Below are 57,671 nucleotides of genomic sequence, written 5' to 3'. Positions count from 1 at the left end.
CAACATCACAGACGCCCCCATGCCCGGTGGATGAGACCCTGGATCTCGAAGTTAACGGCATCCAGGCACTCGATGGCCCGGTCGTAGGTCGCGCGGTTGAAGTTATTCCGCTCAACCTCATAAAGCGTCTGCTTGGTTAGACCAGCGTCAGAGATCGCCGTCGACTTCAGCATCGGCTGGCGCAGGATTTCTTCGGCAAGCATGGATTGCATGAAGCCAAGCATCTGGGCCTGGGGCACATCGGTCGGCTCGTAGCGGGTGATCAGATAGCGGAGCCAGTCCATTTCGACGTTGGCGCCCGCCCGCTTGATCGTCTTGGTGATATTGCCGAGCATGAGAAGGAACTGGCTCATCGACATGAGATCCAGCATCTGCGGATGAACGGTGATCAGCACGGAGGTCGCGGCGGTGAGTGCGGTCAGCGTCAGGTAACCGAGCTGCGGCGGGCAATCGAGCACGACCACATCGTATCGATCGTCCACATCGGAAAGCGCCTTGCCGAGGCGGGTGAAGAAGCGCTTGCCCTCGACCGAGGTCTGCATGGAAAGCGGCGTATCGTATTCGTATTCCTGCAGCTCGAGATTGGCCGGAATGATGTCGAGATCCGGAAAATTGGTCTGCTGTATGATCTCGGACAGGGGCTTGCGCGCCTCGTCATAGCGTATGGCGTCGTAAAGCGAAGGGTTGCGGTCAAGCTCCGGCTGAAACCCGTGCAGCGCCGAGAGGGACGCCTGCGGGTCAAGATCAATCGCCAGAACCCGGTGCCCGGTGAGGGCCAGATGCTGCGCAAGATGCGCCGTCGTCGTGGTCTTGCCGGAACCGCCCTTGAAGTTGACGACGGCTATGATCTGCAGCTTGTCGCCATCCTTGCGGTGCGGCACATATTTCTTGGCGTCGGATTTGCCGGTGCGATCCAGAAAATGGCGCAGTTCGCGCATCTGCTCGCCGGTGTAGAAGCGACGTCCGCCGGTGGAAGTCGTCGGCACCGGCCCCTTGCCTTCCAGATGCAGCCGCTTCAAGTTGTTGGGGCTGACACCCAGATAGTGCGCCACTTCAGCCATGGAGAACAGGCGCAACGTCTTGCGGGCATTCGGTGGAAACTTGTCCATACGAAGCTGGTCAAGACGACGCGAGATCTCTGCACCCTGGAGCAGGATCTTCTCGTCGAACTCGAAAGACGGCAACCTCGTGAAGGCGTTCATAAACTGCGACCGTTCTGGCGATAAAATGGCCTGAATAGGAAAACTGCCGCCAGTATCGGCCATTTGGAGGATGTGACAAGCGATAAATGGTTAACGCATTTTCCCGCCACCCGCGCGAACTGGCAGCTAAGCCGTTGACTCGTTAACGAATTTGGCTATTTCACCGAAGGGCGATCCTGCGCGGAAAGATGCGGCCAAGGGCATTTTCAAGGAATGGATTCACAGGAATCTGTGTCTCTGGAGCACGACAGACCGGCTAGGCGCTGCATGAGAGCCCGAATCGCGTCTTGAGGCCCGACTCAACAACCTGAATCGATTCGCATTTTCATGCGCAAGCACAGCATGAGGTGTTCAATCAGCCGCGCTCATCCTCTGCTCGATGCTCTGGCGGGCTTTCAGCAGCAAGTGCCGCAGCGTCGTCAATTCAGCCGGGCTGAGCTCGGAGAAAAGCTTCTCCTCATGGGCAACGACTTCGAGATCGACAGACTCGATCAGTGCCATTCCCTCTGGCGTCGCCAGCAGCGCATGGCTGCGGCGATTATTCTCGATCGGGTTGCGGGTCAGGAGCCCGCGGGAGGAAAGTTCGTCCACGATCTGGACCAGGTTCGAGCGCTCAAGTTTCAGCGCCTCGGCCAGCCGCGTCTGGTTGATACCCGGACTGCGGGCCACGACCGAAAGCACCGAATAGGAGATGATCCGCAGGTTGAAAGGCCCAAGAACGCGGGTCAGATCACCCTGCACAAGATTGAAGAGGCGTTTGAGATCATAGCCGACGAAACGCGTGAGGTAAGCGTCAGGGGAGGGGGCCTCCGGCTCCTGCGTCTCTGCCTTTACCGTCTCTGCCGCCTTGCGAACCATGTGCGCCCCGTCTCCAATCCTGTCCCGTCTACTTTGGAGGCAAGCGAAGCGCCCCGTCCAGCCGGATCACTTCGGCGTTCAGATAGCGGTTGGTCAAGGCGAATATGACTGCATCCGCAAATTCAGCCGGATCACCGAGGCGAGCCGGGAAGGGGATTGAGGCGGCGAGCCCCTGCTGCACTTCGGGCGGAAGTTCCGCGAGAAGCGGGGTGAGGAACAGGCCCGGCGCGACCGTGTTGACGCGGATCCCGAAGCGGGAAAGCTCGCGCGCGGCGGGCAGGGCAAGAGAGACGATGCCGCCCTTGGATGCCGCATAGGCAGCTTGTCCCAATTGGCCGTCGAAGGCCGCGACCGAGGCGGTGTTGACGATTGCGCCGCGCGCTCCCTTGGGGTCGGGTTCGTTTCCTTGCATCCGCTCTGCAGCAAGCCGCAACATGTTGAACGTGCCGATGAGATTCACACGGATTGTCTTTTCAAAATCCCCGAGCGGCATGGCGCCGTTGCGCCCGACAATGCGGGCGGCTCCGCCAATCCCTGCGCAATTGACGAGACCGCGCAAAGGCCCGTGGCTGGAAATTGCGCCATCAAGGGCGGAGCCGGCGGCCTCGTCGGTCACGTCGAGTTCGAGTGCGTGACCGGAAATATCGGCAGCGACGCGTTCGGCGGCAGCCTTGTTGCGGTCGATGACGGTTACACGCGCGCCGTGAGCGGCAAGGGCCCGGGCGGTCGCCTCTCCGAGACCAGATCCGCCGCCGGTGACGGCAATGTGCGAGGTTGCAAGTTCCATCAGCGGTTTCCTTTCCAGGTGGCGTGCACGACGCGTGGATCGTCTCCATACAGCGCTTCGGCGAGATCCGCACGTTCGCGCAGGACGGCGCGCTGGTTGACCGAGCCTTTGTCAGTGACCTCGCCCTTGTCGAAGTTCAACGGCTCCAGCAGAAGCATGGCGGCAACGACACGGGTCGCGCTGCCGGTCGCCGTTTCCGCATGAGCGCTCAACCTCTGTTCCAGAGCGGAGCGGACGACGGGATGAACCACAAGCTCCTCCGGCGACAGCGATTGCAGAGCTTCCGCCAGTTCGCGGATGCGCGGCCAATTGGGAACGAGCAGTGCACGAAGGTCATCCCGTTCGGCACCGGCGATGACGGCATCCGATATCAACCCGCCGAGCGCATCCACAAGTCGGCTGCGCAACTGGCCGACGGCAACCCAGGTGCCGGTGGCGAGCTTGAAGTTCTCCGCCAGCCGTCCATCGAACAGGAAGCCCCCGGCGGGATCGCCCGGCACGGCAAACCGAAGCGCATCGCCCAGTTTGTAAAAGCCGTCCTCATCGAAAGCCTGGCTGGTGAGCGGCGCATTGCGCCAGTAACCGGGCGTGATTGAAGGGCTTTTAAGCCGCGCTTCAAGCTTGTCTTCCTGCGGAACCAGCTTCAGCGTGACGCCAAGCGCCGGAACGCCGACATTGCCCGGTTTTTCCTTCTTATCCGTATGATAGAGCGCAAATGGACCGGTTTCCGTGGCGCCGAGACCAGAGACAAGCGGGACACCACCCTCCACATGGCGTTGGGCAAGGGCCTGCAGACGATCCCAGACGGCCTGACTCATGCCAGCGCCCGCATACATCATCATGCGCATGCGCGAAAAGAAGGTGCGGGCCAATGTCTCGTCCGTTTCCAGCACATCCAGGAGATATTGATAGCCCACGGGCACATTGAAATACCAGGTCGGCGCAACCTCCCGCAGATTGCGAATGGTGGCATGAATGCCCTCCGTCGTCGGGCGACCGTCATCGATGTAATAGGAGCCACCATTATAGATGGCCATGTTGAAGACCTTGTTGCCGCTCGCCGTGTGGTTCCACGGTGCCCAGTCGATGATGACCGGGGGTTCATGGATCAGGAAATCATAGGCTTCGCGGATCATGGCCTGATTGGCGCAGAGCATGCCATGCGTCTGGATGACGGCCTTGGGACTGCCGGTCGTGCCGGATGTAAACAGGAATTTCGCGATCGTATCCGACGTGACGGCATCATGTGCCGCCTGCATGGCCGCGGTCGGTGCCGTGTTCAGGACATCGTCATAGGCGATGGTTTCCCGGTCCTGCGCCACACCTGTCAGGCTGACCAGCGGCACATCCGGCCCGAGAACCGCGCTGATGGCCGGAAGATACCGCGCTGCGTGATCGGCAAACACCATGCCCGGTGTCAGTTGCTCCACCACCGAGATGAGCTTGCTGCGGTCTTCGCCGGACAAGGCGTAGGCCGGCGCGAGAGCGGCAGACGGGATGCCCGCATGCTGGGCGCCAAGTGCCATGACGGCATGAGCGATGGAATTGCCGGAGAGAATGAGAAGCGGTCGCTCTGCGGACAGGCCGCGTTCGACCAGAAGGCTGGCAACGGCCTCTATGGCCATCTTGCCTTCTGCGTAAGTGACAGTTTGCCAATCACCCGAAGCGCTGCGCTGACCCATCCAGACCTGGTCCGGATGCGTTTGCGCCCCGGTCATGAAGCGTTCCGTGATACAGCGCGGATAGGCGGGAATCTGGCCTTCCTGACGGACGATGATGGAACCATCCGCCTGTGTTTCCATGATAATCCGCGGCGATGCTTGTTTTGTCGCGCCAACCGCAAGGGCTGTATCAAATGCCATGGTGCTCCTCCCCCCGAGTGCTCCAGAACTGTTATCTGACATAAATGTTTACACGCCCACGCGCATCTGGGCAATAGACGATTTACAGTGAAACTGTTATGTGACATTACAATTAACGGTGAGGATGAGAGCAACAAGCAGGGCGGACCATGAGCACGGCAAATCAGGAACCTATCAGCTACGAACTCGATGGCGAGATCGCCATGATCGGTCTCCGGCGGCCGGAAAAACGCAATGCCGTAAGCGACCGTGTTGTGGAAGCGCTGAATGTGGCGATCGAGCGCGCCCAGGACGAAGCGAAAGCCGCCGTTATCTTCGGCGAAGGCACCCATTTCTGCGCCGGTCTCGACCTTGCCGAACACATGCAGAAGCCGCTGATCGGGGCCGTGATGGGTTCGCGCCGCTGGCACCGGATTTTCGATGGCATCGAACGGGGTGCCATTCCCTTTGCCGTGGCCTTGCAGGGCGCCGTCGTCGGCGGCGGCTTCGAACTGGCGGCGGCTTGCCACCTGCGCGTGGCGGACGAGACGGCGTTTTTCGGCCTTCCGGAGGGCCAGCGGGGCATTTTCGTCGGTGGTGGCGGATCGGTGCGCATTGCGCGGCTGATCGGCGCACAGCGCATGGGCGACATGATGCTGACGGGTCGCACCGTTTCGCCTGTTCAGATGGAAGTCTGGGGCGGCGTGAACTATGTGGTTCCTGCCGGAACCGCGCTGGACAAGGCGAAAGAGCTGGCCCGGCTTGCCGCGCAGAATGCGCCCATGTCCAACTATGCAATCCTGAACGCGCTTCCCCGTATCCGCGACATGTCTTCCGAGGATGGACTGTTTACGGAATCGCTGATGTCGGCGCTCGCCTCTGCCACGCCCGAAGCAAATGAACGCCTGCGCGCCTTTCTGGAAAAGCGGACGGCACGCCTGAAGGCACCGGACGCAGAATAAAGATCGATGCGGGGAGGAGCACAGAAATGGCAATGAATCTCGACGAATTGATTGCAATCGATTTCCACACGCATGCGGAGGAGCCCTGCTGCGGCCCGCGCGATGATGGCTATCTGGAATTCCAGGCCGCGATGGCGACCTATTTCCGCAACCCCGCCGGTGCAAACGGCATGTTGCCGACCGTGCAGGAAACCGCCGCCTATTACCGCGAGCGCAAGATCGCTGCCGTGATCTTCGGTGTCGACGCCGAGCGCGAAACCGGTTTCCGCCGCTACAGCAATGAGGAAGTGGCGCAACTGGCCGCCGAAAACAGCGACATCCTCATTCCGTTCGCCTCCATCGACCCGGCCAAGGGCAAGATGGGCGCGCGCGAAGCACGCCGCCTGGTGCGTGAATTCGGCGTGAAGGGCTTCAAGTTTCATCCGACCATGCAGGGTTTCTACCCGGATGACCGCATGGCCTATCCGCTCTATGAGGCCATTCAGGAAGAGGGCGCCATTGCACTCTTCCATTCCGGCCAGACCGGGGTTGGCTCCGGCATGCATGGCGGCATGGGCATGCGGCTGAAATATTCGCGGCCCATCCATGTCGATGACGTGGCGGTCGATTTTCCCGACATGACGATCGTGCTCGCACACCCCTCCTTTCCCTGGACGGAAGAGGGGCTTTCGGTGGCCACCCACAAGCCGAACGTCTACATCGACATGTCCGGCTGGTCGCCGAAATACTTCCCGCCGATCTTCGTGCAATATGCCAACAGCATTCTGAAGAAGAAGATGTTGTTCGGCTCCGACTGGCCAGCCCTGACGCCGGAACGCTGGCTGAAGGATTTTGAGACCATCGGCATCAAGGACGAGGTGCGCCCGCTGATTCTGAAGGAAAACGCCCGCCGCATTCTGAAGATGTGAGTTTGAGACCGGGGACTTGTCTGTCCACCGAAGCTATGAGATAGCGGCGACTTGACGGGTCTATCGAAGGCCCGGTTCCCGGTAGCCCTTGCGCCGTTTCTCCCGCTCGACACGCAACAGGGCAGCGGCAGCATCATCTTCCGCTTCAAACGTCTGGACCATGGTCTGCCCCGACGAACCGATGCGGCCCCAGTTGCGAATGACCGAAACGCCGCCGAACAATGTCGGCTGCACGCTCAGCAGGTAGAAGCGGTGCATGTTCCGCTCAAGGTCGATGCGATGGAGATGAACCGGTGCCGTTTGTTTGCCTTGCATGGCCGGATTCTGCGGCAAGAACCACATTTCGTCCAACGAATTGCGTGAATCACTCGTTGCCGACCGATTCACGCAATTGATGCTTCCCTATTCTTCCAAATTACTGCTTCTCGGGCCGGGTGGAGGATGACCGGCGAAACAGACGGCGCTTGCGGCGTGGTTTCAGCAGCGCGACATCGCTGACGAGCCGTGCACCGCCCTCGCGCTTCTCAAGCGTGATCTTGCGGCTGTGGAAGGCTTCGAGTTCGGGACGATGGCCGACACTGAGCACCGTGACATCCGGCAGCTCCGAAATCATCATTTCCATGATGCTGTCCTGCGATTTCTCGTCCAGCGCGGAAGTTGCCTCATCCAGCACGATGATATCCGGATCGTGCAGCAGCAGGCGGGCAAAGGCGAGGCGCTGCTTTTCGCCACCGGACAGGGTGTGATCCCAGGGCGCCTCTTCTTCCAGCCTTTCGGAAAGACGCCCAAGGCCAACCTTTTCCAGCGCGGTCGCCATTTCCTCCTCGCTCCAGCTCTCGGCGGCACGCGGGTAGGCGACCGCGCGACGCAAGGTTCCGGCGGGGATATAGGGCTTCTGGGGCAACATGAAGAGTTCGGCACCGGGACGGAAGCCGACACTGCCACCGCCCCAGGGCCAGAGCCCCGCGATGGCGCGCACCAGCGTGCTCTTGCCGGAACCGGATTCACCCGCGACCAGCACACGCTCGCCGGGCTCGATATGCACCTCGGTTTCCTTGACGACGGCGGTGCCGTTATCGAGGGAGACGGAAAGCTCGTCGAGCGTCAGCATCGCGCTTCCCTCGGCATCGCCCCGCTTGATGCGACCAAGATCATCGCTGTTTTCCGCCTTTTCCAGGCTGTCGAGAGAGACCATCAGAGACGCCACGCGACGGGCGCAGGCATTCCAGTCCGCAAGCCGAGGGTAATTGTCGACCAGCCAGCCGAAGGCGCTCTGCACGATGGTGAAGGCGGATGCGGCCTGCATGACCTGGCCCAGCGTCATGCTGCCATCAAGGAATTTCGGCGCGCAGAGGAGAACGGGAACGACGGGCGCAATGAGCAGCGAGCCATGCGAGACGAGCGTGGTGCGCATGTATTGCCGTGCCAGAAGACGCCATTGCTTGCGTACATTGCCGAAGCGGCGATCCAGATCGTTGCGCTCTTCTTCCTCGCCGCCGAGCAGAGCGATGCTTTCGCCGTTTTCGCGAATGCGGGTCAGCGTATAGCGAAACTCCGCCTCGACCTGGTTCTTCGCCTCGGAGACCTGCACGAAATTGCGACCGATGAAGGCAATGGAACTGGAGGTGATGGCGGCATAGAGGACGGCCGTGATGACGAGGAAACCCGGGATGGTGACCTCTGATCCGCCAAGCGACACAGTGAGCGCGCCGCCGATAGTCCAGAGAACCACGATGAAGGTGGAAGCGGACACGAAGGCGGATATGACGCCTGCCACAAAATCAACTGGCGATTCCGTCGAGATGCGCAAATCCTCGGAAATGCGCGCTTCCGGATTCTTGTGATCTCCGTCGATGAGATTGAGCTGGTAGTAGCGGCCATGCGCCAGCCAGCGGGCAACGAGGCTTGTCGTCAACCAGGACCGCCAGCGGCGCTGGATCGCCATGCGGATCCACACCTGTATGGTCACCAGCCCGACGCTTCCGATCACGAGAGGCGGGAACAGGGCGGCCAGGAAATAGACCGTCGACGCCTGCTTCTGCTCGATGGCGTCGAACAATCCACGGTTCCAGACATTGATGCCATACTGGAAGCAGACGTTGAGACCGATCATGACCAGAAGGCCAATGGAGAAGGGCCAGGCAAGCTTGTCGCTCTTTCGATGCCAGTAGCCTCTGGCGCTCTGCCAGAACCGCTTGAGCAGAAAGCGCTTTCTGGCGCGTTCGATCTCTTCCGGCGTAAAATTGGCATGAGGATCCGGGTGGGAATCCGTCTCGGGCGACGGGGGTGCGGAAGAGTGGTCAACCTCGGACGTCAATCTGTTCTCCTGAAGCAGCGCCGAACTAAACAATGCTGAAGCAGCGATGGCGCATTGCCATTCTGGATGGAGGGAACTTTTCAGGCCGAGGATGGATAGGCAGTGTTCATGCAAATTTCCCCGCAGACAAGTTATCGCGAAAACGTGAAGACGGGTGATTGGTTCCGCCGCGACCAGCGGCGCGGGGCTCGGCGAGGCGCGAACTGCAGCGACCGCCAAATTCAACTCAATCTGGCGCGCGCGAAGCATTTCCGTTTCTTCACGGAACCCAAATTGACAAGACGGTGCTTTCACTCCGCCACCATTTGCACGTTAACTGGGCCATCCAAGGAGGATTCTCGACCATGAGTTTGCGCATCAACCAGACTGCACCGGATTTCACCGCAGAGACCACGAAGGGAACGATCAGCTTTCACGACTGGATCGGCGACAGCTGGGCCGTACTGTTCTCTCACCCGAAGAATTTCACGCCTGTCTGCACGACCGAACTGGGCGCGATGGCTGGCCTGCAGGGCGAGTTTGCCAAGCGCAATGTGAAGGTCATCGGCATTTCTGTCGATCCGGTCGACAGCCACGCAAAGTGGAAGGACGACATCAAGATCGCAACAGGCTTCGAGGTGGACTATCCGCTGATCGGCGACAAGGACCTGAAGGTCGCCAAGCTTTACGACATGCTGCCGGAGGATGCAGGCAATTCATCGGAAGGCCGCACGCCAGCCGACAATGCGACCGTGCGTTCCGTTTACGTGATCGGGCCTGACAAGAAGATCAAGCTCATCCTGACCTATCCCATGACGACGGGCCGCAATTTCGATGAAATCCTGCGCACGATCGACTCCATCCAGCTGACGGCGAAGCACCAGGTGGCAACGCCCGCCAACTGGAAGCAGGGTGATGACGTGATCATCACGGCGGCCGTTTCCAACGAGGATGCCGTTACCCGTTTCGGTGCGTTCGACACCGTTCTGCCATACCTGCGCAAGACCCGCCAACCGGCAGGCTGAAGCTGAAGGATAGAGGGGGAGGGATACTGTCCGGAGACAGTCCCCTTCCCATCTGCCTGCCGTTTCTCAGACACATTCCGAAGGCCGCAGCCGGAACTTACAGCCTGCCAGCGATGCCACCTCGCCGGCTTTGACCAGAAGGATGAAAGTCGTTCGGTAGTCCCATCGCGTCGCGTCATTTCAGCTGCCGAGGTCCCGCACGCCTTCTACCGTTGACAGGGACGAGTGCTGCGCCCGCATTGCCTCACTATCGAAAACAGGAGATCATTGCCCTGAAGGGTTTCGCAAAGCGCCGAGGCAATGTTCAGTGCGGTTGCGTCCTGAAATCCCGCCATCTTCAAGGAACAGCACGTGCAAGATTTCCTCTTCAACACGACCCGCAGCATCCAGTTCGGCAATGGAGCGTTGCAGAAGCTTGGCGATATCGTCCTAGCAACTGCAAAAGGGCCAGTATTTTTGATCACGGACTCGGGAATGATGAAAACCGGGATCATTTCAAAGGCCATCGATATTCTCAATGCGGCAAAGATTGAATTCAGGCTCTTTGCTGATGTAGAGGCCGATCCGCCTGAACAGGTCATCGAGGCCGCAACACGACTTGCTCACGATGGAGCCGTCGGGTGCGTGATCGGCCTTGGCGGTGGTTCGTCGCTCGATGTTGCGAAACTTGTGGCGCTTCTTGCAGGCGGGCAGGAGAGACTGAAGGACATATACGGTGTCGGCAAGGCAAGAGGCCCACGCCTGCCACTGATCCTGGTTCCAACCACCGCTGGAACCGGCTCGGAAGTAACGCCGATATCGATCGTCACGACGGGAACGGCTGAAAAGATGGGTGTCGTATCCCCCGTCCTCCTGCCGGATGTCGCATTGCTCGATCCGGAGCTGACATACGGTCTGCCTCCACAAGTGACGGCGGCGACCGGAATCGACGCGATGGTACATGCCATTGAGGCTTTTGCTTCCGCCAATGCCAACAATAATCCCATCTCACGCGGATTTGCCTTGCAGGCGCTTAAACTGATTGGCTCAGCTCTGCTCACGGCGGTTAAAGACGGAACCAATTCCGCCGCCCGAACCGATATGTTGCTGGGGTCGATGCTCGCCGGCCAGGCATTTGCAAATTCGCCGGTCGCAGCGGTTCATGCCCTGGCCTATCCGCTCGGCGGCCACTTCCACATCCCGCACGGGTTGTCCAACGCACTCGTGCTGCCGCATGTGTTACGCTTCAACGCCGTAACGGCACACGAGTTGTATGTCGAACCGGCTGTACATGCTTTCCCTGCACTTGCGAGCCTTGAAGGTCAGGAGAGAGTTTCAGCTTTTTGCGATGCTCTGGCACAGCTTTCGGTGGATTGCGGATTGCCCCACCGCCTGCGCGACGTGGGGATCACCAAGGATTGGATTCCCCGGCTGGCCAGGGATGCGATGAACCAGACGCGGCTACTGGTCAACAATCCTCGTCCAATTACCGAGGAGGATGCTCTGTCAATTTATCATGCCGCCTACTGAAGCAGACATTGATTTCACGGCTCGATTCCCTGAGGAATTACAAGGTCATAGGCGTTTTTGTGGCCGGCGATTGGACTGTCAGGAGTAACTATTAGAAGATAGTGACTTAGGTGTCGCTTTAAGACTGAACAAATGCCGGTAATCGGCAACTACTCTTCCGCAAATCATGGATAATCCGACTGTGCCGGTCTTCTGGGAGATCACCGGCACAGATGCCTATGGTCGGGGTTACGAATATGCGACGGTCGGTACATGAATAATCGGTGGGCCATTCAAAGCCAGCTCTGTTTGCTTTATCGCCGGCAGAAGAGCATGCGGACCATGCCGAGGCCGCGATCGTTCACTTTTCCTCCTCAATAGGCAGCGCCCGAGTTCCCGGGGCGCGTCAAGCGGCAGCTCGCTCCGACCGAAATGCCGCAATAAAAAGGGGACACAAATATGAAATACCTGACAGCCTTGGCGAGTACATCTCTGGCTTTTCTGGCAATGACCGGAATTGCGCGCGCGGAATGCGGCAACCTCACGATCGCAAGCATGAATTGGCAAAGCGCCGAGGTTCTGGCCAGCCTCGACAAGTTCATCCTGAATAATGGTTATGGCTGCAAGGCAGATGTCATTGTCGGTGATACCGTTCCAACGATCACATCCATGATCGAGAAAGGGCAGCCTGACCTTGCTCCGGAAGGCTGGGTCGATCTTCTGCCAGACGTGGTCAACCGCGGGATAACCGAAGGCAAATTGATTGGCGCAGCGGTTGCACTGTCCGATGCTGCCGTCCAGGGCTGGTGGATCCCGAAATATGTTGCTGACGCCCATCCCGACATCAAGACAATTGATGACGCCCTGAAGCATCCTGGACTCTTCCCCGATCCGGAAGACAAGAGCAAGGGCGCGATCCACAACGGGCCACAAGGCTGGGGCGGCACAGTTGTGACATCACAGCTCTACAAGGCCTACGGGGCAGCGAAAGCCAATTTCACGCTGGTCGATACAGGTTCGGCTGCCGGACTTGATGGCTCTATCGCCAAAGCTTATGAGCGCAAACTCGGCTGGATGGGCTACTACTGGGCACCGACTGCCCTTCTCGGAAAATATGAGATGGTGAAGCTGGAGCATGGTGCAACTTACGATGCAGCCGAGTGGAAGCGATGCAATACCGTAGCTGACTGTGCTGACCCGAAGAAGAACGACTGGCCAAAGGACAAGGTGCAGACACTTGTGACGAAGGCCTTTGCTGACAAGGCGGGCAAGGACGTGATGGACTATCTGAACAAGCGTTCGTGGAGTAACGCGACCGTCAACAAGCTTATGGCCTGGATGACAGACAACCAGGCGAGCGGTGACGACGGCGCGAAGAAGTTCCTCAAGGAGAATGAGGCGCTCTGGAAGGCGTGGGTATCGCCGGACGCAGCAGCGAAGATCAAGGCCGCGCTCTAGACGACAGAGCAGTATCAGATTGCCCGTTCCCGGAAAGCAGAATGCGCATCTTCAGGATGCGCGTTCCTGATGCTGACGAGACCTACGGACAAAACTTCGTTTGAAGCACGGATGGAAAACCACATCCGCGGCGCGTGATCGGCTTTCAAACCGGCGTTAAGACCGGGCGAGGCCACTGGGGAACCGAATGGACTGGTTGAGCAAATTTCCGCAGATGGACGAGACATCCCTGCGTGACTTGAAGAAAGCAATCGATGAAGGCTTCCGCGCCTTCACACGCGCTTATGGCGGAGGGATAGAGGCATTTTTCGCTCCCCTCCAGCAGTTCCTGATCTGGGCCGAGCGACTGATGACGCAAACCCCTTGGCCGATCGTCATGATCGTAATCGGGGCAATCATATGGTTTGCCAGCCGAAGCATTCCTATCCTTGTGGGTTGCCTCGTAACATTGCTGCTGATCGGCTATTTCGGCATGTGGGAGGATACGATGAAAACCGTATCCATGATCCTGGTGTGCACGGCCCTTTCGATTGTTGTTGGCATCCCCATCGGCATTCTGATGGCGCGCTCAAACCGTGTTCAATCGATCATCAACCCAGTTCTGGATGTCATGCAGACCATGCCGAGCTTCGTATATCTTATTCCGGTGGTTATGCTGCTCGGTATCGGTAAAGTTCCCGGTCTGATTGCGGTGGTCATTTACGCCATTCCTCCGATGATCAGATTGACGAATCTTGGCATTCGACTGGTGGACCGCGATATCCTTGAGGCTGCAGATGCCTTTGGTTCCTCGGGCTGGCAGAAGCTGAAGAACGTCCAGCTGCCCCTGGCGCTTCCAACGATCATGGCAGGGATAAACCAGACAATCATGATGGCGCTTGCCATGGTCGTGATCGCATCGATGATCGGCGTACAAGGGTTGGGGCAGCCCGTTCTAAAAGCCATATCCAATCAGTATTTCACCCTTGGCATCTTCAACGGCCTGGCCATTGTCGGAATTGCAATCATCTTCGACAGAGTGAGCCAGGCTTTTGGAGCACGCTTGCAGAAGCACCGGGAGATCGCCCATGGCTGATCCGGAATTCGACGGAATTCACATCCGCAACCTTTATAAAATCTTCGGTGCTCACGCAGGGCAGTATATAGGAGCGGTTCAAGGCGGAATGACCAAGGCGGAACTCAACACCAGGCATGGGCACGTTCTAGGGTTGAGAGACATCAATCTTGCCATCCCCTCAGGCACCATCCAGGTCATCATGGGGCTTTCGGGGTCGGGCAAATCGACACTCATCCGCCATATCAATCGCCTGATCGACCCGACGGCCGGGGAGGTTCTGGTTGGCGGGGCCGATGTTTGCAAGATGGATGCCAAAGCCTTGCGCGCGTTTCGCAGGCACAAGACCGCGATGGTCTTCCAGAAATTTGCGCTATTTCCTCATCGCAACGTCCTGGAAAACACTCTTTACGGGCTCGAGGTACAGAATGTCTCGCGAGCCAAGTCGGTCGAAATCGCGATGCGCTGGATCGAGCGCGTTGGACTGAAGGGCTTTGAGAAGAAATATCCGAACCAACTCTCAGGCGGCATGCAGCAGCGGGTGGGGCTGGCCAGAGCGCTTTCCAATGATGCGCCTGTCTTGCTGATGGATGAAGCCTACTCGGCACTGGATCCGCTGATCCGCGTGGACATGCAGACAGTCCTCCTGGATCTTCAGAAGGAAATTCGCAAGACGATCGTCTTCATCACGCATGATCTCGATGAGGCTTTGCGACTTGGAGATCAGATCGCCATCTTGCGGGATGGCCAGATCATCCAGCAGGGGAGCAGTCAGGATATCGTTCTCCAACCGGCTGACGACTATGTCTCGAGTTTTGTCAAAGAAGTTAATCGCGGGCGCGTGATACGGGTCGATGCAATCATGCAGCCCTATGTTGGCCAGAGCCTGGCGAGCGGCTTTAACCTTCCTTGCGGTTCAAGCCTGGATCAGGCCATGCGGATCCTTGCTCTGGCACCGGACAAGGAACTCGTGGTGCTGGACCAGGACCGACCGATCGGCATCGTGACCTTGCCGGAAGTGGCCAATGCAATGATCGGAGCAGGACCACATTGAGGGGCTAGTGGTCCTTCAGCTTTGCTCGCAGGCTGCATTCTAATGTCTTGCCCGAGGATGAACCTGCTCGATCAAAGAAGTCGCGGTCGCCGTCCGAGAGATAGTCGGCTGCCCTTCATCGGCCTTGTGTGCATCCATCACGCATGTCTGGTCTCTTCGGGTCTTTTCATCGCTGGCTGTATCTGTGCCGCGAAAACCGCGCCGCCTGTTGTGTGGGACACTCGCCGCGTGGTGCGAACAAAGAGTTGTACTCCAGGCTCAGCCTCTAGCGCCGCAGTGGCGTGGGTGACTGCTGCCTCCGTCATGTCCAGTTCCTGGCCGACCCGCGCCAAAATTCTCCTCTCAGCGGCAAGAAGGAACGTCCGGAGACCCTTGCAATCGTTCATGGCGTTGGTTCGAATGTTGCAATTCAGACCCGAAGAGTATCGCAGTTCGCTGCGCCCTGCGCCCTGCAACTCGCAGGCAACAGTAGGTTCGCCGACCGCGGAAGTGGCTCGGGACTACGCGAGATCAGTTTTTCTCGCCATGCATGAGCGTTGAAGGGCGACAGACGCTCTCCAAGAATAGAGTGATGAAATCAGATCCACCATATGGATCACATATTACTAGTCATTTTAGGCGAAAGTCTCTTTTTTTGGGTTGTATTAGCGCTTTGTGCTTGGTATCACCGTATCGAGATTGAAACGCGATCCACATTGCGGACCGAGAATGTCGTTGAGGAGCGGCTTTCGGGACTTCTGGCGAGGATCGAACTGACAATCGCTATCGTTGCCCATGGGAAGGGAGGCCCGTCGACAATGACGACCAATGAGGTCCTTGTTCTGGATGGTGAGCTTCTGCATGAGGGAGCGTCATCGGGTTCCCCGCTGATGCGGCCGGTTGAATTCGTTGCAGCCATCCTGCTTGTCGTGATGATCGGCCTTCTGCTGCTCGGCGTGACCTCGCGCTACGCCCTGCATCTTCCGATCGTCTGGATCGACGAAGCGGCATCTTTCTGCTTCCTGTGGTTTGCCATGCTGGGTTCGGCGATTGCGATTGATCGCAACGAGCATTTGCGGCTCACACTCTTTCTGCGCATGGTGCCGGACAGGTTGACGGGCTATGTGACGGCTCTCGCGCTGGTGCTCGTGGCCACCTTCCTCGGCGCCATGCTGATGCCATCACTCGACTATGTCATGGAAGAGTGGGCCGTTACCTCCGCTGCCCTGAACCTGCCGATGAGTTTTCGCGCCTCCGCGCTGCCATTCGGCATTGTGCTGATGCTGGTTCTGGTGATCGCCAACCTCTTTCGCACGTCCAGCCTGAACCAGATCGTCCAAGCGGTCCTGACCGTGGCCGTCGTCGGATCCGGGCTCTGGCTGCTGTCGCCCGTCCTCGAGCAACTTGGCAATATCAACATCGCGATCTTCCTGTGCGGATTTGCAGCGCTCTTCCTCGTTCTCGGCGTTCCGATCGCCTTCTGCTTCGGGCTCGCAGCACTGTCCTTCCTGGTGTTCACCACCTGGGTGCCGCTGATCGTCATGGTCGGGCGCGTGGACGAAGGCATGTCCGGCATCATCCTGCTCTCGGTGCCGATCTTTGTTCTGCTCGGCTGCGTGCTGGATGCTACCGGCATGGGCAAGGCGATCGTGGACCTGTTGTCGACGATGTTCGGCCATGTCCGGGCCGGGATGTCCTGGGTGCTTCTGGGTTCGCTTTTTCTTGTGTCGGGCATTTCCGGCTCGAAGGTCTCGGACATGGCGACCGTTGCACCGGCCCTGTTTCCGGAGATGAAGCGACGCGGCCACAAGCCGAAGGAAATGATTGCGCTTCTGGCAACGGGCGCGGCCATGGCCGATACGGTGCCGCCCTCGATCGTTCTTATCGTGCTCGGCTCGGCAGCCGGTGTTTCGATTGCCGCGCTGTTCACCTCCGGCTTTGCCATTGCCATGGTTCTGTTGCTGGCGCTTGCGATTCTTGCCTGGGTGAAGGCGCGTCATGAAAACATGGATGGCGCGATGAAGGCCTCCTGGCCGATGGCGGGCAAGGCGGCGCTGGTTGCCGCGCCCGCGCTGGTGCTTCCCTTTCTCATCCGTTCGCTGGTGGGCGGCGGCGTGGCAACCGCAACCGAGGTTTCGACAATCGCGGTTCTCTACGCCATGGTGATCGGCGCCGTGCTCTATGGCGGGATCTCGCTGAAGACGCTCTACCGGATGCTGGTCGAGACCGCGGCGCTTTCCGGATCGATCCTGATCATCCTTGGAACCGCATCCGCCATGGCCTGGAGCCTGACCCAGACCGGCTTTGCCTTCCAGCTCAGCACCATGATCGCCGGACTGCCGGGTGGCTGGGTCACCTACATGATCGTCTCGATCCTGATCTTCATGCTGCTGGGCTGCGTGCTGGAAGGCCTGCCCGCCATCGTCCTTCTGGCACCGATCATGTTCCCGATCGCCAAGGCGGTCGGCATCAACGACGTGCATTATGCCATGGTCGTCGTCGTTGCCATGAATATCGGCCTGATGGCGCCGCCCATCGGCATCGGCTTCTACATCGCCTGCAAGATCGGCAACGTATCACCGGACGAGGCCATGGGTGCGATCTGGCCCTATCTCGCGGCCATGGTGATCGGCCTGCTCGTCATCGCCTTCGTGCCTGCACTATCGACCATCCTGCTCTGAGGAGGGCAGGAGGAACCATGTTTTCTTTGGGAGGAGAAACGAAAATGCTCATCAATCGACGCACTGTTCTGGCAGGTGCCGGATCCGTGGCACTGACCACAGCCTTTGTTTCCCGCGCACGGGCCGCGGAGTTCAATTACAAATATGCCAACAACCTTCCGGCGGCGCACCCGATGAATGTTCGGGCCAAGGAAGCGGCCGACCTGATTGCCAAGGATACGAATGGCCGCGTTGCCATCAACATCTTTCCAAGCAGCCAGCTGGGTGCCGACACCGACATGCTGAGCCAGGTGCGCTCCGGCGGCGTGGAATTCTTCACGCTCTCGCCGCTCATTCTCTCCACACTCGTTCCGAACGCCTCGATCAGCGGCATCGGCTTTGCCTTCCCCAACTATGACGCCGTCTGGAAGGCCATGGATGGCGACCTTGGCAAATATGTGCGCGGCGAGATTGCCAAGCAGAATCTTGTGGCCATGGATACGATCTGGGATAACGGCTTCCGCCAGATCACCAGCGCGACAAAGCCGATCAAGTCTCCGGCAGACCTGCAGAACTTCAAGATCCGCGTGCCTGTCAGCCCGCTCTGGACCTCGATGTTCAAGGCCTTCAAGTCGGCACCTGCCAGCATCAATTTCGCCGAAGTCTACACCGCCTTGCAGACCGGCGTCGTCGACGGCCAAGAAAACCCGCTGGCAATCATTTCGACGGCCAAGCTGTTCGAGGTGCAGAAGTTCTGCTCCGTGACCAACCATATGTGGGATGGCTTCTGGTTCCTCGCCAACAAGCGCGCCTGGGAACGCCTGCCGGAAGACCTGCGCGGGATCGTTGCCAAGCATCTGAACGAGGCGGGCAAGAAGGAGCGCGAAGACGTTGCCAAGCTGAACGCCTCCGTGAAGGACGATCTCGTGGCGAAGGGCATGACCTTCAACGATACCGATGCCAGCCTTTTCCGGGCTGCGCTGAAGGAAGCAGGCTTCTATTCCGAATGGAAGGCCAAATACGGCGACGAGGCCTGGGGCATTCTCGAAAAGGCCGTTGGTTCCAGCCTCGGCTGATTGCAACGACAGGGGGCAGGGCAATGGCTCTGCTCCCGCTTTCCCTTCGAACAATGGCGGAGCCCAATCGTGGCAGGCAGGCTTTCAGGAAAACGCGCAATCGTCTTCGGCGCAGGCTCGTCCGGTCCCGGTTACGGCAACGGCAAGGCCGCTGCGATGGAATATGCGCGCGAGGGAGCGCAGGTCGCCTGCATCGATCTGGTGCTGGATGCGGCCAACGAGACCCACCAGCTCATCGCACAGGAGGGCTTCGCTTCTATTGCGATTGCCGCAGACGTGACCCGGCAAGCCTCCGTCGAGCAGGCCGTCCGCCAGGCGGTGGACGCGTTTGGCGGCATCGACATCCTGCACAACAATGTCGGCGTGACCCATATGGGTGGGCCTGTGGAGCTTTCGGAAGAAAGCTTTCAGGCTTCGGTCGATCTGAATATCGGCTCCGTTTACCGCACGGCCAAGGCGGTTCTACCTATCATGGAGAAGCAGAAGGACGGCGCGATCATCAATATTTCCTCGCTCGCGGCCATCCGCTGGACCGGCTATCCCTATTTTGCCTATTACGCGATGAAGGCTGCGGTGAACCAGTCGACGGTTGCCATTGCCATGCAATATGCGAGGCGCGGTATCCGCGCCAATTGCATCATGCCCGGCATGATCGACACGCCGCTCATCTACAAGCAGATCAGCGGCCAATATGCGTCAGCGGAAGACATGGTGGCTGCCCGCAGCCGCTCCGTGCCCGTTGGTCGCATGGGCGATGCATTCGACATTGCGCGGGCGGCGGTCTTTCTTGCCTCCGACGAAGCCAGGTTCATCACCGGGGTCTGCCTGCCGGTGGATGGCGGCCAGAGCTGCGCCATGGGGGCGTTTTCCTGACCATGGCAACGACGATCCAGAAATCCGCACGGGACGAGGGGGAACTGAAGGGCGCCCAGGCGGTCGATCGTGCACTTACCCTTCTTTCGATGGTCGGCCGTCATGCCGAGCGCGGGGTGGGGCTGACGGATCTCGTGGTGCAGAGCGGGTCCAACAAGCCGACCGTGCGCCGCCTGCTGCTTGCCCTGATGCGCGCGGGCCTTGTCGAACAGGACGAGACCACGCGGCGATATTATCTTGGGGAAGAGGCCTATGTGCTGGGCACGCTCTCTTCCCGTCGCTTCGGTTTGCTGCAGATGGCGCAGGACGGGCTGCGGCGCATTTCACGGCGAACGGAGGATTCAAGCTTTCTCTCCGTCCGGCGCGACACGTTCTCGCTCTGCCTCTATCGCGAGGAGGGCACATGGCCCGTGCGCACCCATGCCCTGCAGGCGGGGTTCGAGCACCCGCTCGGCATCGGTGCCGGATCGCTTGCCATGCTGGCTGCGCTGCCGGACCGGGAGATAGACCAGATTCTGGCCGCCAATGCCGAGATCATTGCCGACAAGTATCCGATGATTGCAAAAGACCAGCTACGGGACGGCGTGGAACAGACGCGGGCAAACGGCTACTCGCTCAATCCGGGCCTCATTCTTGCCAATTCATGGGGCGTTGGCGTGGCGATCCGCAACCCGGACGGAAGCATTGCCGGCGCACTCAGCATTGCCGCCATCGACAGTCGCATGCGCCCTGAGCGGCAACCGGAACTGGCCGCCATCTTGCGCGAAGAAGTAGGGCGCATCGAAACCCGCATCGGCGAGATGATGGCCAGCCGTTCGCCATCGCGCGCAGAGCCCGATCAACGAAGACAGGCCAGGAGAGCAACGTCATGAGCAAGGCACAGATCGTCGGATGGGCTCATTCGCCTTTCGGAAAATCCCCGCTGGAAAACACGGAGCAATTGATGGCCTCGGTCGTTGCACCGGCTCTCGAGCATTCCGGCATCGGAGCGGCAGATATCGACGGCATCTTCGTCGGGGTTATGAACAACGGCTTTTCGAAACAGGATTTCCAGGCGGCTCTTGTTGCCATGGGCGATGAGCGACTGACCTATACACCTGCCGTTCGCTTCGAAAATGCCTGCGCCACGGGGTCGGCGGCCCTCTACAGCGCCATGGACTTCATCGAGGCGGGGAGGGGGCGGATCGCACTCGTCGTCGGCGCCGAGAAGATGACCGCACTGCCGACGGCAGAGGTGGGGGATATTCTGCTCTCGGCCTGCTACCGTGCCGAAGAGGGCGACATTCCGGGCGGGTTTGCGGGGCAGTTCGGGCGCATAGCGCAGGCCTATTTCCAGCGCTATGGCGATTGCTCGGAAGAGCTTGCGATGATTGCGGCCAAGAACCACGAAAATGGCGTTTCCAATCCCTATGCGCATATGCGCAAGGATTTCGGCTTCGACTTCTGCAACACGGTTTCCGAGAAAAACCCCTATGTGGCCGCCCCGCTTCGGCGCACCGATTGCTCGCTGATCTCCGACGGCGCGGCGGCTCTTGTGCTGGCGGACGAGGAGACAGCCGCAACCCTCTCGCGCGCCATCGGCTTTCGCGGACGCAAGCATGTGAACGATGTGCTGGCGCTCAGCCGCCGTGATCCGCTTGCCTTCGAAGGGGCGCGACGTGCCTGGGCGGGCGCCCTGGAGCTTGCCGGGGCAAGCCTTGACGATCTTTCATTTGTCGAGACGCATGACTGCTTCACCATTGCCGAACTCATCGAATACGAAGCCATGGGGCTCGCCAGACCGGGCGAGGGGAGGCACGTGGTGCGCGAAGGCCTGACTGCCAAATCCGGACGGCTGCCCGTCAATCCATCCGGCGGATTGAAGGCCAAAGGCCACCCGATCGGCGCAACCGGTGTTTCCATGCATGTGATGGCCGCCATGCAGCTTTCCGGCGAGGCAGGCGACATGCAGGTGAAGACGTCAGGGCTTGGCGGCGTGTTCAACATGGGAGGGACTGCCGTAGCCAATTACGTTTCCATCATGGAGCGGGTGCGATGACGAGGAGCGATCAGGCTGCTCCGCTGGGAGGCGTTTCTCCCGCAACGACGCGCGTCATGAACCTCGCGCATTTCCTGACGCAGTCTGCCCGACGCTTGCCCAACGCGATCGGCTTCGTCTGGGGTGAGCGGCAATGGACCTGGTCCGAGCTTGAGGCACGGGTCGATGCCATGGCCGATGCGCTGGTCTCGCGCTTTGGCGTGCGAAAGGGGGACCGCATCCTCGTCCAGTCTTCGAACAACAACCAGATGTTCGAGTCGATGTTTGCCTGCTTTCGCATCGGGGCCGTCTGGGTGCCGACCAATTTTCGCCAGTCACCGGACGAAGTCGCCTTTCTGGCGCAGGCGAGCGGGGCGAGGGGTATGATCTGCCATGCGGCGTTTCCTGCGCATGCTGAAGCCTGCCAGCAAGCCGCACAACTGGACTTCGTGATTGCGATCGGCTCTGCCGGTTTCGGTCCCGACTACGACGTCATCGTGGAAGAGCATCTGGGGAAAAAAGCAGAGAGCCCGCCGATTTTCCGCGATGATCCCTGCTGGTTCTTCTTCACCTCCGGCACGACGGGGCGCCCGAAAGCAGCCGTTCTGACCCATGGCCAGATGGCCTTCGTGATCACGAACCATCTTTGTGATCTGATGCCCGGAACCGGACCCTCCGATGCCTCCATCGTGGTTGCGCCGCTGTCGCACGGGGCAGGGGTTCACCAGCTTGTTCAGGTGGCGCACGGGGTGAAGACAATTCTGCCGGCCGCCGAAAAGCTGGACGTTGCGGCAATCTGGCAGCTGGTGGAGCGATGGAAGGTATCCAACCTGTTCACCGTTCCCACCATCCTGAAGATGCTGATCGAGGATCCGTCGGTGGACCGCTTCGACCATTCCTCGCTTCGCTATGTCATCTATGCAGGCGCACCGATGTATCGCACTGACCAGAAGCGGGCGCTGGCAAAGCTCGGACCGGTTCTGGTGCAATATTTCGGCCTCGGCGAAGTGACCGGTGCGATCACCGTTCTTCCGCCCCACCTTCATTCGCCAGAAGACGGCCCAGAGGCCCGGATCGGCACCTGTGGCTATGATCGCACCGGGATGCAGGTCGAGATCCAGGACGAGGCGGGTCGTGAAGTCGAGGCGGGCACGACGGGCGAGATCTGCGTCATCGGACCGGCCGTCTTTGCGGGCTATTACAACAATCCGGATGCGAACGCGAAAGCGTTTCGCAATGGCTGGTTCCGGACCGGCGATCTGGGCCACCGGGATGCGGACGGCTTCATCTACATCACGGGCCGCGCCTCCGACATGTATATTTCCGGCGGCTCAAACATCTATCCGCGCGAGATCGAGGAGAAGATCCTTGCGCATCCGGATATCAGCGAGACGGCCGTGCTGGGCGTTCCGGATCCCGTTTGGGGCGAAGTCGGCATTGCCGTTTGCGTGACGCGGGAGGGCGTCGCAGCCAGTAGCATCGATCTCAGGGCTTTCCTTGAGGACAGGATTGCCCGCTACAAGCTGCCGAAGGCGGTCATCTTCTGGGAGGCGATGCCGAAATCGGCCTATGGCAAGATCACCAAGAAGATGATCCGGGAGGAACTGGAACGGCGTGGCGAATTGCCGGTGTTTGGCGAGACGGAAAACGCCTGAGGCGTCGTCGCAGGGCAGGAGAGGATGTGCAATGGGAATGAAACAATCCGTAGCGATAACCGGCGGAGCATCCGGCATCGGCCTTGCGACCGCCCGCCTGCTGCACGATCGCGGCTGGCACGTCTGGCTTCTCGACCTTCAGGCAGAGGCGCTCTCCAGCGCCTGCCGTGCATTGGAACTTCCCGAAACGCGGGGGCTGGTCTGCGATGTTTCCGATGAAGCGTCCGTCGACAGGGCCATGCAGGAGATCCTGTCTGCATCGCCACAGCTTGGTGCACTCGTCAACTGTGCGGGGACCGGTGCCGACAAGCTGGCGGTCGACACAAGCGTCGCGGAATTTCGCCGCATCCTCGACATCAATCTCATCGGCAGCTTCGCCGTTGCCCGCGCTGCAGCCAGACACTGGCTGGAGAACGGAACACGAGGCGCAATTGTCAATGTATCGTCCGTCTCCGGCCTTTGCGGAAACCGGGGCAGAACCGCCTATGGGGCCTCCAAAGGGGGCGTGAACCTGATGACGCTGGTGATGGCCAACGAGCTTGGCCATGCCGGCATCCGGGTGAACGCCGTGGCACCCGGCCCCATCGATACGCCCTTGACCCGCAAGGTGCATACGCAAAACGTTCGGAACCAGTGGTCACACCGTGTGCCGATGGAACGCTACGGCACCTCCGAGGAGGTTGCGAGCGCTATTGCCTTCCTCATCTCGGACGAGGCCAGCTATGTGAATGGCCAGATCCTGGCGGTGGATGGCGGCTTCGTGACGGCGGGCCTTGCAGTATGACAGACATTGAGGAACCGGCACTGCCGCGCCATATCGTTCATCCCGGCCCCGCCACGACTGAGCGGGTTCGCGCTGTCGAGTGTCTGGCTTGGCCGGTACGGATTACGCTGAAAACAGGGTGCACCATCAACGAGGCCATTGCCCAGGGCTTTGCGGAGCAGGGCCTCGAAGGCGGCTATGTTCGCCTGTCGCAGGTTCCCATGCGATCCCTCAATTATGTGATGCCCGCAGCAGCGCCGGACGAGAGCCATGCCGCCTGGTACAGCGAAACCTATGTCATGCCGGGAGGCGTTATCCTCGATGCCGCACTCCACGCAGGACGGCGGGAGGAGAAACCCTTCCTGCATTGCCATGGCGCATGGCAAGAACCAGAGGGGCGCATCGAGATGGGGCATCTGCTGCCGTTCGAGGCCGAAGTCCTTGAGGAGACAATCGTCGACGCCATTGCCATCAGCGGAGCGCTTTTTGTGACCCGGCACGACACAGAGACCAATTTTCCGCTGTTCAACCCGGAGAAACGCCCTGACGCGGTGACGACCGAACCGTCAGCCTCGCGCGCGATATTGGTGACCGTGCGCCCCAATACCGATCTTTGCAGGGCCGTGGAGGAAATCTGCAGAGCCTTCGACATCCGGGATGCACAGGTTCATGGGCTCGGCAGCCTTGTCGGGGCCGATTATGAAGATGGAACGTCGCTGACGGCACATGCAAGCGAGCTCTACATACGAAATGGCACTGTGACACAGCAGAATGGCAGCTGCCACGCTGCCCTCGATATCGCGATGGTGGACCTGACCGGTCGCCATAGCCATGGGCTCCTCAAGCGCGGCCTTAACCCTGTTTGCGTTACAGCGGAAATCCTGATCGTGGAGAGCAAGCACGCGGCTTGACGGATTGTCTGAGGAGCGGTTGCACTTGGATATGGAATCTGCCCCCAGCAATCAAACCAGCGTTGTTGGAGCCATCCGATTTCCATCGTGGGCAGGCCCCACGATCGCACGCAAAAATGTAAAACATTTTTGCGTATCCTGCCACTCTAAATACATCCCAAATAAATACTAATAAATAACCTTCCTATGTTGTAGGTTCTTCATATAATATACCGCTACCACATTTTTTAGGTTTTGCATTAATTAGTGAAAATGTTCCTCGGACAAGACGCTACAATACAGCACATCTGTCGATCACTACAGCGCGGCCATACCGTAGTGCACTACAATACTGCCCTACAGTCGCGTTGTAGCGTAGCGACCCACCATAAGATTGTATCGGTGCGGTTGAATGCCGCCTTCGCCAAAAGGCTTCCAACGCCTCAGATGTACGAAAGACCCCGCTTGCTGCTGACGGCTTCGATTATATTATTTTCGATACCCCGGGCATGGGAACTCGCAACATCAAACGAACCTTCGGCTCTCCGCGCTTGAACGGCGGCTGAATGCCAGCGTCCTTCGCAACCGCCTCGAGCGATTGTCATGACAGGCAGACCAAGAAGTCCTCAGTGCCTCTATCAGACAGGAAACTGTCAGCGCCAACAGCATGTCGTCCCAGATCGGGCTCGGGCCAGGGCCTCGTGCAGGTGGTGAAGCGATTGCCCTGATCGGCTGACCCGGATAGATCGTCGGCCCACTCGGTGCCATAGGCCTCGCGAAGTGCGTCACCGGAACTCCCATCGCGGGCGACCATACCGGTCTTGGACAAACCGTTGGCGCTGCCACCAACCAGGGGCAGTACTGTCCACCGGGTTCATCGGTTCGCGGGCGACGTTCTCGACCATCGAGCGCATAGCGCCGTTGTCGTTGGCCGCTTCGTGCAGGAGAACTTCGATTTCCTCGAGACCCGCAGCTATGGCTGCCTGCACACGCCGGTGACCTGCCTGGATCACATAGCCGTTTCCGCCATCGACCTGTGGCGAGACCACCGGTGGCTGGATGATGCCGACAGCCTTTACCGTGGCGAGAAGCAGCGCGTCAGCCTGAGCCGACGATTTCGACTGGCGCGCATCGTCGGCATTTTCGTTCAGCGCGCGCGGATCGACCTTGATAATGTGCATGAGATAGCTCCTGTCCAGTTACGAAACGGCATGACTGCCGCTCCTTTCCGTCTCCATTCCTTTGCGAGACACTTTCCGGACCGCGGACCGGGCGGGCCGGCGCAACTGCGGCCGAGCAGCCCTGCTCCGAACGCCAAACGGGGCTTAAAGCCCTGCGAAGGGCGAGGGGCCGGGATGAGGAGGTGGCGGTTGAGCGTTAGCGGCGGCGGACTGAACGAGCTGCGACCCGGGTTCTTTTTCTTTGCTCTTCCCCTTCCTCTTTGACTGTCCATCTCATTTTTCATCCCCTGAGCGATACGACACGCTTTTATCGCTCAGGATCATGCGCTATTTTGGGCTATAAATAAGGGCTTTTCGCCTATGGCGTGGAATTGGGAACTTGAGGGATGGCCGGAGTTCGAATGGAATCCGGAGTGTCTACGATCGAAGGAGCAGGCCTTCGTTGAGAATGCAGGTATCGTCGTGGGCGCAATGCGCCATCTCGGCCAGGATGATCGCGCGGAGCTCGTGATCGAACTCCTGAGCGCCGATGCATTGAGCACATCCGCAATCGAGGGGGAAGTCCTTGATCGTGACAGCGTGCAATCCTCGCTGCGTCGACAGCTTGGAATGTCAGACGCTGCGTTCCGCAGCAGACCGGCGGAAGCCGGTATCGCAGAAATGATGGCCGATCTCTACCGTCATCCCTTTGAGGCCATCACCCAAGAGCGGCTCTTCGAGTGGCATCGGATGGTGATGAACGGGCGCCGCGACATTGCAGATATTGGATGCTATCGCCGTCACAGCGAGCCGATGCAGATCGTGTCCGGCGCCTTCGGTCGCCAGCGAGTGCATTTCGAGGCGCCCCCACCAGAGCGTTTGAAGGGCGAAATGGACCGGCTTATCGAATGGCTCGAAGAGACGTCGCCCAGAGGAAAGCGCCCGCTTGGTGCACTGGCGCGCGCCGGCATAGCCCACCTGTGGTTTGAAAGCGTCCATCCATTCGAGGATGGCAATGGTCGTATCGGCCGCGCCATCGCCGAAAGTGCACTGGCCCAGGCGATCTCCACGCCGACCTTCAGTGCCCTATCAAAATCGCTGCTCAAGCACCGCAAGGACTATTACGCCCGGCTGGAGGCGGCGAGCCGGACACTTGCGATCGACGAATGGCTTTCCTGGTTCGCGGACAGGGCGCTCGAAGCGCAGAAATCCGCGGACGATCTGGTGCGCTTCCTGATCGAGAAGACGAGGTTCATGGACGGTCTGCGCGGAGCACTGAATGAGCGACAGGAGAAGGTGCTGCTGCGCATGCTGGCCGAAGGCCCTGATGGTTTTACCGGCGGCTTAAGCGCCGGCAACTACGCCACGATTACCGGAGCACCGCCTTCAACGGTTACCCGCGACCTTTTCGATCTGGTTGAGAAAGGCGCGCTGCTGCGCACGGGCGAACGCAAGGCAACGCGCTACAGGCTGAACATGGTCACCGATCAATAGGCGGTCCCGTTCGGTCCAGCGCCGTTCCCTGCTCGGGTGAGGCGGCCTGCGTTGTCGCCTCATGGTCCTCGCGGACAGCTTCATGGAGTTCCTCCTCGACCTCTCGCAGTTGCCGTTTCTTCTCCTTGAGTTCATCGGCAAATGCAAAAGCGCCTCCTTGCCTTGACCGGCACGAGGCGAGCCGTCGATGCGCCTCCTCAAGACGTCGGCGGAAGCGCTGCTGCTCCTCTTCAAACCCGCCGAGCGCGTGTCCGAGACGGGAGATGGCGCCGAGCGGCGTGACAGTGACGGCAAGATCGACCTCTTGGGTCGCGCCTGTGCGCTGAAGCAAGGTCTGGTAGTGAAACCCCTCCTTGCCAATCCGTTCGCCCTCGAAGACGAGATCGAAGCCACCGATACTCGCCAGATGAACCTCGCCTTGGCTCTGGAGCTGCACAAGCTTCAGGATTTCTTTCATGACGGCGCGGCCCGCTTGCCTTCGCTCCGCATAGGTCTGGCCGAGCGCCGTCATCGTGAAGGCATCGCCAAGGGTCGGAACAAGGCGCTTGATGTCCACTGCCGGCATGACGAGACGCAGGTCAATCGCTGCATGGCGACCGTTGGTGATCACCGATAAGAGGATATCATCCCCGGGCTTTGCAGGCCCCTCGCGTTCTTCTATCGCCTTGATCCGGGCTTCGAGGAGCTGCTGGTAGGTCTTGAACATCGGCGTCGGAGCCGCGGTCATGATCTGTCGACGTCCGGTCGAAATGTCCGGCACCCGTACATACTCCCGCAGATCCGAGGGCATTACGACATCCGCAAAACTCCGGAACATTGCGATCAACTCGGGCACGTTCACGAACGAGGCAAACCGGCTGACCGGTTTGCATTTTCCCGAGGGTTGAATTTCGAGTTCAGTGACGGTGTCGCGCGGTGAGGACTACCCTCTCACAGCGAGGCGAGCCAGTTTGCAATATCGTCGCTGTCGGTCACGTCCGCATATTTTTGATGCATGTCGTAGAGGTTTGCGTCATGCGGAGCCTTGGCACGGTCACCGCAGCAATCGGCAGGCACCAGCACGTTGAAACCGCTTTGGACTGCATCGACGACGGTTGCGCGGACACAGCCAGACGTCGTGGCACCGGTAACAACAAGCGTATCGACGCAAGCTCCGGTCAAGAGTGCTGCGAGCTGTGTGCCATGGAAGGCGGAGGCGCCCTTCTTCTCGATGACAGGATCGCCGGCCTGCATACCGGTTGCTGCGTCGATCTCGACAAGCCGGCTGCCCTTCAAAAGGGCAGCCATGCCGGTTGCCTTGCGCAGCCAGGGCAGGTGCGCGATCTCGCCTTCATGATAGGCGATGGTCGTGTAGACCACCGGATAGCCCTTGGAGCGAGCCAGATCGGTCAAGCGACGTGTTGCAGCGATCGGCGCGTCCATGTCGGCGGCTGTCGGATAGGTCGTGTCGGTAAATCCGTAGGTAAAGTCGACTACCACCACGGCCGGCCGCTTGCCGCGCGGCACGGCCTCTCCAAATCCGGCGGCCTTGTAGGTTTCGTCCTGCTTCGTCATCAGGATAGCCCCTTTGCTTTCGACGTCACCCGCGCGCCATCTGGATTTCTTTCACCACGATGTCGCCATCGATGACGATAGCCTCGTCGTCGAGGAACAGCGAGCAGCCGCGCATCGGAATGTCCAGATGGCAGGCGGTATCATTGGGGCCGCCGAGCTCGTTGTTTGGTCCTGTGGAGAACATCACGTTGCCGTAAAAGCTGCGCGGCTCCATGCCCATTCCGCCAGGGAATGCGCCAGGCACAAGATTGTGCCACTTCGCATGTGGGTTCATGCCCCAGCCGACATGGCTCATGCCCATGCCGCGCGGATCGTTGAACGCCTCCATGTAGGACTTGACCAATTCGGCATCGAGGCCGCCGCGGATATCCGTCACCCAGCCCTTTTCGATCGTGTAGATGATCGGCTCTCGCACATAAATGTTCTGCGGCAACAGGATGTCGCCTGTCGCCACGACGATCTGTCCGTCAACGCCATCATCGTCGCCACCGGTGAAGACGAAGCCCGACGGCCAGTGATCCCAGCGGCCCGGCTCGTCCGTGCAGGCATATTCCGTTACCGTCGGGTAGGTGTTCAGCTTATAGGTGACATCCGTGCCCTGCGGCGAGGTGATACGCATGACTTTGGCCTTGGCGAGCATTTCGCCGGCGATCTCGACCTTTTCGCGGATTTCCTTGGTCGGCAACATGCGTGCGAGCAGTTCCGGCGGCTCGACGGCCGTCAGGATACGGGTACCCGCCGCCTGGATGGCCATCTGCTCCGGAGAAAATAGCAGGAAAATGCAGTCGATCAGCATGTCGCAGGCCTTCAGTGCCTCCACGGCGTCAGGCATGGCGGCAAGGCCGGTCACGCCGACATTCCATCCGCCGACCGGCAGCGGTGCGGGAAGACGCATGTGGTACATGCTGGCACCCAGACGCTGACCCGCCGCCATGAAGGCATCGGCATAATCCAGCCGCTCATTGCCCTGCGTCAGCACGATCAGTTTTTCACCTTCGTGCACGCCGGACATCTTCAGCTGGTGAAGGCAGATTTCCGTAAAGCTCGCGTGATCCATGTTGCGTTTCCCCTTAGTGTTGATCCGCCACCGGGCGGAAATCCATGACTGCGGCCAGGAAACCCTCAAGATCGTCCCAGGGGATCATGTGCCCGGCCTTTTCGACGATGCGAACATCGATCGATGGCGCCAATGTCTGTATTTCGGTGATGTCGTCTGCGCCGATGACTGCAGCGCCACCAGCCACGACGAGGCGCATTGGAAGCGCCAGATGTGGCAGGTCCGCATGAATGTCGTCCGTATGAAAGCCGTCATAGGCGATGCGGACGGCATCCAGCTGGCAGGTATGCAGCCATTCGGCGCGAAGCGCCGTCTGTTCGTCCGTCCACGTCGGACAGAAACGCTTCATGTCCTCGCCCGAACAGCCCTTTTGCGCCATCAGGATGGAATCTTCATACCAGTTCCAGGCCGAAGGATAGGCACGACGGCCGGGACCGGACACCGGAGGATCGACCATCACGAGACCGGCAAAGCTTTCCGGTGACATGTGCGCAGCGCGGATGGCTGTTCGCGCTCCCATTGAATGTCCGAGCACGATCGGCTTGCCAAGGCCCGCCGCCTTTACCAGAGCGACGGCATCCTTCGCCATGGCATCCAGCGAATAGTCGAGCGGGCCGGCCTCGCTCAGGCCGCGACCGCGCACATCCAGAACATGAACATCGAACTTTTCCGCAAGCCGCTCCGCGACAAAGCCCCAGGTCAACGCCGGCGAGGTGATGCCTGGAATGAGGAGGAGCGTCGGGCCGTTACCGGCAAAATGCAGGAGATGCTGGCGGATGCCGTTTGCGTGGACGTTGTAGCCTGTGGACATGGTGCGGATCCTCAATAGACGCCGGAGAGCAGCGTTCCACCGCCCGGCACGCGCGTTTCAAGCTTCAGTGCGCGCAGCATCTGCCAGGTCGTGGCGATGGCGGCGGTCAGGACCGGTTTGCCGGTGATGGCCTCCGCCATGGGGACTGCAGGAAGCGATGGCATCTGCACACAGGCCGACAGCACGACCGCATCCACATCATCCGTCTTCATGCCCCTGACGATATCAGGCAGGTTCATCGGGTCGTGGGCACCGACAGCAAGGTTGTCGGAGATCTCCAGGGCGCGCCAATCGCTGACCTCGATCCCCTCGTTGCGGATGTAGTTCACAACCAGTTCGGTCAGCGGCTTCATGTAGGGCGCCACAAGTGCAATCCGTTTTGCTCCGACGGCCTTGGGCCCTTCCACGAGAGCGCCCGCGGACGTCACCACCGGGGCGGGATGGCCGTTGCCGGCAGAGACGCCCTGCAGCCGTGTCTGGCTTTGACAGTGATAGCCAAGTCCCATGGCCATGATGGCGACCAAACAGGCATAACCCATGACATCGACGCGCGCATCGGAGAGCTCAAGGGCACAACGATCGCTGTCGCCATCCATGGCAGCCAGCTCTTCCTTGGTCACATGCTTCATGCGCATGCGCGCCGAGTGGAAAGTGAACCTCTCCGGCGCGATCGCTTCACGCGCCCGCAGCAGTGCCGGGATCTCAGTTTCCATCGTCGTGTTGGAGCTCGGGACAATCTGTCCGATACGATAAGTCTTCATGCGGCACTCCATCGCAAGCCTTCCTTGCAAGCATGAATCGAGGTTAATTATTCATTTGAAGAATTACAAGCCCATATTTTTGCCGTGACGTAACTTTGGGCAAGGCAGCAATTGGACACGGTTGGAAGGCGCGTACCCTACAGGCGGGCGCGGGCGAAAAGGCGCAAGCAATTGAGAGGAAAGTGAAAAAAATCAGGTGGGAGCGCTAAGCCCGGCGGACAGGAAACGCACCAGATGGTCCAGCATCGCGTCCTTGCTGAAAGCGGTCAGGTGACCATCGGTCAGGTCGCCGATGCGCCCAAGATCGTTCAACATGAACAGATAGGCGCCGACGAGAAATGCCATGCGGACGCTGATCACATCTCGCGGCACATCGGGCAGAGCCTCGGAGAGCGTTGCGATATACCGCTTCAGCGAGGCATCATAAACCTCCCGCCGCAGCCGCAAGGCATGTTCTTCCGGCTCCGCATGCAGCCGCGCCTGCATGGCGACGAAGGCCGCACCGTTCGGACCGGAATATTTCATGTCCCATTGCGGCTTCAGATAGGCATAGACGATATCTTCAACGGCCGGACTTTTTTTCATCTCCAACAGTCGGTCGAGGTTGACGTGCCGGTGGCCGGCAATGAGGCTGCCGCGCCGCTTGAAGCATTCGTCGAACAGATCGGCTTTCGAGCCAAAATAATAGCGGATGAGCCCCTGGTTCACCTCGGCGCGTGCAGCGATATCCCTGAGATTGGCGCCCTGAAAACCGAATTCCGCGAAAGCCAGTTCGGCATGATCAAGGATCTTGTCGCGCAGGTCGGGACCATTGGCGTTCACGGCATCACGCGCCGGCCGGCCGGGACTGCGCCTCTCGCCTTTCACAATGCTCCGATCGCTGCTCACGGAATTCCTTTCATCATGCATGTTAATATTATTCGCTTGAACAATTACGTTAGCTTTTTCAACAGCGCAACAAGCAGATCCTGTTCGGCTGCATCCAGTGGTGCGAGCGTGGCAGCAGAGACGGAGCGCATCAAGGGAACATGGTTCTCCATCACGGCTCGTCCCGCCGCCGTGATGGAGAGTGTATGGCGGCGGCGGTCGTCATCATCGGATGTCTTTTCGATCAGGCCGCGTGCCACAAGCCGCGCGACGACGCCCTTGGTGGTGGCCGCATCCATGCCCACCAGCCTGCCAAGCGCATTTTGCGAGACGGGCGCCCGTTCATGCATCAGCCTGTACAGCATCGAAAACTGCACCGGCGTGATATCGCCCGGCGTCTTTGCCGCATAGATTGCGATGTGCCGCTGATAGGCGAGGCGCAGCAGGAAGCCGACCTGATCCTCCAGCACATAATGGGGTTCGCCGGCCTGCATCATCACTCCCGCATGTTCTCGCCATTCCATTTGCAAGTGCCCGAGCCGAGGCGGCCGGTCAAGCAGGAAGCGGCCTCCCGGCCAGGGGGACGCATTTCTGCGTCGATTGTCTGCCCGTGCCTTCAGGGTGCAGTGCAAAAATTCATTTGCATACAAACAAATTTTGTGATGACATTTATCAAAAGCTTCCGACAGAGAAGCTAACTCCGAGGGTAACATGACTGCCGAATGCCGTTTGCATGTCAACGGCTCGTGCTATGCGCTGCCATGTCCGGGCGATCGGACATTGCTGGACGTTCTGCGAGCCGATCTGGGTCTGAAGGGCCCGAAATACGGGTGTGGCCTGGCCCAGTGCGGGGCCTGCACTGTTCTGATCGACGGCAGGCCGGCGCGTGCCTGCGTCTTGCGGGCCGAACGGGCGGCCGGCCCTGACATCACCACGCTTGAGGGTCTGGCAGATCCGGAGACCGGCGTGTTGTCGGCGGTCCAGCAGGGTTTTCTGGAGTGCGAAGGTGCGCAGTGCGGCTATTGCCTGAACGGTATGATCATGACGGCAACCGCCTTGCTCGCGGACAATCCGAACCCGTCGCGGGACGACATTCGGGCAGCACTTCGCCACAATCTCTGTCGTTGCGGCACGCATCTTGAAATCATTGCGTCAGTGGAACGCGCAGCAACCCTGATACGGGAGGCGCGACCCCATGAATGATGTCGCCATCCGCGCTGCACTGACCATTTACGAAGAACGCCCTGCCGGTTCCGCCATCTATCTTCGTGTCTTTCACGACGGAACGGCCACGGGCTACAACGGCCATGTCGACCTGGGCACTGGCATCGGGACCGCTCTGGCGCAGATCGTGGCCGAAGAACTCGACCTGCCGCTTGCCTCCGTCCGCATCGAGCTGGGTCATACGGCCACCACGCCCGATCAGGGACCAACCATCGCCTCCGAAACAATTCAGATCGCGGCCATCCCGCTTCGGTTGGCCGGTGCGCAGGCTAAAGCCTTTCTCGCAGCACAGGCAGCTCTGCGGTTGAATGCTCCGCCTGCCGACATCGAACTGCGGGATGGTGTTGCTCGTTGGCAGGATCACACCTGTACCTACGCTGATCTACTCGAGGGCAAATCAGTCATGCTGCTCCTAGACAGAGACAGCACCGTCAAACATCCCTCGGAATACCGGATTGTCGGGCGAAAGACCAGTAGACGCGACCTTCCCGCCAAGTTGCGCGGCACGCATCGCTATATCCACGATGTCGATGTGGCCGGTATGGTGCATGGCCATGTCATCCGCCCACCCTATGCCGGTCGCGACAGCGGCGCGTTTATCGGTCAAAGCCTGATCGGTTATGATGAAGATGCCGTGTGTGCGATGGCGGGCTTTATCGCCGTCGTCCGGCACGGCGATTTTCTAGGTGTGGTTGCCGAACGGGCCGATCAGGCCGAGGCGATTGCCGAAGCTCTGCCGGTTCGGTGGCATTCGCCACCATCGATCGATGACATGGAAAACCTGCGCGACACGCTGAAAGCGCAACCCTCCACCCCGCGCACGCTCGACAGGTCCGGCAATTTTACGCGCGGGATCGCTGAATGCGACGTTACTCGCACACGGACCTATATCTGGCCCTATCATGAGCACGGATCAATCGGCCCGTCCTGCGCTGTTGCGGATTGGAACGACGTGAACCCGGTTGTGTGGTCGGGAACGCAGAACCCGCATATGCTGCGCGGCGATCTGGGCGTTCTGGTGGACCTGCCGGCGGAGCAGATCGAGATCCGTCGCTACCAGGCGGCCGGCTGCTATGGTCGCAACTGCGCCGATGACGTGTGCGGCGACGCCCTGTTGCTGTCACGGGCCGTCGGTCATCCTGTTCGCGTGCAACTGACCCGCGCCCAGGAACATCTCTGGGAGCCCAAAGGGGCAGCTCGATTGATGGAGGTTCAGGGTGGGCTGAAGTCCCGCAACCTCCACGCCTATGCCATCGACACCTGGTATCCATCCAACCGGGGCCCGAACCTCGCGCTGCTGTTGACCGGCCGCATCTCGCCGGAGCCGCGGCCATCCGATATGGGCGACCGGACGATCAATCCGCCCTACCGTGTGCCGCACAAGGATATCGTGGTTCACGACATGGCGCCGATCGTGCGTGCCGCCTGGATGCGCGGCGTGTCGGCGCTTCCCAATACCTTCGCGCATGAAAGCTTTGTCGATGAAATGGCCTATGAGGCGGGTGAAGACCCGGTCGCCTTCCGGCTCAGGCACCTGGATAATCCGCGCGAAGCCGATCTCGTGCGCCGAACCGCAGAGCAGGCCGGCTGGACGCCGCATGCCGGCCCGCGTCTTGTCCGGGACGGGCGGATGGCCTTCGGCCAGGGCTTCGCCTTTGCCACCTATGTACATGGCACCTTCCCCGGCACGGCGGCCGCTTCCGCTGCCTGGGTGGTCGACGTCGCCGTCGACACGGAAACCGGTGAAGTCACTCTGACGCGCATCTTCATCGGGCAGGATCAGGGCCTCGTCATCAATCCGGGCGGCGTGCGCCAGCAGATCCATGGCAATGCGATCCAGACCGTCAGCCGGATCATGGTAGAGGATGTCAGCTTCAGCGAGATCGCGCCCACTGCGCAAAGCTGGGCGGCCTATCCAATCCAGACCTTTCCGGCCGTGCCGGACATCCAGACCATGCTGATTGCCCGGCCCGAAGATCCGCCGCTCGGCGTGGGCGAGAGCGCTGCCGTTCCCAGCGCCGCCGCCATCGCCAACGCCATCTTCGATGCAACGGGCGTACGCATGATTGAGGTGCCGTTTACGCCGGAAAAGGTGCGCGCGGCGCTTGCGGCACATGGCATTTCCAGCCCTCAGGCCTTGCAGCATGCGTCATCCGTGCCGAAGTCCGGCAAGACCTGGCGTAAACGTCTCGCCGTGCTCGGAGCGACCGTTGGCGGCGTGCTGGCGGTCGGGGCCGTCGCCCTGCCACTGCATCGGCCGATCGCTCCTTCATCGCCGCCGTCGCCCGGCACCTTCTCCGAAGCAACGCTGGAGCGGGGCCGCCAAGTCTTTGCGCTCGGCAACTGCGCGAGTTGCCACACAGCGGACGGCGGGCTTGCCAATACGGGCGGACGGGCGGTGGAGACACCTTTCGGCACGGTCTACTCCACCAATATCACGCCCGATCCCGAAACCGGCCTTGGCCGCTGGAGCTTTGAAGCTTTCGAACGTGCCATGCGGCAGGGTATCAGCCGGGACGGGCACAACCTCTATCCAGCTTTCCCCTATACGTCCTTTGCCCGGATAGACGCGAACGACATGTTGTCGCTCTACGCCTATCTGCAGACGTTGACGCCGGTACGGCAGGAGACGCCGAACGCACAGATCGTGGCGCCGGCAAACCTTCGCCCGGCGCTTTCCCTTTGGAACGCGCTCTACCAGGATAAAGGCCCGTTCGTGCCAGTAGCGGGAGAGAGCGATCTCTGGAATCGCGGCAAATATCTGGTCCAAGCCGCAGGCCATTGTTCCGCCTGCCATGCGCCGCGCAATCTGGCGGGAGCGGAAAAGCCGCAAATGCTGGGAGCGATGATCAAGGGCTGGTATGCCCCGCCGCTGGAGGGGCCGGAAGCGGCAGGTCGCGGCTGGACGGAAGAGACACTGTTTGCCTATCTCAGGCATGGCCATTCCGATCTTGCTGCAGCCTCCGGTCCGATGGCCGAGGTGGCATCGAGCCTAGTGGCGGTGCCGGACAACGATATCCGCGCCATGGCAACCTATCTCGCTTCACTGCCGGCATCCACACAGCCGAACCCTGGCGCCGCAGCAACAAGGCCGGAGATTGCTCCGTCCCGCGCAAGCCGGATCTATGAAAGCGCCTGTGCCGTCTGCCACCAACCCGCTGTTGCAGGAACATTCACCGCGGCGCTGGTTCCGCTGGAACGTTCTGCGGTTCTTCGGGCACCCGTGCCGGATGCTCTTGAAACACTGCTGGACGAAGGACTGCGCGCGCCTACCAATCTGAAGCTGCGCGACATGCCGTCCTTCCGCAACGAACTCACCGCATCCGACCGCGAAGCCCTGGCATCCTATCTGCGTCAGCGCTTCGCACCCGATCTGCCGCCCTGGTAGCCAAGGGGCGGCGGTAAACCTGGCGGATCGTCGTCTATGCATATCATTCGTACACGAACAATATCCTGAGGAAAGGAATTTGACATGACCATTGAGAAAGTCGAGATCGCCGTCATCGGAGCCGGATTGGGCGGGGCTGCCGCCGCGGCCCTTCTGTCGGGCGCGGGATTTTCCGTCCATAGCTTCGAACAGGCGCCGGCCTTCAGTCGCATCGGTGCCGGCATTCACATCGGCCCGAATGTCATGAAGATCTTTCGGCGGATCGGCATCGAGAAGAAGCTCGAAGAGATCGGTGCCCATCCGGATTTCTGGTTCTCCCGCGATGGCAATACGGGCGAGTATCTGTCGCGCATTCCGCTCGGCGATTACGGCCGCAAGGAATATGGCGCCTCCTATATCACCATTCACCGTGGCGACCTTCACGCCGTGGAGATGGATACGCTCGACGAAAAACGTGTTCACTTCGACCATCGGTTGAGCGCGATCGAAGAGCGCGAAGAAGACGTTCTTCTAACCTTTTTAAATGGCCGGCAGGTGGCCGCGAGTCTGGTGGTTGGTGCCGACGGCATCAATTCGGTCATCCGCGACATGCTGCTCGGGCCGGAAAAGCCGCGCTTCTCCGGCTGGGTGGGTCACCGCGCAATCGTTGACATGAACAAGCTGAAATCCTCCGGACTGGAGTTCGAGGCCTGCGTGAAATGGTGGTGGGAAGCGTCGCGCCACATCATGGCCTATGCGACCAAGGCTGACGGCAGCGAGTATTATTACGTGACCGGCGTTCCCGTCGACGGCTGGGAACACGACACGAGCTTTGTGGATAGCTCCAAGGAAGAGATGGAAGCGATCTTCGGCGGTTCGCATCCGGTCGTACAGGCGCTGATCAATGCCACGGAAAGCGTCACCAAATGGCCGTTCTGGAACCGTGATCCGTTAAACCTGTGGAGCCGTGGCCGTCTGGTCATGCTGGGCGATGCATGCCACCCGATGCGTCCGCATATGGCACAGGGCGCCTGCATGGCCATCGAGGACGCCGCCATCCTCACCCGCTGCCTGGAAGAAACGGGACTTTCTGGCTATCGCGATGCGTTCAGCCTCTATGAAGCGACCCGGCGCGAGCGGGCCACCAAGGTGCAGACGATATCGAATGCCAATACTTGGCTGAAGCAGCCGGAAGATCCGGCCTGGGTGTATGGCTACGATCCTCTGACGGCCGCGCTTGGCTGAGTGTCATTCGTATCGGAGCGGTCTTCTCAAACCATCCGCTCCGTTCTCGTTGGACATTCCAGATTGGCTCATTGATCAGACACCGATCACCTGCTGCATCTCGCCCGGTACGACGACCTGGGTGAATGGTGCGTCGGGCTGCTCGATGCGCGTGATCAGCCCTTCGACCAGACACCGGCCAACATGAGCCATATCGACGCTGTGAGCCGTCAGCGGCACGGATAGGTAACGGCACATGTGCGTGTTGTCGCGCACGGCGATGTGAAAGTCACGTCCGACTACCAGGCCCTTGCGTCGTGTCGCACCGAGCGCGCCGAGAAGGCCCAGTTCGTTTGCGCACACCAGTCCGGTGGGTGGTTCATCAATGTCCAGTAGCCGCGAAATCCAGCCTTCGCTGGCTTCCATGGTGAAGTCTTCGTGTCCTATCAACGCCTCGTCGACCTGCGCGCCAGCTTCGGTCATGGCCCGGGCATAGCCGGCAAGACGTGCGGCACTGTACTGGTCCCCACGGTTCAGCAGTTGCAGCGCAATGCGGCGGCAGCCCTTGGCCAGGAGTTCCCGCGTGGCTTCAAAGGCGATGCTGGCATTGTCGACGTCGACATAGGGGTAGGAGAAGGCGCTGCCACTTCGCCCGAAGGCAATGAAGGGTATGCTGCGCTCCAGCAGGAAGGGAATCCGCGGATCTTCCGACACCATGCGGGTGATCACGATGCCGTCCGCACCGCCAGCCTGGATCAATCGGCTGAGATTGTCCTGCGGATCTTCCTCCGGGGTGGTCGAATAGACTGAGAGGCTATAGCCCCGCTCGCGCGCCGCCATCGTCATTCCTTCAATGAGAGGCAGCTTTGCAATGTCGGACAGATAATTGCGGGTCTCCATTGGCAGTATTGCCGTGAGCGTCCGGGTCAGACCCATGCGGAGCGCGCGCCCATGGAGATTGGGCACATAGCCTGCCGCGGCAGCCGCAGCCTTTACCCGCTGCGTGGTTTCCGGATGAACCTCCGGCCCATCCTTCAAGGCTCTGGAAACGGTCGTCACCGAAAGACCCAGCTCTACCGCGATCTGCCTCAGATTGGGTCTGGAATTCACTGTCATCGCGCGCATCAATCTCATCAATTCCCTGTCGCGCGTAGACTGCCCTTTTCGCAAAGCAATGGAAAGTGCCTAACCGGCCAGGTCAAAATTCCGCTTGACGAAATTCAATTAAACATCAATCGTAACGTTACGATTTAGAAAAAATAGGGCAAAAGACCCAAAATCGCTCCAACAGAGGTGAACAAAGGAGAACCGAAATGTTTCGTATGCTGGGCCTGACGGTTGCTGCAATTGCCATTACTGCCGCCAGCGCGGTGGCCGCACAGACTTTAACGATCACCACCGCCGGCGGTGATTACGGGACCGCCATCAAGAAGGCGATGTGGGAACCGGCGGCGACCGAACTCGGCGTGACCGTTCGGGAGGAGACCCAAAGCGACGGCTTCGCGGCGCTCAAGATGCAGGTGACATCAGGCGCTGTGACAACCGATGTCATCCATCTGGGTTCACCGGAAGGTGCGCAGGCGGCGGCACAGGGCCTTTTGGAGCCTTTGGACTACTCCATCATCGATCCCAAATCGCTGCCAGAAGGCGCCAAGTCCGATTACTGCTATCCCTTCACATCCTATGGCACAGTGATGGCCTGGAACACCAAGACCTTCGGCAGCAAGCCCCCCAAAACCTGGGCGGATTTCTGGGACGTAAAGGCATTTCCCGGTCGTCGGGCACTGCGCGCCAATGCGCAGGACCTGATTGAGATCGCCCTTCTCTCCCAAGGTGTCGCGCCCGCGGATGTCTACACCGTGCTGAGCAGCCCCGATGGCCTCAAGAAAGCCATTGCCCGCATTGCCGAACTGAAGCCGAATGTCGCTGTATGGTGGACCTCGGGCGCACAATCGGCCCAGCTTCTGAAAGACGGAGAAGTCGATCTGGTCGTGACATGGAACGGTCGCGCTCAGAGCGTGAAGGCTGACGGCGGCGCTGCCGACTACAGCTTCAAGGGCTCCGTCATCGGCACGGATTGCCTCGCAGTACCAAAGGGCACGGCGAACAAAGCCGCGGCCATGAAGCTGATCGCAGCCATGACAAAGCCGGAGCGAGAAGCGAAACTTACGGATTTCATCGCCTATGGCCCGGTCAACCCGAAAGCCTACGAGGGCGGCCTGATCCCGGCGGATCGCCTGCAACTCCTGGCAACCGCGCCGGCCAACGGTGGCACCTCCGTTTTCTCCAAGGCGGACTGGTGGGTGAAAAACGGCGATGCAGCGCAAGCCGCATTCGACGAGATGATGAACCGCTGATCGGCAGGGGAGTCGCTGACGACATGGCCATGACCTCGCTTCCCATATCGATCGACTGCGTCCGGAAAGTCTTCGGCACCTATGTGGCGCTGAACAACGTATCACTGGAAATTGCCGCCGGTGAATTCCTGACGCTGCTCGGCCCATCTGGGTCCGGCAAGACAACACTTCTGATGGCGCTTGCGGGGTTTGTCCGTCCCGACAGCGGCTCCCTTATCATCGGCGGCCGGGACATCACCCGGCTGTCTCCCGACAAGCGGGATATCGGCATCGTTTTCCAGAACTATGCGCTCTTTCCTCACATGAGCGTCCAGGCAAATGTCGAATACCCGCTGCTGCTGCGCAAGGTCAGCAAGGGGCAGGCACGCGAGCGCGCGCTGAAAGCTCTCGCACGCGTCAAACTGGATGCCTATGCCGACCGAAACATTGCCGCCTTGTCCGGCGGGCAGCGGCAACGCGTCGCGCTGGCGCGCGCCATTGTCTTCGAGCCGCGCGTAATGCTGATGGACGAACCGCTGTCGGCGCTGGACAAGAACCTGCGTGAGCATATGCAGTTCGAGATCCGCCGCCTGCATGACGATCTCGGCATTACCACTATCTATGTCACCCATGACCAGCGCGAAGCGCTGACCATGTCCGATCGGATCGCCGTCATGGATGCCGGTGAAATCCAGCAGATCGGCACCCCGTTTGAAATCTATCACAGGCCGACGAGCCGCTTCGTGGCGGAATTCATGGGTGAGGCCAACATTCTGCCTGGCCAGGGGCTCATGCATCGCAGCGGATGCACGGTGGATCTGGCGGGACTTGCCATGATCCGGGCGGAAAGCTTCTTTCTCGACGCCGCAGACGTCGGCGATGACTCGGTCGTTGTCAGCGGTCGGCTGTCGGCTAAGGCGTTTCGCGGAGAAAACTGGCTGCTCAGTCTAGAGAGCGAAGTCGGTACACCCATCATGCTGAGTGTGCCGGCAACCCGAGCGGCCGCCTGCGGCGATATGCAGCCTGGGCAGATCGTCACCGCTTATGCGCCGGCTGCAGCCGTGCATGCGATGCCCGAAAGGAGTGCCGGATGAGTACCGCCCTCTTGCAAGCGGATGTGCGTCGTGAACGGCGCTTTTATCTTTCCCTGGCTTTGCCTGCACTCCTTCTGGTGGGTGTGGCAGCCATGCTGCCAGTCTTCTGGATTATCCGACAATCCTTCCTGAACCTCGGCGGCAACGTCACGATGGCCAATTACGACAAGGTCATCGCCAGCGGCCTGACCTGGTCTGCACTGGGCACCACCTTGGCGCTTTCAGCCTCCACGCTTGCCATCTGTATCCTGATCGGCGTGCCGCTCGCACTGACACTGGCGAGCACCAGCACGCGCATCGCAAACCGGGTACTGATCCTCATCATGCTGCCGCTGTGGACCTCCATTCTGGTTCGCACCTATGGTTGGCTCGTGCTGCTGCGTCGCGATGGTCTTGTGAATGCCAGCCTGCAAAGCCTCGGGCTGACGGATGCGCCTCTTCCGCTCGTCTACAATTTCAATGGCACGCTGATCGGCATGGTGCATTACATGCTGCCGCTGTTCGTGCTGCCCGTTTACGCAGCCATGCGCGACATCGACACCAATCTCATCCGCGCAGCGGCCAGCATGGGCGCCAGCCTCTGGCATTGCGTGCAAACCGTCGTGCTACCGCTTTCGGTCGGCGGCATCCTTTCCGGCTCCACAATCGTCTTCATCTACACTCTGGGCTTCTTCATCACTCCGGCAGTGCTCGGCGGCGGCAAGGTCAATCCGATTTCGATCCGCATCGACCGGACGCTCTCGACATTCCAGGACTGGGGATCGGCCAGTGCGCTCGGGGTCCTGCTTCTAATTCTCGTTCTTCTGGCGGGCGCCGTGCTCTATGGCATTCGCTGGTCGCTGACAAAGGTCGGTCGCCATGCTTGACGCCTATTATGACCGCAAGCTTGCCCGTGCGCTGCTGTGGGTCTTTTCCGCACTGATACTGATCTTCCTGATGGTACCGACACTCATCGTCGTACCTCTGTCGTTTTCCGCCTCCGATCTTCTGGAGTTCCCACCCCGCGCCTGGTCGCTTCGCTGGTATGAAGCCTTTTTCTCATCGACAGCCTGGATGGCTGCCCTGCGCACCAGTCTACTCCTCGGCATCCTGACGGCGGCTATCGCCGTGCCTTTCAGCTTTCTCGCCTGCTTTGCCATCAACAGGCTGGGCGGACGCAGCGCAAACCTGATCTACGGACTGTTGCTGGCACCATCGGTGACACCAGGCATCCTGCTCGCCATCGGCCTTTTCTTTGTTCTCGCCAAACTCAAGCTGGTCGGCTCATTGGGCGGCATTCTGATCGGCCATGTGGTCCTCGCGATCCCGGTCACGGTGATCGTTCTGCATCCGGCGCTCAGCCGGTTTGATTGGGCACAGGCGCAGGCTGCCCGCAGCTTGGGCGCTAACTGGCTACGCACCATCTGGGGCATCATGCTTCCGCAACTCGGCCTCAGCCTGACAACGGCTGCCCTGATGGCATTCCTCACCTCGCTCGACGAGGCCATTATCTCGATCTTTGTATCCACAGGCGCGAACAGCACCTTGCCAAAGCTGATGTTCATTTCGCTGCGTGACCAGATCGACCCCACCATTGCCGCCATCTCGACACTCTGGACCGTGCTGATTTCCGGCATCGTCCTGTTTTTCAACCTGCGCGATCGCGGCCAAGTACGATGAAGGCAAGACAATGACGCATACCAAGACGATCTCAGCCATTCCCGAGACGGGCCTTGCTATCATTACGGGTTCAGCCAACTGGGGGCTTGCTTTCCCGGAAGACATCGCAATGCCAGGGGTCAGTGTTCTTGCGCGCGATCTATCGTTCGACACGCCATATGGTCAATCCGATAACTGGAAGCTGCTGGAGTTCGATGGCAGCATCACGGTTGATGGTCAAAGCCGACAGGCCTTGTGCATGTATTCGCACGGCAATCCACGCGACCATATCGATCATTCCTGCCACCGGCGAAGCTTCTGGGTGCTGATGGAGTCCGGCGTCAGGACGGTTTTGGCCTGCTCGACCATTGGGGCGGTCAACAAGGCAATCCAGCCCGGCGATCTGGTTATCAATGCCGATATCATCGAGCTGACCCAGACGCCCTATTCCCTGCTTCCGGGGCGACAGCGCTTCGATTGCTCCGGCAAGCAGATCGTCTGCCCCCATTGCGCCAAGATCCTGGCTGACACGGCCCGCGAGATATGGCCATCCAGCTGCCGCGTGCACGGCATCGAGCAGGGGCTCGTCGCGGCCCACGCCTACGGTCCCCGCCTGACCAGTCCGGCAGAAGCGCTTGCGTTTCGCAGCATGGGCGCGGACGTCATCAACCACTCGATCGCGCCGGAAGCGACACTTTCCCGCGAGATCGGCGCCTGCTTCGTGCCATGCGCCTTCGTGACGGCAGGCTTTAACGACTACATGGATCGCAGCCGTGGTAGCCTCCTGCAGGAGGGCATTTTGCCAAGCCTTTCCACGGTGTCGTCTCGCTTGGCCCTGCAGGCCGCCGCACGTCTGCCGATCGGCGATGGGTGTGTATGCAACAGCCTGAAGTCGCCCCAGCCGGAAGAGCGGTATGTTCGCTACTAAGCGCTTGGATGCCTGGAATGGGAGACATCATGACGAGAGGTAAGCGCTAGGCGTCACAGCCCGGCCGTTCTCCAGCGGGCAATCTTGCGACGTTCATCGAAGTCAATATGGGAGTAGCTGCGTTCCATTGCATTCTCCTTGCGAGTGACAACCCATTGGTATCATTCGCAAGTCGCACTTCATCCTTGAATCCACCCCGGCTACAAGCAAAAATCAGATAGGCCAAATTATGGAACCTTTAGGCTTGAAGAATATGAAGAGCAAGGCGCTTTGGGCCCAGGTTAGCCGTAGATCTCTGCTGTTATTCAACAAATATTAAATTCATTTTGTCAGCGTTCAGAGAAACACCAACCCTTTATCAGGATTCATCTCTGTAGGGCAGATGCGCGTGGTACATGGAGCGCAATGAACACTCGGAACGCCCCACTTCGCTTTAAGCGGTTCGGATACTTCATTCCCGCTATCGCTGCGACAGTGGCAGTAGTGATCGCCGCTTTTCTCGCCGATGCGCAAAAGCGCCGACTTGAGGAAGAATACCGCCGCTCTTTCACCACCGAACAGCTCGGCCTTCTGCGCTCACGCTTGCAAGGCAATATTCTCGGCAACATCAAACTAGTCCAAGGCTTGGTCGCTACGATCGAAATTGAGCCGAACATGGCCCCTGCCCGCTTTGAGGATCTTGCAAGCCGCATCTTCGAAGATGACCACCAGCTTCGCAGTCTCGCCATCGCTTCGGATTTCGTCGTTAGCCGCGTCTATCCTCTGCACGGCAACGAGGCGAGCCTTGGGCTGGATTACCGCAAGAACGAACGCCAGCGCGCAGCAGCGATGCAGGTCAAGGCGCAAGACAGACTGATCGTTACCGGCCCGGTGGATCTTGTTCAGGGCGGTCGGGCAGTGATCGCGCGGTATCCTATCCATTCCGGCCCTGATGACAGTTTCTTCGGCATTGCCTCTGCGGTGATCGATCTCGACCAGCTCCTTGAAAGCAGCGGGTTTCAGTCAGATCTCGAGGTCGCTGTTTCGATTTCCAGCCGCCCACATGATGGCGGGGAGACGAAACCTGTCTTCAGAACCAACGCCGCTATCGACGTCGACCCGGTGGTTATGTCTATTGATATTGGACACGAAGCCTGGACCCTGTCAGCGTCACCGATACATGGCTGGGGCCAGCGATCTGATAATCTTAGCCTCTTCCGCGCCGGATTGGCGCTTCTTTCCACAATCATCGTCCTGCCCATGTTCTGGGCCGGGTACCTGATGCGGGACAGGCATCGGCACATCGTCATCCTTCAGGACCGAGAGGACAGGCTCGAAACGGTCTCACAGCGCCTGCAACTGGCTTTGGATGCCTCAAAGGTGGGCGTATGGGAATACGACTGCGAGACAAAGACGCTGTCCTGGGACGCGCGCATGCGCGAACTCTACAATGTCGCACCGGAGCAGACGATCTGCCGATATGAGGATTGGCGTGACGCACTCCACCCCCGCGATCTCGAGGGTGCTGACCGGGTTTTTTCCAAGGCTCTCGAGGCGGAAGAACCATACATTACCGATTTCCGTGTATTGGGGCGCGATGGCCGCATTCGCTACATCCGCGCCCACGGGATGACTTATCGCACGTCAGCTGGTAACAAACGTATCGTTGGGGCCAATTGGGATGTTACTGAAGACGTGCAGCTTCAGGACGAGCTACTTCAATCCAAACTCACTGCCGAGGCTCAAAACAGGGAGCTTGAAGATGCCCGTTCGGTCGTGGAACACAATTCTTTGCACGACTCACTGACAAGCCTTCCAAACAGGCGCTACCTTGATCATCAGCTTGCACTTACCCGCTCAAGTGACGACCACCGGCCTTTGAGCCTGCTACACATCGACCTCGACCGCTTCAAGGATATCAACGACACTCTCGGACATGCGGCAGGGGACGAAGTGCTCAAGCACGTGGCTATGGTACTACGCACTGAGGTGCCCGCTGAGGACTTCATAGCTCGGATTGGCGGCGACGAATTCGTATTGCTGTCGCGTCGCGATCCAGCACTGGCCAATTTCCCTCTCCTGTCGTCTCAACTCATTGAGGCAATCTCCAGGCCGATAGCGATTGAGGGCCATGACTGCCGCATTGGCGCCAGCGTCGGCTTCGCAATACGTCATCGTAGCGACGAGACGCCTGAGCAGTTGCTCGTAAACGCCGATATCGCTCTATATGAAGCAAAGCGCCGCGGGCGCAACCGCGTCGAGGCGTTCAACGGCGAACTGCGTCTGCGCACGGTAGAAGTTAAACGGCTCAGTGACGAAATCCTTCGCGGGCTCGAACGCGGCGAGTTCATCCCCTTTTTCCAGCCCCAATTTGATGCCGAGACGTTGGAGATCGTCGGCGTGGAGGCTCTTGCCAGATGGGAGCATCCGACACGCGGCATCTTGACGCCGGATGTTTTCTTGCCTGTCGCAGAGAGCCTCAATGTCGTTGCCCGGCTCGATGAGGCGATCCTCCAGCAGGCTCTTTTCCAAGCCACGCGTTGGGAAGGCCAAGGACTGGACATACCGTGTGTATCGGTGAACGTTTCCTGTCAGCGCTTGCGAGAGGAAAACCTTATCGACAAATTGAGGGCGATGAGAATCCGGCCAGGCGCGTTGACTTTCGAACTCTTGGAATCAATTTCATTCGATACGGCGGACGAAGGGCTGAAGCAGGCGATCGATAATATCAAAGCGCTCGGCATCGACATTGAACTCGACGACTTTGGCACCGGGCATGCCTCCATCATAAGCCTTCTCGAACTCTCGCCCAAACGGCTGAAAATTGACAGGCGTCTGGTACGGCCGCTTCTGGAATCCCCAGCACAGCAGAGCCTGGTGCGCTCCATAATCGATATCGGCAAAGTCCAAGGTATCGAAACGGTCGCAGAGGGTGTCGAAACGTTGGCCCATGCGGAGTTGCTACGACGCTTAGGTTGCCATGTACTGCAAGGGTACGCTTTCGCCAAACCGATGGCTGCAGAGGACTTTCTCGCCTTCGCCAAAGCACGCACATGGACGGCAGAGCGACAGCGCGAGCAAAGGGCGCGCACTTGAGGCACCTTTTTGCGGATGGTGCCTTCTTTTCCCAGGCGATAGGTGCCCTCGCGAACCTCTGTAAAAACCTACCTCACGCTTGCGGATTTCCGAAGCCTCTCGATCTCAAGCGGCTCAGGCTTCATCTGTCCCTGACCAGGAAACGCCTGTGCTGGGTCTGAACCCTTATTCCCTGATCCACTTACGCAGAACATTCTCATGAACATCCAAGTCGCGGGATGCTTGCGCGACGCCGACCCCACGCTCAGGAACCAATCTCACCGCCTCAAGCTTATACTCGCGGCTGAACTTACTTCGTTGCATTCGTGCACCCCAGTTTCATTGGATGCACCGTAACCCGGTGTCCAAGAAACCGGCAGCAGGCCATAGTGTCGATACCCAAGAACACCCTTAACGCTACGCCAACCATGTCAGCAATATGAGAGGCGACGTAAACAATCATTTTAAGACATCACTTTAGGCTTAGACCTAAGGCAGGCGAACAATGCAGATTGATTTACAAACCCTTTGGTATCTGACGGTCGGAACGCTGCTTGTGTCAGCCTCTCTTCTCCTTTGGGAAAGGCAGGCTCATCCCGGTCGCGCAAGCCTCCTCAGTGTTCTGGCCGCGGCACTCTTCGCGTTTGCTGTTGGCTGCGTACTCGCGATGAATCGCAGCCACTTTCCTGCCGCGCTCGGCATGGGAGCGATCAACATCATCATGATGTTGGGCTACCTAATGGTTCTTAACGCCATCGCCGGCCTCGACGGTCGCCGATATCTGTGGTCGTCGGTCACGGTGCTAAGCTCCCTGACCCTCGTCTGGGCGGTCGCTGGCACTCACTTCCCAGCCGCCTTCTGGAACCATGTCTCTTCTATCCCGATAGCACTAACCTCCGGCTTATCGGCGTGGATACTTTTGCGCAGCCGCACTGCCGAGCGCTTGCGCTCCCGTCCGATCGCTGTATCGATCTTGGCAGTCCATGCCTTGTTCTACTTTAGCCGAGCGTTCATCGCCCCAATTCTTCTTGAATGGTACGGGCAAAATATTCTCATCATCATCGGGAAGGCGACGATGTACGAGGCCGTCTTGTACTCAGTGGCGATGCCGATGTCATTCCTGATGATTGTTCGAGAGGAGGAAAAGCTTCACCTCATCCACCTGTCTCAAACCGATCAGTTGACCGGCCTTGCAAACCGTCATGCCTTTTTTGAGCAGGCATCTCGTATCCTGCGGGAGCAACAAAGTGACCACGTTTCGCTACTTGCCTTCGACCTCGACCACTTCAAAGCGATCAACGACCGTCATGGACACCAGACCGGAGATAAAGTTTTGCAGCGCTTCGCCGCAACGGCCCGGCAAGAAGCGGGGCCCGACGCTCTTATTGTCCGGCTTGGCGGTGAGGAATTTGCCGCGCTCCTGCCAAGGTGCGACCATTCTCAGGCTCTAAGGCGCGGCTCGGCAATCGTGAGCCGGTTCTCCAAAGAAGCCGCTCAGATAGATGGCTTGAAAACCCAAGCCACCGTCAGTATTGGCCTTTCGGCACCAGACTGTCATGACCTGGCCGGAATGCTTGCAAGCGCCGATCGTGCGCTGTACCGCGCGAAAGCGCTTGGTCGGAACCGTGTAGAGGCCTGAGAGTCAAACGATTTGCCGCAGCCCCCCTCACACAATCCATTTCATCATCAATTGGGAATATCGGAAACGGGGCGTCCTAATCCGTTCTCGCGCTTTCAAACGAATGTAAACGGCAAACCTGCCGGGTGCCCGTGAAGCAAGAATCCTTCATTTTTCACCGTCACTTGTGTCGTGGGTAGCGTGCACGCCTCGTGGGTGACCAAATTACTGGCTCGGATGAAGCTGATGCATCCTGCTGATCGCGGCTGCAGCGTTGTCAGTCACCACATCGCCATTGCTGTCTGTCGGTTTGCATTTCGTGGATCAAACGAAGCATATGGACTATGCTAAGCGCAATATGTCTCCCATCTCATGCAAGTCACCACATCTTGCGACAAGTGTTGGGCTCGCCACCAATACATGCCGAAAATTGAGCATGTGGCGAGCAACGACATTTTCATCGGCGACAGCGCCGTCACTAAGAGCAACATCGATACCTTCGGATGCCAAGTCCACTCGCCTTTCTGTAGAATGCACGTTGACGTGGATATGCGGGTGCGTTCGCTGGAACAGCGCCAGCAGGTCCCACCACGGCTCAAAGGACTGTGGGATCGACAGCCGGAGACGCCCCACGAGCTGTGCTTGCGCGCTCATCACTGACCACTCGGCTTCTCGGAGCAGTTCTATCTCGCTACTCGCCTGATCGAACAGTCGTGATCCAGCGTCCTTAAGGGCGACAGCCCTTTACCGTTCGCTCTAGCAACTGAACCTCTAACGCAGCTTCGAGTTCAGCAACCTTCCTGCTGAGGGTCGGCAAGAGAATGACGAGCTTCAGCGCGGCTGACAGTAGGCGGCCTGCCTGAGCCACGGCGACAAACATTCCGACCGCGTTGAGATCTATTTCTTGCCTAAAGACATCATTGCCGTGCGCATCGGACCGGATTGGCGTCTGGTCACGGTGGCCGCTCCCTCGTACTTTGCCAGCCGCTCGGTACCTGAAGTCCCCCAAGACCTTGTCGGCCATGTCTGCATCAACACACGGCAATCACGATCGGGCGGGCTCTATGCGTGGGAGTTCGAAAAAGACGGTCGTGAGCTTCGCGTTCGTGTCGAAGGACAGATCATACTCAACAGCTCGTCCGCCCAAGTCGAGGCTGCCGTGGCCGGTTATGGGATAGCCTATGTGCCGGAAAACCTTGTGACCCGCCAGATCGCCGCCGGCGAGCTCGTACAGGTTCTGGATGACTGGTGCCCAATGTTCACGGGCTATTACCTTTATTATCCCAGCCGACGCCAGAATTCTGCAGCGTTCCTGCTGATCATGAACGCACTGAGATTCAGGGCAGAATGACAGCTTAGGATCCCATTCGGTCTTTATATGTTGAGGCGGGCCAATTATCGAACGGGTCTTGCCGGGCAAGCCTAACAGAGCCAGCGAATTCAATAGTTTATCAGTCGGCCCGGGTAGCGACATCAACAACCAAGGAAAGTCGGAGATCCATGTCCGGCATGCTCATGACAACCGATGAAGCTCTCTACGAGGCGAAATGATCCGGCAGAGATAGCCTGGGAATGGCTACCGCGAGGCAGCGGCAGGTGTGATGCTCATGAATACCGCATGCCTCATGCCAATGGAATTCCATCCCTTCCACCTAATACGGTGTTCGTTCGCAAGCCTTTCAGCGCCGAAGTCGTTTACGATAGGCTGCAACATTTATTGCCGGAGGGGCAACGACCTGAGCCCCTCAAACTGCGTGTGGCTTCTCTTTAAGCTTCAGTGCGTGCCTCTCCAAGAGGTGCTATCGCGGTAAAAACGATCCCCGTCGGGCGATACTCCACGTGGGCCCTGCCACCCAACTCCGTGGCAAGAACCCTCTGGATAAGCTGGGTCCCGAAGCTTGTCTTTGTCGGCGAGATGACCTGTGGTCCATCATGTTCCTCCCAGATCAGCTTCAGCAACTGGCCATCTTCGATTGTCCAATTGATTGTGACCTTTCCGCTGGAATTGGAAAGCGCACCATACTTGCTGGCATTGGTTGCCAGCTCATGCAGTGCGAGCGCATAGGCGATGATCACCTGCGGCGGAAGCCTCACATCTGGACCAGACAACGCAAAACGCTGGTCGTCATCAATACCGAAAGGAGACAGCGTACGTCGGACGAGATCCAGCATCCCGGCACTACCGAAATTCTCAGTGATGAGTAGATCGTTGGCGGTAGACATTGCAAAGATCCGTTCAGATACGAGCTTGCCCGCCTCCTCCAGGGAGGAGGAACGTCGGAGGGTCTGGGCGACAACGGAATGGACGGATGCCAAGGTATTTTTGACACGATGGCTCATTTCGCGAGCAAGCATTGCCCGGTGATCCTGGGCTACTCTTCGAATGGTTATATCCTGTGTCGTGCCGGTAACGATTTGCGCAATTCCATCGGCATCATAGTAGGCCTGACCGCGAATTTGCACCCATCGCTCCTCGCCAACAGGCGTCCTGAGCCGATATTCGGCATCCAGAAGCGTTTTGTTCTCGATGGCTTCCGCAATCGCTTGCGCCTGATAGGGCCGATCGTCCGGGTGAATGGATTGCTGAAGATCATCCAACGTCAGATCATCGTCTGGACCTCGACCGCAGATCGCCTTGCACTGGGTAGACGCCTCAAGAGAACCATCACTCAAATTGATAGTCCAGATACCAAGCTTACCCGCTTCCAAAGCCAGTCGTAGCCGTTCCTCGCTCAACTTTAATGCCGTGGAACTTTTCAAAACCTCCGCTTCAAGTTCGTCACGATCACGCTGCAACTGCACCATGCGCTCGCGTTCCAGTGTGGCATCGTATTGAGACGCAAAGAAGTAAGTCAGCACTTCGTTGTGGAATACGGGCTTGATGAACAGGCGGTTCCAAAAGGGGGTGCCATCCTTTTTGTAGTTGAGGAGATCAATTTCAATGGGTGACGCAGAAGCAAGAGCAAGGCGTATCTTGGCGATATCGTCGCCATTCGTTGCCGGCCCCTGCAAGAAACGGCAATTTCTGCCTATGATCTCTGAGCGATCATAGCCTGTTAGCTTCAGGAATGCCTCATTGACAAAGACGATGGGAACGCCTGGGCTTCGGGCGTCCGCGATCACCATCGGCATCCGTGTCGCTCTCACAGCGGCCGCGAACGGATCCGGCCCACTGGTTTCGCGCTGAATTTCTTGCGCAATACGGCCATCTTCCGAACCATCAAGCACGACAAATGACCTTTCTGACCGAGACAATTCGATCTCAATCGACGCAGACAAAAACGGTAAAACATAGCTTACTAATGTAGAGCCGTGCAGTCACCACATATCCTATCTCTATTTAATAGGAAGCTTATATGTGGTTCGCCGAACCAACGTAGCCCTTGCCGACATTCTCAAACTGAAGCTCGAGGTCCAACAGCTTACCGAAATTGATCTGGCTTACGGCATCTGATGGTGCTGAAAAGCCTGACCAATTTGGCGGTCAAAGAGAATGCTTTGAGGGGGAATTCGAAAGCGTACATCCCGGGCATGCCACGACGCGGAAGCGAGAAATTAGATAGCGCAAAAGCGCGTGAGTGATTTGCCGAAAGGCCAATCCACTAAATTCGAAGTTAATCACATTGTAATCTTCTAAAATTGAGCGAAAGTGAGTTGCGGTGAACACTGCGACATTGCGGCCCGCCAACTGGGACTCAAGGAGGAATTGCAATGCTTTTACGAGTACTTCTGCCCTCTGCTTTTGCACTGATGGCGTTTGGGACATCTCCCGCTGCTGCGTTGACGATGAAAGAATGCAGCGTCAAATACCAGGCTGCTAAGGCCGATGGCTCAGCCAAAGCCATGAAATGGAATGATTTCAGAGCGAAGTTCTGTGGTGCTGATGCGGCAGCGGAAGATGCGGCAGACGATAAAGCCATCGCTGCTACCGATGACAAAGAGCCTGAAAAGCCAACGATCAAGACGCCGAAAGGCGTCAGCATGCCAAAAGCGGTGGACAAGAAGTATGCCAGCGAAACCCCGGGTAAAGCACGTCTTCACACATGCGTTGACGCTTACAGGACCAACAAGGAAGCAGGAACGCTGGGCGAGTTGAAGTGGATCCAGAAGGGCGGCGGCTACTGGAGCCTTTGCAATAGCTCGCTCAAGGGCGGCGCCTGAACCTGAAATGGACTGATAGCGCGTGTGGTCGACCTCACCTGCGCTATCGGTTTTCGCATATCAGAGATTGATTTTTATCAAATCTGCGTGCTGTGGAATTGGCTATCAGAGACGCATTCAAACCCTACAGGCGTCTCATCACGTGACAACAGTTCAATCCCCGTTTTGTTCTCTGGCGGTCCATCAACAAGATCAGATACTAACTGTTCTTGCATCGACCATCAGACGCAGAAAGCACCCCGGGAAACATGGAAGAGCTGCATGCTCGTCCAGGCTTCTTTCTGCCATTACGGCATCTTTGGGCAATCCAGAACGTGACGCAGAACACGCAGAGAGTCTGGCACTTTTCGCGATCAGATTCATCCGAGAAACGGAACTGGCCAAGACCATATAATGCGGGCCATGCATAGTGGCGATTGAGGGAGGATGTATAAACTTGTAGGTCTGAGATCTGTGAAGCGTCGGCTGTGAGATGTCAGCGGTCGCCGACGGTGGTCTATTTAGATGCATGCGGAATGCCGCAGCGATGTGTTCGCCCAGGATGGTAGCGGATCTATCTCGTCTAAATAAAACTACGTCATTCACCCTAATGATAAGGGTTTTTTCATATCGTTATCGCTGATCTGATTGCCTGATCCTAGGTTATACCAAACAATACCATCCGCTAAACAGTAGACCTCTGCCACGTTGCCACGTTCGAGAAATCAGCAAAGACCGGTTACGGAACTCAACCAAACACGTTAATATCATTGTCTGGATCTTCTCAGAATTCGTTCCAGTCAGCGCGTATGGCAACATTGCCATGTGTCACGGACGGTTTTGAGGGACGTCGAGGCGCCATTTTAGCGTCTACCCCTCTAGGAACAGTCTTCGATTCGGGTCGGTCGTCATCGAAGCGGAACTGCTCCAGCAATTTAAAGAGAGCCTTTGCCTCTTCAGCGAGCCCATGGCTTGCGGCTGTCTGTTCTTCCACCATCGCAGCATTCTGTTGAGTGCCTTGATCGACCAGATTGATTGCACGATTGATATCGTTCAGCGCTGTCGATTGTTCGCGAGCGGACTCGATGATCGCTCCGATGTCCCTATTGATGTCTTGGACGTTACCGGCGATCTGCTGCAGGGCCTCGCCGGCCTTGCTTACCAGCGTCACACCGTTTGCCACCTGCGAGCCGGAAGAGGTGATGAGCGTCTTGATTTCCTTAGCTGCCGATGCGGAGCGTTGGGCAAGTTCGCGAACCTCCTGCGCGACGACTGCGAAGCCCTTGCCGGCTTCGCCAGCCCGCGCTGCTTCTACGCCCGCATTCAGTGCGAGTAGGTTGGTCTGGAACGCAATCTCGTCGATAACGCCGATGATGTTGGAAATCTCGCTCGAGGACTGGTTGATCTTGTCCATCGCAACGATGGCTTCGCTGACGATTTCTCCAGAATGGTCCGCGTGTGACCTTGCGCGGCCGACCAGAGCGCCGGACTCTTCGGCCCGGCGGCTGGAGTCCTTTACCGTGGTCGTGATTTCTTCAAGAGCCGCCGCTGTCTCTTCAACCGAAGCCGCCTGCTGTTCCGTTCGCTTCGCCAGTTCATCCGCGGCCGTCCGGATCTCATGCGCGCCCGATGCGATGGCCTCGGCGTTGTTGCGTACCGTTTTCATGGCATCACGAAGTCTTGCGGATGCTGCATTGAAGTCGCCTCGCAACCTGTCCAGAGAAGCGATAAATGGCTTCTCGATCGTCTGCGACAGATCGCCTTCCGCAAGGCTGGTCAGACAGCTCGCCAGCTGCTCGACATTCTGAACCCGATCTGTGACATCGGTCGCAAACTTCACGACCTTGATCACCCGGCCCTTGAAGTCGAATACAGGGTTGTAGGATGCCTGGATAAAGACAGGCCGACCGCCTTTGCCGACCCTCTTGAACTCACCAGCTATAAATTCGCCCGCGTTGAGCTTGCGCCACATCTCGGCATAGTCAGGGCTGGATGCAAAGTTCGCCTCGACAAACATGCTGTGATGCTTGCCAACAATCTCAGCTGACGAATAGCCAAGTGCCTGGAGGAAGTTCTCGTTGGCCGAGAGGATCGTCCCGTCTGTCTTGAACTCGATGACGGCTTGCGCCCGTGAAACAGCGTCGATCTTCGCGCCGGTGTCGATGCCTTGCATCTTCGTTTGCGTGATGTCGTTGGCAAACTTGACGATCTTCAGCACTTTGCCCGAACTGCTTTTGATCGGATTGTAGTTACCGCGAATAAAGATCTCCGCACCATTCTTGGCAAGGCGTGTAAACTCACTGCAAACAAATTCGCCACCCTGCAACTTTTTCCAGAACGCTTTGTACTCATGCGACTGAGCATATTCCTGATCCAGAAATATACGATGGTGTTTGCCGTGCAGCTCCTGCTGCGAGTAACCCATCAGGTCACAGAAGTTCTTGTTCGCCTTCAGGATGTTACCATCCACATCAAACTCGATGATTGCGAATGAAAGATCCAATGCATCGAGAATCTTCGAGGCGCTGAAACCCAGAAAGTTTGCCATGGTGAGGTTCCGATAGGTGCAGTTTGAACGATCGTCACAAACAATAGTTAATATTTTATCAGATCCTCAATCAGCGGCATGTTACAAGCACCTTCCGCTAGATTTTGATTTACATGAATGGTCTCGCCTCTACATCGGCCACACAGTGTGACTGAAGGGCCGGTTTTCAGTTTGAGCTGGGGGCCTTTCCCGAGTCCGCAAGCGGCAGCACTGGGACACCACGCCGTCAGCGCCTGCATCGGAAGCTGGCGATGCCCATAATACGTGCTTCTCCCAAAGAGCCCTCTCATTACCTCAATGGATGAGACTTCCGGACCAAAGAACCGGAACCTTCCGCCTCAAACCAGGTCCGAGCGTTGGCTCTCACCATTTTCGCAGCAAACGGCAGGCTGATCAGCGCCGGAAACGAACTGGTGGCGCATCTGGGTCTAACCAGCGCTTGGTGGCAGGTGCTCGGGGCGCTGCGTTATTCACCAGTCCCGCTTCCAGCCGCATCAATCGCGCGGAATATGGGCCTGACACGACAGGCGGTCCAGCGCATCGTTGATGTCCTGGCGGATAAGGGGCTGATCGAATTCCAGACTAACCCGCACCATCGCCGCGCAAAGCTCGTTGTTCTGACCGCAGCAGGTCTGAAGGCCGTCACAGATGCCGAAAACGTTGTGGCGCCACTTGACCAGGCGATTGCCAACAAGATCGGGACGAACCGCATCAAGGACGCTATCCGAACGCTCAAAGAGATGGACGTCGTCATATGCGAGTGGCTCGACCAGCCCCAAACACGGGCCTCAATCCCTGAACAGAAGGAGACACCAGCATGATCTTAGTATCTGGAGCAACAGGGGGCATCGGTGGCGAAATCTGCAGGCTGCTTGGACAAGCCGGCGTGCCATTCAAAGCCATGTGCCGCAAGCCTCAACAGGTTGAGCACTTCAGAAGAGTGGGCGTCGAGGCCGTTCTGGGCGATTTTGATCGTCCAGATACGCTTGATGGTGCGATGGAAGGCTGTGACCGTTTCTTTATGATCACACCGCCCACGCCCGATCAGGTCGAACAGGAGAAAGCGGCCATCGATGCGGCTAAGCGGTCGGGCGTTGACAGCATCGTGAAGATCTCTGCCTCAGACGGCAATGTGCGGTCGACAGTACCTTGGGCGAAGTCGCACGCGCTCATCGACCATTATTTGCGCGATGCCGGCATCGGCTGGACCATTTTGAAACCCACGGCGTTCATGCAGAACTTCTTCTGGTTCAAAGATCCGATCGCAAAGGGTTTCCTGCCCCAGATCGCCGGCAAGGGATCTGTCTCCTGGGTGGACACCCGTGACGTCGCTCGCGTTGCGGCCAGGGTTCTGACCGAAGAAGGTCACAACGAAGCGACCTATTTCCTGACCGGTCCGGAGACCTTGGACATGAAGGAGGCTGCATTACGCCTGTCGGAGGTGACGAAACGAAAGGTGCGGTATCTCGATCTGCCAAGCCCGATCTTCAAACTCATTCTTCGTCTGACCGGCAACTCCCGCTGGATGGCCGATGGCATGGTTGCGCAGTTCTCGGATGTTGTCGCCGGCCACCACGACATCGATCCCACTTTCGAGATCAAGCGGCTGACCGGAGTACCACCAAGGAGCTTTACAGACTTTGTTCGGGACCACCGGGACGAGTTCGTCCCAAGCAACTAACACACCCGAAGTTCCAGTCGCGGTGCTCATCTGGCCGCTTTTCACCATAGTCAAGGTTCAATTGGAGACTGTCTCATGGCTGTCAACACCTCTCGTCTTGCCCATCATAGTGCAATTGTCACAGGCGCGAGCTCTGGGATTGGCCTGGCCATTGCCGAAGCCTTGGCGGAGGCTGGTTGCGCGGTCGCGGTCAACTATCATTCTCACGCCGAAGCCGCACAAGAGCTGGTCGATCGCATCATCGACCAGGGAGGGCGTGCGATTGCGAT

47 protein-coding genes and 5 pseudogenes are annotated in these 57,671 nt (G+C 58.9%); 31 read left to right on the top strand and 21 right to left on the bottom strand.

The features are described from left to right. Nucleotides 1-5: 5 nt before the first annotated feature. The 4 genes from repA to ASD54_RS05765 form a co-directional block, all read right to left on the bottom strand. Complete coding sequence (gene repA / locus ASD54_RS05780; protein WP_062553669.1) at nt 6-1,202, bottom strand: plasmid partitioning protein RepA; 1,197 nt, start codon at nt 1,200-1,202, stop codon at nt 6-8. A 351-nt stretch (nt 1,203-1,553) separates the two neighbouring features. Further along, nucleotides 1,554-2,060 carry a MarR family transcriptional regulator gene (locus ASD54_RS05775; RefSeq protein ID WP_062553668.1) on the bottom strand — a complete coding sequence of 169 codons (507 nt, stop codon included), beginning with the start codon at nt 2,058-2,060 and terminating at the stop codon, nt 1,554-1,556. 28 nt (nt 2,061-2,088) lie between these two features. Further along, nucleotides 2,089-2,847, bottom strand: a complete 759-nt coding sequence (locus ASD54_RS05770; protein ID WP_062553667.1) for an SDR family NAD(P)-dependent oxidoreductase — start codon at nt 2,845-2,847, stop codon at nt 2,089-2,091. Beyond that, nucleotides 2,847-4,709, bottom strand: a complete 1,863-nt coding sequence (locus ASD54_RS05765; protein WP_062553666.1) for a feruloyl-CoA synthase — start codon at nt 4,707-4,709, stop codon at nt 2,847-2,849. The genes ASD54_RS05770 and ASD54_RS05765 overlap by 1 nt, the downstream gene beginning before the upstream one ends. A 149-nt stretch (nt 4,710-4,858) precedes the next feature. On the opposite strand from ASD54_RS05765, the gene ASD54_RS05760 reads away from it, so the two are divergent. Together ASD54_RS05760 and ASD54_RS05755 are read left to right on the top strand one after the other, a co-directional pair. Then, nucleotides 4,859-5,650: a crotonase/enoyl-CoA hydratase family protein gene (locus ASD54_RS05760; RefSeq protein WP_062553665.1), complete on the top strand. Its 792-nt coding sequence runs from the start codon at nt 4,859-4,861 to the stop codon at nt 5,648-5,650. Nucleotides 5,651-5,682: 32 nt separating this feature from the next. Next, nucleotides 5,683-6,558, top strand: coding sequence for an amidohydrolase family protein (locus ASD54_RS05755; protein ID WP_062553686.1), 876 nt, complete (start codon nt 5,683-5,685; stop codon nt 6,556-6,558). A gap of 60 nt (nt 6,559-6,618) precedes the next feature. Here the strand turns inward: ASD54_RS05755 and ASD54_RS05750 are convergent, their stop codons facing one another. Next, nucleotides 6,619-6,873: a WGR domain-containing protein gene (locus ASD54_RS05750; protein ID WP_062553685.1), complete on the bottom strand. Its 255-nt coding sequence runs from the start codon at nt 6,871-6,873 to the stop codon at nt 6,619-6,621. Nucleotides 6,874-6,973: 100 nt separating this feature from the next. Then, nucleotides 6,974-8,785 (bottom strand): ABC transporter ATP-binding protein/permease, encoded by a 1,812-nt coding sequence (locus ASD54_RS05745; protein WP_244484692.1) that lies wholly within the window; start codon nt 8,783-8,785, stop codon nt 6,974-6,976. 434 nt (nt 8,786-9,219) lie between these two features. Here ASD54_RS05745 and ASD54_RS05740 point away from each other — a divergent pair, with 434 nt between their 5' ends. The 5 genes from ASD54_RS05740 (at nt 9,220) to ASD54_RS05720 (ending at nt 14,933) form a co-directional block, all read left to right on the top strand. After that, nucleotides 9,220-9,879 carry a peroxiredoxin gene (locus ASD54_RS05740; RefSeq protein WP_062553664.1) on the top strand — a complete coding sequence of 220 codons (660 nt, stop codon included), beginning with the start codon at nt 9,220-9,222 and terminating at the stop codon, nt 9,877-9,879. A gap of 351 nt (nt 9,880-10,230) precedes the next feature. Continuing rightward, entirely contained in the window at nt 10,231-11,388 is a 1,158-nt protein-coding gene (locus ASD54_RS05735) for an iron-containing alcohol dehydrogenase (protein ID WP_062553663.1), read from the top strand. A 438-nt stretch (nt 11,389-11,826) separates the two neighbouring features. Next, the gene (locus ASD54_RS05730) at nt 11,827-12,825 is read left to right on the top strand and encodes an ABC transporter substrate-binding protein (RefSeq protein ID WP_062553662.1); all 999 of its coding nucleotides are present in this window, start codon (nt 11,827-11,829) and stop codon (nt 12,823-12,825) included. 187 nt (nt 12,826-13,012) lie between these two features. Beyond that, complete coding sequence (locus tag ASD54_RS05725; RefSeq protein WP_062553661.1) at nt 13,013-13,900, top strand: proline/glycine betaine ABC transporter permease; 888 nt, start codon at nt 13,013-13,015, stop codon at nt 13,898-13,900. Next, nucleotides 13,893-14,933, top strand: coding sequence for a glycine betaine/L-proline ABC transporter ATP-binding protein (locus ASD54_RS05720; protein ID WP_062553660.1), 1,041 nt, complete (start codon nt 13,893-13,895; stop codon nt 14,931-14,933). The genes ASD54_RS05725 and ASD54_RS05720 overlap by 8 nt, the downstream gene beginning before the upstream one ends. Before the next feature lie 96 nt (nt 14,934-15,029). Here the strand turns inward: ASD54_RS05720 and ASD54_RS05715 are convergent. Continuing rightward, nucleotides 15,030-15,319, bottom strand: a pseudogene (locus tag ASD54_RS05715) (LysR family transcriptional regulator); the annotation flags it as partial. 411 nt (nt 15,320-15,730) lie between these two features. Here ASD54_RS05715 and ASD54_RS05710 point away from each other — a divergent pair. The 8 genes from ASD54_RS05710 to ASD54_RS05675 all read left to right on the top strand — a co-directional run bounded on the left by ASD54_RS05710 (nt 15,731) and on the right by ASD54_RS05675 (nt 24,867). Beyond that, entirely contained in the window at nt 15,731-17,593 is a 1,863-nt protein-coding gene (locus ASD54_RS05710; protein ID WP_062553683.1) for a TRAP transporter large permease subunit, read from the top strand. A 44-nt stretch (nt 17,594-17,637) separates the two neighbouring features. Then, nucleotides 17,638-18,648 carry a TRAP transporter substrate-binding protein gene (locus ASD54_RS05705; RefSeq protein ID WP_062553658.1) on the top strand — a complete coding sequence of 337 codons (1,011 nt, stop codon included), beginning with the start codon at nt 17,638-17,640 and terminating at the stop codon, nt 18,646-18,648. 69 nt (nt 18,649-18,717) lie between these two features. After that, nucleotides 18,718-19,521, top strand: coding sequence for a glucose 1-dehydrogenase (locus ASD54_RS05700; protein ID WP_062553657.1), 804 nt, complete (start codon nt 18,718-18,720; stop codon nt 19,519-19,521). A 2-nt stretch (nt 19,522-19,523) separates the two neighbouring features. Further along, nucleotides 19,524-20,393, top strand: a complete 870-nt coding sequence (locus tag ASD54_RS05695) for an IclR family transcriptional regulator (RefSeq protein ID WP_062553656.1) — start codon at nt 19,524-19,526, stop codon at nt 20,391-20,393. Beyond that, nucleotides 20,390-21,559, top strand: a complete 1,170-nt coding sequence (locus ASD54_RS05690; RefSeq protein ID WP_062553655.1) for an acetyl-CoA acetyltransferase — start codon at nt 20,390-20,392, stop codon at nt 21,557-21,559. Before ASD54_RS05695 ends, ASD54_RS05690 begins: the two co-directional genes overlap by 4 nt. Continuing rightward, on the top strand, nt 21,556-23,193 hold the full coding sequence (locus ASD54_RS05685) for an acyl-CoA synthetase (RefSeq protein WP_062553654.1): 1,638 nt from the start codon (nt 21,556-21,558) through the stop codon (nt 23,191-23,193). The genes ASD54_RS05690 and ASD54_RS05685 overlap by 4 nt, the downstream gene beginning before the upstream one ends. Nucleotides 23,194-23,224: 31 nt before the next feature. Further along, complete coding sequence (locus ASD54_RS05680) at nt 23,225-23,977, top strand: SDR family NAD(P)-dependent oxidoreductase (protein ID WP_062553653.1); 753 nt, start codon at nt 23,225-23,227, stop codon at nt 23,975-23,977. Then, on the top strand, nt 23,974-24,867 hold the full coding sequence (locus tag ASD54_RS05675; RefSeq protein WP_062553652.1) for a DUF296 domain-containing protein: 894 nt from the start codon (nt 23,974-23,976) through the stop codon (nt 24,865-24,867). Before ASD54_RS05680 ends, ASD54_RS05675 begins: the two co-directional genes overlap by 4 nt. A gap of 685 nt (nt 24,868-25,552) precedes the next feature. On the opposite strand, the pseudogene ASD54_RS05670 reads toward ASD54_RS05675, so the two are convergent. After that, nucleotides 25,553-26,027: pseudogene (locus ASD54_RS05670) on the bottom strand (ParB N-terminal domain-containing protein); the annotation flags it as partial. A 360-nt stretch (nt 26,028-26,387) separates the two neighbouring features. Here ASD54_RS05670 and ASD54_RS05665 point away from each other — a divergent pair. Further along, the gene (locus tag ASD54_RS05665; RefSeq protein WP_062553650.1) at nt 26,388-27,500 is read left to right on the top strand and encodes a Fic family protein; all 1,113 of its coding nucleotides are present in this window, start codon (nt 26,388-26,390) and stop codon (nt 27,498-27,500) included. Here the strand turns inward: ASD54_RS05665 and ASD54_RS05660 are convergent. From ASD54_RS05660 to ASD54_RS05630, 7 genes and pseudogenes are all read right to left on the bottom strand, one after another. Next, a pseudogene (locus tag ASD54_RS05660) lies at nt 27,487-28,410 on the bottom strand (hypothetical protein); the annotation flags it as partial. The gene ASD54_RS05665 and the pseudogene ASD54_RS05660 overlap by 14 nt on opposite strands. Before the next feature lie 20 nt (nt 28,411-28,430). Continuing rightward, entirely contained in the window at nt 28,431-29,054 is a 624-nt protein-coding gene (locus tag ASD54_RS05655) for an isochorismatase family protein (RefSeq protein ID WP_062553648.1), read from the bottom strand. Nucleotides 29,055-29,079: 25 nt separating this feature from the next. Beyond that, on the bottom strand, nt 29,080-30,111 hold the full coding sequence (locus ASD54_RS05650) for a hypothetical protein (RefSeq protein WP_062553647.1): 1,032 nt from the start codon (nt 30,109-30,111) through the stop codon (nt 29,080-29,082). Nucleotides 30,112-30,124: 13 nt separating this feature from the next. After that, on the bottom strand, nt 30,125-30,922 hold the full coding sequence (locus tag ASD54_RS05645; protein ID WP_062553646.1) for an alpha/beta hydrolase: 798 nt from the start codon (nt 30,920-30,922) through the stop codon (nt 30,125-30,127). Between the two features lie 11 nt (nt 30,923-30,933). Next, nucleotides 30,934-31,635, bottom strand: a complete 702-nt coding sequence (locus ASD54_RS05640; RefSeq protein WP_156379094.1) for an Asp/Glu racemase — start codon at nt 31,633-31,635, stop codon at nt 30,934-30,936. A gap of 240 nt (nt 31,636-31,875) precedes the next feature. Next, entirely contained in the window at nt 31,876-32,571 is a 696-nt protein-coding gene (locus ASD54_RS05635) for a TetR/AcrR family transcriptional regulator (RefSeq protein ID WP_244484691.1), read from the bottom strand. Nucleotides 32,572-32,615: 44 nt separating this feature from the next. After that, nucleotides 32,616-33,044 carry a MarR family winged helix-turn-helix transcriptional regulator gene (locus tag ASD54_RS05630; protein ID WP_200958451.1) on the bottom strand — a complete coding sequence of 143 codons (429 nt, stop codon included), beginning with the start codon at nt 33,042-33,044 and terminating at the stop codon, nt 32,616-32,618. A gap of 217 nt (nt 33,045-33,261) precedes the next feature. Between ASD54_RS05630 and ASD54_RS05625 the strand changes: the two genes are divergently transcribed. From ASD54_RS05625 to ASD54_RS05615, 3 genes are all read left to right on the top strand, one after another. Continuing rightward, complete coding sequence (locus tag ASD54_RS05625) at nt 33,262-33,753, top strand: (2Fe-2S)-binding protein (protein ID WP_062553643.1); 492 nt, start codon at nt 33,262-33,264, stop codon at nt 33,751-33,753. Then, nucleotides 33,746-37,162 carry a molybdopterin cofactor-binding domain-containing protein gene (locus ASD54_RS05620; RefSeq protein WP_062553642.1) on the top strand — a complete coding sequence of 1,139 codons (3,417 nt, stop codon included), beginning with the start codon at nt 33,746-33,748 and terminating at the stop codon, nt 37,160-37,162. Before ASD54_RS05625 ends, ASD54_RS05620 begins: the two co-directional genes overlap by 8 nt. An 84-nt stretch (nt 37,163-37,246) precedes the next feature. After that, nucleotides 37,247-38,386 (top strand): FAD-dependent monooxygenase, encoded by a 1,140-nt coding sequence (locus ASD54_RS05615; protein ID WP_062553641.1) that lies wholly within the window; start codon nt 37,247-37,249, stop codon nt 38,384-38,386. 75 nt (nt 38,387-38,461) lie between these two features. On the opposite strand, the gene ASD54_RS05610 is transcribed toward ASD54_RS05615, so the two are convergent. Further along, a complete protein-coding gene (locus ASD54_RS05610) occupies nt 38,462-39,490 on the bottom strand; it encodes a LacI family DNA-binding transcriptional regulator (RefSeq protein WP_244484690.1) in 1,029 nt (342 codons plus the stop codon). Between the two features lie 188 nt (nt 39,491-39,678). Here ASD54_RS05610 and ASD54_RS05605 point away from each other — a divergent pair, with 188 nt between their 5' ends. The 6 genes from ASD54_RS05605 to ASD54_RS05580 all read left to right on the top strand — a co-directional run bounded on the left by ASD54_RS05605 (nt 39,679) and on the right by ASD54_RS05580 (nt 47,436). Further along, complete coding sequence (locus ASD54_RS05605) at nt 39,679-40,722, top strand: ABC transporter substrate-binding protein (RefSeq protein ID WP_082547099.1); 1,044 nt, start codon at nt 39,679-39,681, stop codon at nt 40,720-40,722. Nucleotides 40,723-40,751: 29 nt separating this feature from the next. After that, entirely contained in the window at nt 40,752-41,795 is a 1,044-nt protein-coding gene (locus ASD54_RS05600; RefSeq protein WP_062553679.1) for an ABC transporter ATP-binding protein, read from the top strand. Beyond that, a complete protein-coding gene (locus tag ASD54_RS05595; RefSeq protein ID WP_062553640.1) occupies nt 41,792-42,661 on the top strand; it encodes an ABC transporter permease in 870 nt (289 codons plus the stop codon). Before ASD54_RS05600 ends, ASD54_RS05595 begins: the two co-directional genes overlap by 4 nt. Continuing rightward, nucleotides 42,654-43,454, top strand: coding sequence for an ABC transporter permease (locus ASD54_RS05590; protein ID WP_062553639.1), 801 nt, complete (start codon nt 42,654-42,656; stop codon nt 43,452-43,454). The genes ASD54_RS05595 and ASD54_RS05590 overlap by 8 nt, the downstream gene beginning before the upstream one ends. Before the next feature lie 10 nt (nt 43,455-43,464). Beyond that, a complete protein-coding gene (locus ASD54_RS05585; protein WP_062553638.1) occupies nt 43,465-44,361 on the top strand; it encodes a 5'-methylthioadenosine phosphorylase in 897 nt (298 codons plus the stop codon). Between the two features lie 405 nt (nt 44,362-44,766). Next, the gene (locus tag ASD54_RS05580; protein WP_062553637.1) at nt 44,767-47,436 is read left to right on the top strand and encodes an EAL domain-containing protein; all 2,670 of its coding nucleotides are present in this window, start codon (nt 44,767-44,769) and stop codon (nt 47,434-47,436) included. An 86-nt stretch (nt 47,437-47,522) separates the two neighbouring features. Here the strand turns inward: ASD54_RS05580 and ASD54_RS05575 are convergent. Beyond that, nucleotides 47,523-47,739 (bottom strand): annotated as a pseudogene (locus ASD54_RS05575) (transposase); the annotation flags it as partial. A gap of 181 nt (nt 47,740-47,920) precedes the next feature. Between ASD54_RS05575 and ASD54_RS05570 the strand changes: the two are divergent. After that, nucleotides 47,921-49,054, top strand: coding sequence for a GGDEF domain-containing protein (locus ASD54_RS05570; RefSeq protein ID WP_062553636.1), 1,134 nt, complete (start codon nt 47,921-47,923; stop codon nt 49,052-49,054). Between the two features lie 321 nt (nt 49,055-49,375). Here ASD54_RS05570 and ASD54_RS27215 read toward each other — a convergent pair whose 3' ends face one another. Beyond that, the gene (locus ASD54_RS27215; RefSeq protein ID WP_244484689.1) at nt 49,376-49,687 is read right to left on the bottom strand and encodes a LysR substrate-binding domain-containing protein; all 312 of its coding nucleotides are present in this window, start codon (nt 49,685-49,687) and stop codon (nt 49,376-49,378) included. A 73-nt stretch (nt 49,688-49,760) separates the two neighbouring features. Next, nucleotides 49,761-49,913 (bottom strand): LysR family transcriptional regulator, encoded by a 153-nt coding sequence (locus ASD54_RS27210; protein ID WP_244484688.1) that lies wholly within the window; start codon nt 49,911-49,913, stop codon nt 49,761-49,763. A 30-nt stretch (nt 49,914-49,943) separates the two neighbouring features. Here ASD54_RS27210 and ASD54_RS05560 point away from each other — a divergent pair. Then, nucleotides 49,944-50,384, top strand: a pseudogene (locus ASD54_RS05560) (LysR substrate-binding domain-containing protein); the annotation flags it as partial. A 416-nt stretch (nt 50,385-50,800) separates the two neighbouring features. Here ASD54_RS05560 and ASD54_RS05555 read toward each other — a convergent pair. Further along, the gene (locus ASD54_RS05555) at nt 50,801-52,261 is read right to left on the bottom strand and encodes a PAS domain-containing protein (protein ID WP_062553635.1); all 1,461 of its coding nucleotides are present in this window, start codon (nt 52,259-52,261) and stop codon (nt 50,801-50,803) included. 483 nt (nt 52,262-52,744) lie between these two features. On the opposite strand from ASD54_RS05555, the gene ASD54_RS05550 reads away from it, so the two are divergent. Continuing rightward, nucleotides 52,745-53,194, top strand: coding sequence for a hypothetical protein (locus ASD54_RS05550; protein WP_062553634.1), 450 nt, complete (start codon nt 52,745-52,747; stop codon nt 53,192-53,194). A gap of 763 nt (nt 53,195-53,957) precedes the next feature. On the opposite strand, the gene ASD54_RS05545 is transcribed toward ASD54_RS05550, so the two are convergent. Continuing rightward, the gene (locus ASD54_RS05545) at nt 53,958-55,721 is read right to left on the bottom strand and encodes a PAS domain-containing methyl-accepting chemotaxis protein (protein ID WP_062553633.1); all 1,764 of its coding nucleotides are present in this window, start codon (nt 55,719-55,721) and stop codon (nt 53,958-53,960) included. Between the two features lie 356 nt (nt 55,722-56,077). On the opposite strand from ASD54_RS05545, the gene ASD54_RS05540 reads away from it, so the two are divergent. The 3 genes from ASD54_RS05540 to ASD54_RS05530 form a co-directional block, all read left to right on the top strand. Beyond that, nucleotides 56,078-56,542 carry a helix-turn-helix domain-containing protein gene (locus ASD54_RS05540; RefSeq protein ID WP_062553632.1) on the top strand — a complete coding sequence of 155 codons (465 nt, stop codon included), beginning with the start codon at nt 56,078-56,080 and terminating at the stop codon, nt 56,540-56,542. Further along, on the top strand, nt 56,539-57,402 hold the full coding sequence (locus ASD54_RS05535; protein WP_062553631.1) for an SDR family oxidoreductase: 864 nt from the start codon (nt 56,539-56,541) through the stop codon (nt 57,400-57,402). The genes ASD54_RS05540 and ASD54_RS05535 overlap by 4 nt, the downstream gene beginning before the upstream one ends. A gap of 75 nt (nt 57,403-57,477) precedes the next feature. Beyond that, on the top strand, nt 57,478-57,671 hold a 194-nt coding region (locus ASD54_RS05530), incomplete at its 3' end, for an SDR family NAD(P)-dependent oxidoreductase (protein ID WP_156379092.1).

This window comes from Rhizobium sp. Root149 (assembly GCF_001427345.1).
GTDB classification, from domain to species: domain Bacteria; phylum Pseudomonadota; class Alphaproteobacteria; order Rhizobiales; family Rhizobiaceae; genus Neorhizobium; species Neorhizobium rhizoryzae.
The sequence above is the reverse complement of the archived record's forward strand: the minus strand, read 5'-3'. Positions and strand labels throughout refer to the sequence as shown.

Coding starts and splice junctions, on each gene's coding strand:
- ASD54_RS05665 (WP_062553650.1), top strand. CDS start 26,388: ATGGCGTGGAATTGGGAACTTGAGGGATGGCCGGAGTTCGAATGGAAT.
- ASD54_RS05760 (WP_062553665.1), top strand. CDS start 4,859: ATGAGCACGGCAAATCAGGAACCTATCAGCTACGAACTCGATGGCGAG.
- ASD54_RS27210 (WP_244484688.1), bottom strand. CDS start 49,913: ATGTTTGTCGCCGTGGCTCAGGCAGGCCGCCTACTGTCAGCCGCGCTG.
- ASD54_RS05600 (WP_062553679.1), top strand. CDS start 40,752: ATGACCTCGCTTCCCATATCGATCGACTGCGTCCGGAAAGTCTTCGGC.
- ASD54_RS05640 (WP_156379094.1), bottom strand. CDS start 31,635: ATGGAAACTGAGATCCCGGCACTGCTGCGGGCGCGTGAAGCGATCGCG.
- ASD54_RS05650 (WP_062553647.1), bottom strand. CDS start 30,111: ATGGATCACGCGAGCTTTACGGAAATCTGCCTTCACCAGCTGAAGATG.
- ASD54_RS05720 (WP_062553660.1), top strand. CDS start 13,893: ATGGCTGATCCGGAATTCGACGGAATTCACATCCGCAACCTTTATAAA.
- ASD54_RS05695 (WP_062553656.1), top strand. CDS start 19,524: ATGGCAACGACGATCCAGAAATCCGCACGGGACGAGGGGGAACTGAAG.
- ASD54_RS05630 (WP_200958451.1), bottom strand. CDS start 33,044: ATGCAGGCCGGCGAACCCCATTATGTGCTGGAGGATCAGGTCGGCTTC.
- repA (WP_062553669.1), bottom strand. CDS start 1,202: ATGAACGCCTTCACGAGGTTGCCGTCTTTCGAGTTCGACGAGAAGATC.
- ASD54_RS05725 (WP_062553661.1), top strand. CDS start 13,013: ATGGACTGGTTGAGCAAATTTCCGCAGATGGACGAGACATCCCTGCGT.
- ASD54_RS05535 (WP_062553631.1), top strand. CDS start 56,539: ATGATCTTAGTATCTGGAGCAACAGGGGGCATCGGTGGCGAAATCTGC.
- ASD54_RS27215 (WP_244484689.1), bottom strand. CDS start 49,687: ATGAGCGCGCAAGCACAGCTCGTGGGGCGTCTCCGGCTGTCGATCCCA.
- ASD54_RS05610 (WP_244484690.1), bottom strand. CDS start 39,490: ATGCGCGCGATGACAGTGAATTCCAGACCCAATCTGAGGCAGATCGCG.
- ASD54_RS05580 (WP_062553637.1), top strand. CDS start 44,767: ATGAACACTCGGAACGCCCCACTTCGCTTTAAGCGGTTCGGATACTTC.
- ASD54_RS05550 (WP_062553634.1), top strand. CDS start 52,745: ATGCTTTTACGAGTACTTCTGCCCTCTGCTTTTGCACTGATGGCGTTT.
- ASD54_RS05605 (WP_082547099.1), top strand. CDS start 39,679: ATGTTTCGTATGCTGGGCCTGACGGTTGCTGCAATTGCCATTACTGCC.
- ASD54_RS05545 (WP_062553633.1), bottom strand. CDS start 55,721: ATGGCAAACTTTCTGGGTTTCAGCGCCTCGAAGATTCTCGATGCATTG.
- ASD54_RS05570 (WP_062553636.1), top strand. CDS start 47,921: ATGCAGATTGATTTACAAACCCTTTGGTATCTGACGGTCGGAACGCTG.
- ASD54_RS05705 (WP_062553658.1), top strand. CDS start 17,638: ATGCTCATCAATCGACGCACTGTTCTGGCAGGTGCCGGATCCGTGGCA.
- ASD54_RS05675 (WP_062553652.1), top strand. CDS start 23,974: ATGACAGACATTGAGGAACCGGCACTGCCGCGCCATATCGTTCATCCC.
- ASD54_RS05685 (WP_062553654.1), top strand. CDS start 21,556: ATGACGAGGAGCGATCAGGCTGCTCCGCTGGGAGGCGTTTCTCCCGCA.
- ASD54_RS05755 (WP_062553686.1), top strand. CDS start 5,683: ATGAATCTCGACGAATTGATTGCAATCGATTTCCACACGCATGCGGAG.
- ASD54_RS05710 (WP_062553683.1), top strand. CDS start 15,731: ATGACGACCAATGAGGTCCTTGTTCTGGATGGTGAGCTTCTGCATGAG.
- ASD54_RS05740 (WP_062553664.1), top strand. CDS start 9,220: ATGAGTTTGCGCATCAACCAGACTGCACCGGATTTCACCGCAGAGACC.
- ASD54_RS05680 (WP_062553653.1), top strand. CDS start 23,225: ATGGGAATGAAACAATCCGTAGCGATAACCGGCGGAGCATCCGGCATC.
- ASD54_RS05625 (WP_062553643.1), top strand. CDS start 33,262: ATGACTGCCGAATGCCGTTTGCATGTCAACGGCTCGTGCTATGCGCTG.
- ASD54_RS05655 (WP_062553648.1), bottom strand. CDS start 29,054: ATGACGAAGCAGGACGAAACCTACAAGGCCGCCGGATTTGGAGAGGCC.
- ASD54_RS05585 (WP_062553638.1), top strand. CDS start 43,465: ATGACGCATACCAAGACGATCTCAGCCATTCCCGAGACGGGCCTTGCT.
- ASD54_RS05615 (WP_062553641.1), top strand. CDS start 37,247: ATGACCATTGAGAAAGTCGAGATCGCCGTCATCGGAGCCGGATTGGGC.
- ASD54_RS05750 (WP_062553685.1), bottom strand. CDS start 6,873: ATGCAAGGCAAACAAACGGCACCGGTTCATCTCCATCGCATCGACCTT.
- ASD54_RS05770 (WP_062553667.1), bottom strand. CDS start 2,847: ATGGAACTTGCAACCTCGCACATTGCCGTCACCGGCGGCGGATCTGGT.
- ASD54_RS05775 (WP_062553668.1), bottom strand. CDS start 2,060: ATGGTTCGCAAGGCGGCAGAGACGGTAAAGGCAGAGACGCAGGAGCCG.
- ASD54_RS05620 (WP_062553642.1), top strand. CDS start 33,746: ATGAATGATGTCGCCATCCGCGCTGCACTGACCATTTACGAAGAACGC.
- ASD54_RS05765 (WP_062553666.1), bottom strand. CDS start 4,709: ATGGCATTTGATACAGCCCTTGCGGTTGGCGCGACAAAACAAGCATCG.
- ASD54_RS05690 (WP_062553655.1), top strand. CDS start 20,390: ATGAGCAAGGCACAGATCGTCGGATGGGCTCATTCGCCTTTCGGAAAA.
- ASD54_RS05595 (WP_062553640.1), top strand. CDS start 41,792: ATGAGTACCGCCCTCTTGCAAGCGGATGTGCGTCGTGAACGGCGCTTT.
- ASD54_RS05730 (WP_062553662.1), top strand. CDS start 11,827: ATGAAATACCTGACAGCCTTGGCGAGTACATCTCTGGCTTTTCTGGCA.
- ASD54_RS05590 (WP_062553639.1), top strand. CDS start 42,654: ATGCTTGACGCCTATTATGACCGCAAGCTTGCCCGTGCGCTGCTGTGG.
- ASD54_RS05645 (WP_062553646.1), bottom strand. CDS start 30,922: ATGTCCACAGGCTACAACGTCCACGCAAACGGCATCCGCCAGCATCTC.